Origin of the sequence: Streptomyces sp. NPDC056061 (assembly GCF_042266885.1) — a bacterium.
Taxonomy (GTDB): domain Bacteria; phylum Actinomycetota; class Actinomycetes; order Streptomycetales; family Streptomycetaceae; genus Streptomyces.
The window spans coordinates 55,725-110,287 of the sequence record NZ_JBHJWQ010000027.1 but is presented as its reverse complement, the minus strand read 5'-3'; the positions used below and the strand labels follow the sequence as shown (position 1 = coordinate 110,287).

At 69.5% G+C, this 54,563-nt stretch carries 56 protein-coding genes, 3 pseudogenes and 4 CRISPR repeat arrays (1 of these 63 only partly in view); of the genes and pseudogenes, 39 read left to right on the top strand and 20 right to left on the bottom strand.

The genetic code is table 11. The features are described 5' to 3' along the window. Positions 1–51: 51 nt before the first annotated feature. The 3 genes from ACFC79_RS30300 to ACFC79_RS30290 all read right to left on the bottom strand — a co-directional run bounded on the left by ACFC79_RS30300 (position 52) and on the right by ACFC79_RS30290 (position 1,615). The gene (locus ACFC79_RS30300; RefSeq protein WP_376246611.1) at positions 52–216 is read right to left on the bottom strand and encodes a Ku protein; all 165 of its coding nucleotides are present in this window, start codon (positions 214–216) and stop codon (positions 52–54) included. Positions 217–459: 243 nt separating this feature from the next. Next, a complete protein-coding gene (locus ACFC79_RS30295) occupies positions 460–1,038 on the bottom strand; it encodes a hypothetical protein (RefSeq protein ID WP_376246608.1) in 579 nt (192 codons plus the stop codon). Positions 1,039–1,243: 205 nt separating this feature from the next. Next, complete coding sequence (locus tag ACFC79_RS30290; protein WP_376246605.1) at positions 1,244–1,615, bottom strand: hypothetical protein; 372 nt, start codon at positions 1,613–1,615, stop codon at positions 1,244–1,246. 148 nt (positions 1,616–1,763) lie between these two features. Between ACFC79_RS30290 and ACFC79_RS30285 the strand changes: the two genes are divergently transcribed. The 10 genes and pseudogenes from ACFC79_RS30285 to ACFC79_RS30240 all read left to right on the top strand — a co-directional run bounded on the left by ACFC79_RS30285 (position 1,764) and on the right by ACFC79_RS30240 (position 10,487). After that, the gene (locus ACFC79_RS30285) at positions 1,764–2,288 is read left to right on the top strand and encodes a DUF6233 domain-containing protein (protein WP_376246602.1); all 525 of its coding nucleotides are present in this window, start codon (positions 1,764–1,766) and stop codon (positions 2,286–2,288) included. 166 nt (positions 2,289–2,454) lie between these two features. Next, positions 2,455–3,183, top strand: a complete 729-nt coding sequence (locus ACFC79_RS30280) for a hypothetical protein (protein WP_376246600.1) — start codon at positions 2,455–2,457, stop codon at positions 3,181–3,183. Between the two features lie 1,272 nt (positions 3,184–4,455). Beyond that, entirely contained in the window at positions 4,456–4,842 is a 387-nt protein-coding gene (gene ureA, locus ACFC79_RS30275; RefSeq protein WP_275466847.1) for an urease subunit gamma, read from the top strand. 182 nt (positions 4,843–5,024) lie between these two features. Further along, the gene (locus ACFC79_RS30270; protein WP_376246596.1) at positions 5,025–5,453 is read left to right on the top strand and encodes an urease subunit beta; all 429 of its coding nucleotides are present in this window, start codon (positions 5,025–5,027) and stop codon (positions 5,451–5,453) included. 33 nt (positions 5,454–5,486) lie between these two features. Further along, positions 5,487–7,361 (top strand): urease subunit alpha, encoded by a 1,875-nt coding sequence (ureC, locus tag ACFC79_RS30265; protein ID WP_376246593.1) that lies wholly within the window; start codon positions 5,487–5,489, stop codon positions 7,359–7,361. Between the two features lie 7 nt (positions 7,362–7,368). Beyond that, complete coding sequence (locus ACFC79_RS30260) at positions 7,369–8,022, top strand: urease accessory protein UreF (protein ID WP_376246590.1); 654 nt, start codon at positions 7,369–7,371, stop codon at positions 8,020–8,022. 25 nt (positions 8,023–8,047) lie between these two features. Then, positions 8,048–8,773, top strand: a complete 726-nt coding sequence (gene ureG / locus ACFC79_RS30255) for an urease accessory protein UreG (protein ID WP_376246625.1) — start codon at positions 8,048–8,050, stop codon at positions 8,771–8,773. After that, positions 8,770–9,627 (top strand): urease accessory protein UreD, encoded by an 858-nt coding sequence (locus ACFC79_RS30250; RefSeq protein ID WP_376246588.1) that lies wholly within the window; start codon positions 8,770–8,772, stop codon positions 9,625–9,627. Before ureG ends, ACFC79_RS30250 begins: the two co-directional genes overlap by 4 nt. Positions 9,628–9,865: 238 nt before the next feature. Further along, a pseudogene (locus tag ACFC79_RS30245) lies at positions 9,866–10,033 on the top strand (IS6 family transposase); the annotation flags it as partial. Between the two features lie 298 nt (positions 10,034–10,331). Then, entirely contained in the window at positions 10,332–10,487 is a 156-nt protein-coding gene (locus ACFC79_RS30240) for a hypothetical protein (RefSeq protein ID WP_376246585.1), read from the top strand. A gap of 529 nt (positions 10,488–11,016) precedes the next feature. On the opposite strand, the gene ACFC79_RS30235 is transcribed toward ACFC79_RS30240, so the two are convergent. The 8 genes from ACFC79_RS30235 to ACFC79_RS30200 form a co-directional block, all read right to left on the bottom strand. Next, positions 11,017–12,585 carry an ISL3 family transposase gene (locus ACFC79_RS30235; RefSeq protein ID WP_376246582.1) on the bottom strand — a complete coding sequence of 523 codons (1,569 nt, stop codon included), beginning with the start codon at positions 12,583–12,585 and terminating at the stop codon, positions 11,017–11,019. Positions 12,586–13,490: 905 nt separating this feature from the next. Continuing rightward, positions 13,491–14,401: a CRISPR direct-repeat array (repeat unit 37 nt; unit sequence GTTGCGACCCTCGGTCGCCCCGAAGGGCGACCGCCAC). 141 nt (positions 14,402–14,542) lie between these two features. Then, positions 14,543–14,833, bottom strand: coding sequence for a CRISPR-associated endonuclease Cas2 (cas2, locus tag ACFC79_RS30230; protein ID WP_376246580.1), 291 nt, complete (start codon positions 14,831–14,833; stop codon positions 14,543–14,545). After that, complete coding sequence (gene cas1c, locus ACFC79_RS30225; RefSeq protein ID WP_376246578.1) at positions 14,833–15,867, bottom strand: type I-C CRISPR-associated endonuclease Cas1c; 1,035 nt, start codon at positions 15,865–15,867, stop codon at positions 14,833–14,835. The genes cas2 and cas1c overlap by 1 nt, the downstream gene beginning before the upstream one ends. After that, positions 15,864–16,532: a CRISPR-associated protein Cas4 gene (gene cas4, locus ACFC79_RS30220; RefSeq protein ID WP_376246575.1), complete on the bottom strand. Its 669-nt coding sequence runs from the start codon at positions 16,530–16,532 to the stop codon at positions 15,864–15,866. The genes cas1c and cas4 overlap by 4 nt, the downstream gene beginning before the upstream one ends. Further along, on the bottom strand, positions 16,532–17,446 hold the full coding sequence (gene cas7c / locus ACFC79_RS30215; RefSeq protein ID WP_376246572.1) for a type I-C CRISPR-associated protein Cas7/Csd2: 915 nt from the start codon (positions 17,444–17,446) through the stop codon (positions 16,532–16,534). The genes cas4 and cas7c overlap by 1 nt, the downstream gene beginning before the upstream one ends. Positions 17,447–17,504: 58 nt before the next feature. Then, positions 17,505–19,298 carry a type I-C CRISPR-associated protein Cas8c/Csd1 gene (cas8c, locus tag ACFC79_RS30210; RefSeq protein WP_376246570.1) on the bottom strand — a complete coding sequence of 598 codons (1,794 nt, stop codon included), beginning with the start codon at positions 19,296–19,298 and terminating at the stop codon, positions 17,505–17,507. 3 nt (positions 19,299–19,301) lie between these two features. Further along, positions 19,302–19,997: a type I-C CRISPR-associated protein Cas5c gene (cas5c, locus tag ACFC79_RS30205; protein ID WP_376246566.1), complete on the bottom strand. Its 696-nt coding sequence runs from the start codon at positions 19,995–19,997 to the stop codon at positions 19,302–19,304. 678 nt (positions 19,998–20,675) lie between these two features. Next, positions 20,676–22,889 (bottom strand): CRISPR-associated endonuclease Cas3'', encoded by a 2,214-nt coding sequence (locus tag ACFC79_RS30200; RefSeq protein ID WP_376246563.1) that lies wholly within the window; start codon positions 22,887–22,889, stop codon positions 20,676–20,678. A gap of 317 nt (positions 22,890–23,206) precedes the next feature. After that, positions 23,207–24,560: direct repeats of the CRISPR family, unit length 33 nt; unit sequence CGGTCGTCCTCCGGGGCGACCGAGGATCGCAAC. 178 nt (positions 24,561–24,738) lie between these two features. After that, a CRISPR array of direct repeats spans positions 24,739–25,941; the repeat unit is 37 nt; unit sequence GTGGCAGCCGTCCTTCGGGACGGCTGAGGATCGCAAC. 178 nt (positions 25,942–26,119) lie between these two features. Then, positions 26,120–26,446: direct repeats of the CRISPR family, unit length 37 nt; unit sequence GTGGCGGTCGTCCTTCGGGGCGACCGAGGATCGCAAC. A gap of 93 nt (positions 26,447–26,539) precedes the next feature. Between ACFC79_RS30200 and ACFC79_RS30195 the strand changes: the two genes are divergently transcribed. After that, complete coding sequence (locus ACFC79_RS30195; protein ID WP_376246560.1) at positions 26,540–26,824, top strand: hypothetical protein; 285 nt, start codon at positions 26,540–26,542, stop codon at positions 26,822–26,824. A gap of 51 nt (positions 26,825–26,875) precedes the next feature. Here ACFC79_RS30195 and ACFC79_RS30190 read toward each other — a convergent pair whose 3' ends face one another. From ACFC79_RS30190 to ACFC79_RS30160, 7 genes are all read right to left on the bottom strand, one after another. Next, entirely contained in the window at positions 26,876–27,274 is a 399-nt protein-coding gene (locus ACFC79_RS30190; protein ID WP_376246558.1) for a hypothetical protein, read from the bottom strand. 103 nt (positions 27,275–27,377) lie between these two features. Further along, complete coding sequence (locus ACFC79_RS30185; RefSeq protein WP_376246555.1) at positions 27,378–28,202, bottom strand: DUF721 domain-containing protein; 825 nt, start codon at positions 28,200–28,202, stop codon at positions 27,378–27,380. Beyond that, positions 28,202–29,914, bottom strand: a complete 1,713-nt coding sequence (locus ACFC79_RS30180) for a hypothetical protein (protein WP_376246553.1) — start codon at positions 29,912–29,914, stop codon at positions 28,202–28,204. The genes ACFC79_RS30185 and ACFC79_RS30180 overlap by 1 nt, the downstream gene beginning before the upstream one ends. A gap of 693 nt (positions 29,915–30,607) precedes the next feature. Beyond that, a complete protein-coding gene (locus ACFC79_RS30175; protein ID WP_376246551.1) occupies positions 30,608–31,153 on the bottom strand; it encodes a GNAT family N-acetyltransferase in 546 nt (181 codons plus the stop codon). Next, positions 31,150–31,944, bottom strand: a complete 795-nt coding sequence (locus tag ACFC79_RS30170; protein WP_376246548.1) for a GntR family transcriptional regulator — start codon at positions 31,942–31,944, stop codon at positions 31,150–31,152. The genes ACFC79_RS30175 and ACFC79_RS30170 overlap by 4 nt, the downstream gene beginning before the upstream one ends. Positions 31,945–31,995: 51 nt before the next feature. Continuing rightward, positions 31,996–32,547, bottom strand: coding sequence for an AAA family ATPase (locus tag ACFC79_RS30165; RefSeq protein WP_376246545.1), 552 nt, complete (start codon positions 32,545–32,547; stop codon positions 31,996–31,998). Beyond that, positions 32,544–33,278: a GntR family transcriptional regulator gene (locus ACFC79_RS30160; RefSeq protein WP_376246543.1), complete on the bottom strand. Its 735-nt coding sequence runs from the start codon at positions 33,276–33,278 to the stop codon at positions 32,544–32,546. Before ACFC79_RS30160 ends, ACFC79_RS30165 begins: the two co-directional genes overlap by 4 nt. 498 nt (positions 33,279–33,776) lie before the next feature. On the opposite strand from ACFC79_RS30160, the gene ACFC79_RS30155 reads away from it, so the two are divergent. The 26 genes and pseudogenes from ACFC79_RS30155 to ACFC79_RS30030 all read left to right on the top strand — a co-directional run. Continuing rightward, complete coding sequence (locus ACFC79_RS30155; RefSeq protein ID WP_376246541.1) at positions 33,777–34,622, top strand: hypothetical protein; 846 nt, start codon at positions 33,777–33,779, stop codon at positions 34,620–34,622. An 89-nt stretch (positions 34,623–34,711) separates the two neighbouring features. Continuing rightward, positions 34,712–35,311, top strand: a complete 600-nt coding sequence (locus tag ACFC79_RS30150; RefSeq protein ID WP_376246539.1) for a WhiB family transcriptional regulator — start codon at positions 34,712–34,714, stop codon at positions 35,309–35,311. A 177-nt stretch (positions 35,312–35,488) separates the two neighbouring features. Continuing rightward, positions 35,489–35,785 (top strand): hypothetical protein, encoded by a 297-nt coding sequence (locus tag ACFC79_RS30145; RefSeq protein ID WP_376246536.1) that lies wholly within the window; start codon positions 35,489–35,491, stop codon positions 35,783–35,785. Further along, on the top strand, positions 35,782–35,919 hold the full coding sequence (locus tag ACFC79_RS30140) for a hypothetical protein (RefSeq protein WP_376246534.1): 138 nt from the start codon (positions 35,782–35,784) through the stop codon (positions 35,917–35,919). The genes ACFC79_RS30145 and ACFC79_RS30140 overlap by 4 nt, the downstream gene beginning before the upstream one ends. Positions 35,920–36,072: 153 nt before the next feature. Further along, the gene (locus ACFC79_RS30135) at positions 36,073–36,456 is read left to right on the top strand and encodes a hypothetical protein (protein ID WP_376246531.1); all 384 of its coding nucleotides are present in this window, start codon (positions 36,073–36,075) and stop codon (positions 36,454–36,456) included. Between the two features lie 116 nt (positions 36,457–36,572). After that, positions 36,573–37,244, top strand: a complete 672-nt coding sequence (locus ACFC79_RS30130) for a hypothetical protein (RefSeq protein ID WP_376246529.1) — start codon at positions 36,573–36,575, stop codon at positions 37,242–37,244. A gap of 37 nt (positions 37,245–37,281) precedes the next feature. Continuing rightward, on the top strand, positions 37,282–38,571 hold the full coding sequence (locus ACFC79_RS30125; protein WP_376246526.1) for a DUF2637 domain-containing protein: 1,290 nt from the start codon (positions 37,282–37,284) through the stop codon (positions 38,569–38,571). A gap of 290 nt (positions 38,572–38,861) precedes the next feature. Then, positions 38,862–39,065: a hypothetical protein gene (locus ACFC79_RS30120; RefSeq protein ID WP_376246525.1), complete on the top strand. Its 204-nt coding sequence runs from the start codon at positions 38,862–38,864 to the stop codon at positions 39,063–39,065. A gap of 90 nt (positions 39,066–39,155) precedes the next feature. Beyond that, a complete protein-coding gene (locus tag ACFC79_RS30115) occupies positions 39,156–39,461 on the top strand; it encodes a hypothetical protein (protein ID WP_376246522.1) in 306 nt (101 codons plus the stop codon). 268 nt (positions 39,462–39,729) lie between these two features. After that, a complete protein-coding gene (locus ACFC79_RS30110) occupies positions 39,730–40,095 on the top strand; it encodes a hypothetical protein (protein WP_376246520.1) in 366 nt (121 codons plus the stop codon). A gap of 1 nt (position 40,096) precedes the next feature. Then, entirely contained in the window at positions 40,097–40,597 is a 501-nt protein-coding gene (locus tag ACFC79_RS30105) for a hypothetical protein (protein ID WP_376246517.1), read from the top strand. A gap of 18 nt (positions 40,598–40,615) precedes the next feature. Beyond that, the gene (locus tag ACFC79_RS30100) at positions 40,616–40,939 is read left to right on the top strand and encodes a hypothetical protein (RefSeq protein ID WP_376246515.1); all 324 of its coding nucleotides are present in this window, start codon (positions 40,616–40,618) and stop codon (positions 40,937–40,939) included. Positions 40,940–41,110: 171 nt separating this feature from the next. Beyond that, positions 41,111–41,629, top strand: coding sequence for a hypothetical protein (locus ACFC79_RS30095; protein WP_376246512.1), 519 nt, complete (start codon positions 41,111–41,113; stop codon positions 41,627–41,629). Positions 41,630–41,800: 171 nt separating this feature from the next. Then, positions 41,801–44,323 (top strand): FtsK/SpoIIIE domain-containing protein, encoded by a 2,523-nt coding sequence (locus ACFC79_RS30090; RefSeq protein ID WP_376246510.1) that lies wholly within the window; start codon positions 41,801–41,803, stop codon positions 44,321–44,323. Between the two features lie 442 nt (positions 44,324–44,765). Then, positions 44,766–45,224, top strand: a complete 459-nt coding sequence (locus ACFC79_RS30085) for an RRQRL motif-containing zinc-binding protein (protein ID WP_376246507.1) — start codon at positions 44,766–44,768, stop codon at positions 45,222–45,224. A gap of 70 nt (positions 45,225–45,294) precedes the next feature. Then, complete coding sequence (locus tag ACFC79_RS30080) at positions 45,295–46,299, top strand: AAA family ATPase (RefSeq protein WP_376246622.1); 1,005 nt, start codon at positions 45,295–45,297, stop codon at positions 46,297–46,299. Between the two features lie 97 nt (positions 46,300–46,396). Continuing rightward, complete coding sequence (locus ACFC79_RS30075; protein ID WP_376246505.1) at positions 46,397–46,696, top strand: hypothetical protein; 300 nt, start codon at positions 46,397–46,399, stop codon at positions 46,694–46,696. Between the two features lie 89 nt (positions 46,697–46,785). Further along, complete coding sequence (locus ACFC79_RS30070; RefSeq protein ID WP_376246502.1) at positions 46,786–47,463, top strand: GGDEF domain-containing protein; 678 nt, start codon at positions 46,786–46,788, stop codon at positions 47,461–47,463. Then, positions 47,460–47,904 (top strand): annotated as a pseudogene (locus tag ACFC79_RS30065) (hypothetical protein). The gene ACFC79_RS30070 and the pseudogene ACFC79_RS30065 overlap by 4 nt, the downstream one beginning before the upstream one ends. Next, positions 47,901–48,194 carry a hypothetical protein gene (locus ACFC79_RS30060; RefSeq protein ID WP_376246500.1) on the top strand — a complete coding sequence of 98 codons (294 nt, stop codon included), beginning with the start codon at positions 47,901–47,903 and terminating at the stop codon, positions 48,192–48,194. Before ACFC79_RS30065 ends, ACFC79_RS30060 begins: the two are co-directional and overlap by 4 nt. Before the next feature lie 221 nt (positions 48,195–48,415). Further along, complete coding sequence (locus ACFC79_RS30055) at positions 48,416–48,898, top strand: hypothetical protein (protein ID WP_376246497.1); 483 nt, start codon at positions 48,416–48,418, stop codon at positions 48,896–48,898. Further along, positions 48,898–49,077 (top strand): hypothetical protein, encoded by a 180-nt coding sequence (locus tag ACFC79_RS30050; protein WP_376246494.1) that lies wholly within the window; start codon positions 48,898–48,900, stop codon positions 49,075–49,077. The genes ACFC79_RS30055 and ACFC79_RS30050 overlap by 1 nt, the downstream gene beginning before the upstream one ends. A 9-nt stretch (positions 49,078–49,086) precedes the next feature. After that, positions 49,087–49,515, top strand: a complete 429-nt coding sequence (locus ACFC79_RS30045) for an NUDIX domain-containing protein (RefSeq protein WP_376246491.1) — start codon at positions 49,087–49,089, stop codon at positions 49,513–49,515. Positions 49,516–49,607: 92 nt separating this feature from the next. Continuing rightward, positions 49,608–50,390, top strand: a complete 783-nt coding sequence (locus ACFC79_RS30040; RefSeq protein WP_376246488.1) for an HIT family protein — start codon at positions 49,608–49,610, stop codon at positions 50,388–50,390. Next, positions 50,387–51,076, top strand: a complete 690-nt coding sequence (locus ACFC79_RS30035) for a hypothetical protein (protein WP_376246486.1) — start codon at positions 50,387–50,389, stop codon at positions 51,074–51,076. Before ACFC79_RS30040 ends, ACFC79_RS30035 begins: the two co-directional genes overlap by 4 nt. A 528-nt stretch (positions 51,077–51,604) precedes the next feature. Further along, positions 51,605–51,745, top strand: a pseudogene (locus ACFC79_RS30030) (IS5/IS1182 family transposase); the annotation flags it as partial. A 226-nt stretch (positions 51,746–51,971) separates the two neighbouring features. On the opposite strand, the gene ACFC79_RS30025 reads toward ACFC79_RS30030, so the two are convergent. Beyond that, positions 51,972–52,997: an LD-carboxypeptidase gene (locus tag ACFC79_RS30025; RefSeq protein ID WP_376246483.1), complete on the bottom strand. Its 1,026-nt coding sequence runs from the start codon at positions 52,995–52,997 to the stop codon at positions 51,972–51,974. Between the two features lie 864 nt (positions 52,998–53,861). Here ACFC79_RS30025 and ACFC79_RS30020 point away from each other — a divergent pair. Both ACFC79_RS30020 and ACFC79_RS30015 read left to right on the top strand, forming a co-directional pair. Next, the gene (locus ACFC79_RS30020) at positions 53,862–53,987 is read left to right on the top strand and encodes a hypothetical protein (RefSeq protein ID WP_376246482.1); all 126 of its coding nucleotides are present in this window, start codon (positions 53,862–53,864) and stop codon (positions 53,985–53,987) included. After that, entirely contained in the window at positions 53,984–54,400 is a 417-nt protein-coding gene (locus tag ACFC79_RS30015) for a hypothetical protein (RefSeq protein WP_376246636.1), read from the top strand. The genes ACFC79_RS30020 and ACFC79_RS30015 overlap by 4 nt, the downstream gene beginning before the upstream one ends. Here ACFC79_RS30015 and fabV read toward each other — a convergent pair. Continuing rightward, positions 54,349–54,563 carry the final stretch of an enoyl-[acyl-carrier-protein] reductase FabV gene (gene fabV / locus ACFC79_RS30010; protein ID WP_376246479.1) on the bottom strand. The gene runs 994 nt beyond the window's last position, so the window shows 215 of its 1,209 coding nt (coding positions 995–1,209); its start codon lies off the right edge, out of view — the gene reads right to left on this strand; the stop codon is at positions 54,349–54,351. The genes ACFC79_RS30015 and fabV overlap by 52 nt on opposite strands.

Sequence of the window (54,563 nt, the reverse complement as noted above, 5' to 3'; positions counted from 1 at the left end):
CGCCGAACTCACCGGCCAGATCCGCCAGGTCCACGAGGACTCCGGCGGGATCTACGGCTCACCCCGCGTGCACGCCACCCTCAAGCGCGAGGGCGCCGCGGTGCCGCGCTGGATCTGGTGGAAGCGGACCGTATGGCTGTCGGTCGCGGTGTACAGCGCCACCGGCAACGAGACGAGCCCGAAAGAGACGACCCCTGTCCAAACAGGGTTAGCCATCGTGGATCACCACCTCGACCTGCGGTGTCGTACTTCTGGGCCCTTTCCCCGCTCCGGGCCTGATCACCCCTGTCGGGCCGGCCGGGGCTGCGTCGGCACCTCCAGCAGGACCGGCCCGCCGGACACCGCCGAGTCGGCCTGTCCTCGGCGTCGGCCTGCCAGGGACGGGCGCGGGGATCCGCGGGCCGCAAATGATCGTGCGCCCGGCAACCAGCGGTCCGAGGCCGGCACGGGCCTCGCGGGTCAGCGGCCGAGGGCGTAGCGGGTGAGGCAGGAGCGGGCGGTTTCTTCGCTGGTGCCGAGTGCCTGGCCGATGGTGTCCCAGGAGGGGCCGTCGGGGGCGTCGAGGTTGAATGCTGCTTCACTGGCGGTCTGCCGGGTGAGGCGTTCCAGGGCGGCGACGGCGCGGAGGGCGGCCAGGGGGTTCTCGGTGGCGAGGGTGGTGAGGTGTTTCTCGGCCTGGTCGAGGAGTGCGAGCAGCTCCGTAGGTACGGGGACCGCGCGGTCCTGTACGTCGGTGATGTGGGTGTTCCAGTCGTGTTCGGGGCCGGTGGTGTCGGTGAGGTAGGGGCGTCGTCGGTCGACCGTTTCCCAGGCGAGGGGGTAGTGGTTGGTGCCGCGCCAGCCGCAGGAGCAGGCGCCGCGCAGGTGGGTGGCGAGCGGGGCGCCGAGGGTGCCGTCGTAGATCCACCAGTCGGTGCTCTGGTGCATCGTCGGCCCGCTCCCGGTGTCGAAGTAGACCGGGCCCGGTTCGGTGCCGTCGGCCAGGAGGGCGCCGGGGCGGCCCTCGTGCTCGGCACCGAACTCCTCGGACTCCCACATGACGTTCCCCTCTCCTCCATCGTCCCGGTGTGGCCCGCCCGAAGCGCCGCGTCCCGGGCCGAAGTACTTACGCGGTGACCCTGCCCGACCTGCGCAGGCTCCGGCAGGCGATTACTCGAACCGGTGAATCCCCCTGCTTGATCAGGGACGTGTGTCGACGTTCTGATGTGCAGCCCGTTCCTGTGCTCACGCAGGTTCTTCCGGTTCAGGCTCCGAGCGTGACGTCGGCCGCCGCAACGGCCTCGGGCTGGGTGGTCGACTTCAGTTCCATCCGCCGCTTCACCAGGTCCCCGCCGGTGAACGAACCCCAGTACGGGTGGGTGTTGACGGCCTCGGACAGGGCCAGGCACTCCTGGCGGAGCCGGTCGACGGTCGCCTTCTCCTCGTCCGTCCAGCCGGGCGACGGCGGCCGGCCGCCCGTGACCTCACCGGTGTGGGAGTGCTCCTTTCCCGGCCAGCCGTCGTGCGGCTCCACCGACCAGGGCAGGGCGCGCCCGAGCGCGGCGAGCTCCGCGGTGGCCTCGTGCAGGCGGACCTGCGCGGCACGAAGATCGTCGGGGAAAGGTGTCTCAGCCATACCCGAATGATATGCGTGTTCGATTCTTGATCCGGGGAGGCGCCACTACGAACGAGCCCGCCGCCACCTTCGCGGCCCGCCTATCGCGGTACAGCGGCCTCGCCGCGGCCCTGCCCGGTGTGCGGGCCGTGCGGTCTACCGTGGGGCTGTGTCCGTATCGTCCGATCAGCCCGCCGAAGCCGCCCCGCTCCCGGTACGGGTCCTGCTGCCCAACGGCGAGGAGATCACGGGCAGTCTCTGGGCGCGGCGGCAGCTTGAGGACGGCTGGGTGTATCTGGTGTCGGTGCCGGTCTACCGGAATGTCGAGGGCGGTGTCGAGCCGGCGGAGTACCGGATGTGGCTCGACCCCCGGGATCATGTGCGGCCGGTGGAGGGTGTGGAGTACGGGCAGGTGCCGACTGAGCGGCTGGTGTGGCCGTCGGTGGTGGACGAGCTGCTCGACAACCGGCGGCCGTCGGGCTGGGTGCTGCAGAAACTCGGCGGCCGCCGCGGGCCCGGCCAGGCGGTGGTGCATGCGGTCGACTGCGAGGAGGCCCCGCCCGGGGCGCCCGTGCTGTCCCTGGACCGGGCGCTGAACACTGCGGAACGGCCGGGAGTCAGGCTGTGCACCTGGTGCGGCGCGGCGGCCGAACTCGACCCGGTACTCCAGGGCTTCGGCCACGAGGACTACTGAACTTGTTCCAGCTGTCGATCTGGCCGACATCGCGAGTTCAATCTCAGTAGCAAGATGGGTCCCCGACAGCCTTCGCGACGACATCTCCGGCCTGGAGACCACGACCGAGGAAGTCGACGGCCGGGTCGACGATCTCGATGACCGCATCGACACCGCGGAGCGGACGGTGAAGAGGCTCACCCAGCACGTGAGGCTGCTGGAAGGCCAGATCATGGCTGTCGGGAACGTCCCTCCCGCGGACCTGGACACCTTCACCAAGGACCAGCGCGCCCTGGCCGCCACGATGGAGGCCGGGTGGGACGCCGCCGACGTCCTCCTCACCAGCACCCTCCGCGCCCACCACCAGAACCGGGTGCAACGCTTCCACGACGCCCAGGCCCGGCACCGGGCGACCCGGGAGGAAGCCGTCGCCCTGGTCGGCACGCTGCTCGGCACCCCCTACAACACCCAGCCCCATGCCAAGGCCGCCACCAAGCTACGCTCCGTCATCGCGCGCGAGGCGACCGAGCACCAGGGCCTTGCCCGGCAGGCTTCCGAGGCCCGCACGTCCACCGCGGCCCTCGCCGCGGACCGGGCGGCCACCGCCGACAAACAGCCGGCCATCGCCGCCGGCCAGCGCGCGGAGCAATGGCTGACCCTGGCGCTACGCAGCACTCTGGCCGACGCCGTCAGCAACCGCCTGCTCCTGCCCGCGTGGTTTGCCACCGTCCTCGGACCGGCCCCACCAGCACGAGACACCGAACGCTGGCTCGAGTGCGCGACCCGCGTCCTGCTCTACCGCCTCACCTACCACGTCGACGACCAGGTCCTCGCCCTCGGTCCCTGCCCCGATCCCGAAGACGAACACCAACATCAGTGGTGGGAGGAACTGACCACCGAGCTCCGCTCCTGGTAACCGCACTTCCAGCAGACGCCTGCGCCGGGCCGGACGTACCCTGCGAGCCCATGACAACTACCTCGATGCGATGCGACCGTATGAGCCAACCCCTGCACGGCCGACAGGGAGATCCTGGATGGGGTGTGGCAGCTGGCTGACATGCCGAGATCGACGTGTGGCTCTGTCGGTGACGAAGAGTAGCGTTTCTCGGGCAGTTCGGGAGGCGCTGCCCGCGTCGAACGTGGATGGCTTCGGACAGCAGCTCGGTGCCGACGGGCAGGACGCCGTGTGCCGCTCGGCCGGGGCCCGGGATAAAAACGCTGGCTACGGGCGCAGGTGGCAGCCGTCGTCCCGCCGTTGCCGAGTGCCAGCGGGTGCCTCCTGTTCTCGTCGACATCGAGATCCGGGCGCTGTGAGTGCCTCCCGAGGTCGTTGTCCATGGACCCGCTTTCAAGACCACGCCCGAACAGGCCTCACCCACCACGACGAAGACGGCGACCTCGCCCTGCGTCGCGCGCTCGTGCTGGTCCGCGGGCGCCGCCCAGCTTGGATGCACGGCGAACGCGGACGGCGCCTCCTCGTCCCAAGGGGGCCGGGATGTGGTGGCGTCGTAGTGGGCGAGGGCGGCGCGGAAGACGGGTAGTTCCTCACCGGACATCTCGTAGGCCGAACGGCGCGTCGGGGCGTGGCGGGGGTCGAGTTTCGGGCCGGTGTTCAAGCCTCGGCGGGCCGGCCGGTGCGTGACGCGAACAGACCTGTTAGGAGTCTGACTGACTGTGTGATGTGGGTTGCTTTTGAGCTTGTGAGCCTCGGATCTCGTATGACATCGGCTGCGTGACAGCATTCGTCGGCGCGATTCCTGTTGCGATGGGCGACAGATTCGGTCAAATGATCGCGTCGGCATCCGTTCGGGGGTGACTGTGCGGTTATGCGGCAGCGTGCCGGCTTGTGGCGTGATGATCGTCTGCGGCGCGGGATGGTTCGGCTGATGAACCGGTGGAGCCGCATCGCGCTGCCGACTCATGTTCGTCCCTGAATCCGGGAAACCACAGGCGTAGTCAACACGCACAGATGCACCTGCTCGTCCAGGTGGCGACTGCCGGGGACGTGGCAGTCTCAGCGCCGCAGGGTGCCTGTCGTAGGAGCGGCGCCTGTTTGCGTGGATTTGCCGACCGGACGTACCTGCCGAGCCTGGTGGATGGGCCCGGTCGGCCGGGCGTGGGCCGGGGCCGCATGGTGCCGCTGTCCCCTTCGGGGCCGGGGCACTCTCACCACCGCAGAGGAGCACGGATGCACCTGATTCCCTCAGAGCAGGAGAAGCTGCTGCTGAGCGTGGCCGGGATGCTGGCCAGCTATCGCAAGGAACGCGGCATCAAGCTCAACTACCCCGAGGCGGTGGCCTACATCAGTTGTTGGGTCATCGAGGAAGCACGGGCGGGCAACTACACCGTCGACCAGATGATGAGCGATGCCGACGTTCCCCTGGAGCAGCGGAAGGGTGACACCCAGGGCCGGGGCGAGAGCGTCCTGACAACCGACGACGTCATGGAGGGCGTGCCCGAGATGCTCGACATCCTCCAGGTCGAGGCGACCTTCCCCGACGGGCGCAAGCTCGTCACCCTCTACGACCCGATCCGCGCGCCGAAGGCCGCCCCGCTGCCCGCTCCCATCCGCTGAGGTCGAGTTCCATGCCCTACTTCCAGCCGCTGGCCCCGAAGCCTCCGCTGACCACGCCGGTCACGTGTCCGGGTACGTGCCCCTGCTACTCGGCCCATCACTGTCAGGAGCCGGAACCCGTACCGCCCTCGTCCCTGGACCCGGGCCGGTCCCATGACTTCTCCCGGTACAAGGTGGGAGGGGTGTGGGTCAGGGATCCGGCCGCGGTGCATGTGCTCAACGCGCAGAGCGACAAGGCCGTTGTCTACGTGGTCAACATCGGTGACCGCGACATCCAGATCGGCTCGCACTTCCATCTGGCCGACGTCAACGAGGACCTGCTGTTCTTCACCGACCTGGACACCGCCACCGAGGCCGAGGCCCTTCTGACCGACCCTCAGCGCCTGCGGTCCGAGCAGATCTCCGCAGCACGCGAGCTGGCGTACGACCGGTCGAAGACGCCGGGGCAGGCCCCATGGGGACACCGTCTCGACATCGCTCCCGGGGACTCCATGCGGTTCAGCCCCGAGAACGCGCCCAGCGAGGCGATCGAGGTCGTGCCCATCGGTGGGAGGCGGCATGTGCCGGGCCTGCGCAAGGACAAGCTGGCTGACGACGTCGCTCTCGACTGACAGGGCCCTCGTACACCCAGCTGGAGGAATGCAATGGCGAACATCACCCGCGAACAGTACGCGAAGTCCTACGGCCCGACCGTGGGCGACCAGGTCCGCCTGGGCGACACCAACCTCTGGATCGAGGTCACCGAAGACCTGACGTTCGGTGGGGACGAGGCGATCTTCGGCGGCGGCAAGACCATCCGCGAGTCGATGCTGCAAGGGACGACCACCAGTGCGCAGGACGCCCCCGACACCGTGATCACCAACGTGATCATTCTGGACGCCGCCCCCGCTCTGGAACGGGGAAACGGCAACTCCATCGTGCGTGCCGACGTCGGGATCAAGGGCGGAAAGATCGTCGCGGTCGGCAAGGCCGGCAACAGCGACGTCATGGACAGGGTCACCCCGGGCCTGGAGATCGGCCCTTCCACAGACGTGATCTCCGGCGAGGGCAAGATCCTCACCGCAGGCGCCGTCGACACCCACGTGCACTACATCTCCCCCTCGGCCGTCATGGAAGCGCTGTCCACCGGGACCACCACGCTGATCGGCGGCGGCGTGGGACCTTCCGAGGGATCCAAGGCGACCACCGTGACGCCCGGCCCGCAGCACCTGGTGAACCTGCACCGCAGCTTCGACGACCTGCCGGTCAACGTGATGCTGCTGGGCAAGGGCAACACCGTCAGCAAGGACGGCCTGGACGAACAGGCACTCGCAGGCGCCGGCGGTTACAAGATCCACGAAGACTGGGGAGCCACTCCGGCAGCGCTGGACACCGCACTGAAGGCCGGGGAGGAATGGGGGCTGCAAGTCACCCTGCACGCCGACTCCCTCAACGAGGCAGGCTTCGTCGAGACCACCCTCGACGCCATCGACGGGCGCGGAGTCCACGTCTTCCACGCCGAGGGCGCCGGCGGTGGGCACGCCCCCGACATCCTGAAGGTGGCTGCCGAGCGGAACGTCCTGCCCGCCTCCACGAACCCGACGCTCCCGTACACCGCGAACACGGTGGCCGAGCACATCGACATGCTGGCCTCCGCCCACCACCTCGATCTCAGGAACAAGAACGACCAGGCGTTCGCCGACTCCCGGATCCGTTCCACGACCATGTTCGCCGAGGACGTGCTGCACGACATGGGTGCGATGTCCATCACCTCCTCCGACGCCCAGGCCATGGGCCGTATCGGCGAGGTCGTGACCCGCACCTGGCAGGTCGCCCACGTCATGAAGGAGTGGAGCCACACGACCTTCAAGGACGCGAACTTCTTCTACGGTTCCGGTCAGGGGCAGGGCGACAACGCCCGTGCGCTGCGCTACGTGGCGAAGTACACCATCAACCCCGCCGTCGCCCACGGCATCGACGATTACGTCGGTTCCGTGAAGGAGGGCAAACTCGCAGACCTCGTGCTGTGGGACCCGCGGTTCTTCGCCGTACGGCCCGAGATGGTCATCAAGGCCGGTGCCATGGTGATCGGCAACCTGGGGGACCCCAACGGTTCGGTGTCGACCCCGCAGCCGACCTTCCTGCGGCCCGCGATGGCTGCCGCGATCGCCTGCCGGCTGTCCTACTCGTTCGTCTCCGAGAAGGTGCTCAACCCGCCCTCCGGCACCGACCCGTACAGCACGGTGAGAGGCAAGGGTGTGTTCAAGGACTCGTTGAAGGACACTCTCGGCCTGCGGCGTGAGCTGAAGGGCGCAAAGCCCGTCAAGGACGTCGAGAAGGCGGACATGGTCTTCAACGACGGGCTGTTCGGCATCGACATCGACCCGGCCACGTTCAAGATCGCGGTGGAAATCCCGGGAGTCGACCCGTCGGAAGGACACAGCCTCACCAGGCACAAGAGCCGAAACGGTTTCTGGTACCTCGACCAGCCGAAACCGCCGAAGAGCCTGCCGCTCACCCAGCGATACCTGCTGTTCTGAGGCCCCGGTGAGCACCTCTCCGCTCCTGCTCGCCCTGCTGGGCGATGCCCGGCTCCCGTCCGGGGGGCATACACAGTCCGCCGGTCTGGAGCCGGCGTTGCGGGCTGGTATCGCACCCGCCGAGGTGCCCGCGTACCTGCGCTCGCGTCTTCGCACCGTCACCCTGGTGGAGGCGGGCACCGCCGTCGTCGCGCGTGCGGTCGCGGCGAACGCCGGTGACCTCGTGGAGGTTGAGGCCGCCTGGGCCGCCCGGACCCCCAGTCCGGCGCTGCGGGCGAATGGGCGGCGGCTGGGCCGCGGGTACCTACGGGTCCTGCAAGGGCTCTGGCCCGGCCCTGTCGATGCCCGCGCACGCACTTGGTCGCGTCCCGTCGTTCTCGGCCTGCTCGCGCACCGCGCCGGAATGGACCCGGCCGACGTGGCCCGTCTCGTCGGGTACGACGACGCCCAGACGGTGACCGCGGCCCTGCTCAAGCTCGAACCGCAGGACCCGCTGACCATCGCGGCGTGGGTGAGTGAACTCCTCCCGGACATCGAAAAGATGGCCGACGAGGTCGCCCTTCTGCGCCTCCCGGAACAGATTCCCGCCCACGGCGCTCCCCTGATCGAGCGCTGGGCCGAGACCCACGACACCACCACAGAGAGGCTCTTCAGTGCCTGAGAACGCCACCGCCCCCGCCCGTGCCATGCGCCTGGGCGTAGCCGGCCCCGTCGGCACCGGGAAGAGTTCGCTCATCGCGACGTTGTGCCGGGCGCTGTCCGGCGAACTGCGCCTGGGCGTCATCACGAACGACATCTACACCGACGAGGACGCGCGCTTTCTCAGGAGCGCCGGAGTGCTGGACCCCGAACGAATCCGCCCAGTGGAGACGGGCGCATGCCCCCACACCGCCATCCGTGACGACGTGACGGCCAATCTGCTGGCGGCCGAGGACCTGGAGGCCGACTTCGGGCCACTGGATCTTGTCATCATCGAGTCCGGCGGCGACAACCTCACCGCCACCTTCTCACCCGCTCTGGTGGACGCCCAGGTGTTCATCCTGGACGTCGCCGGCGGCGGTGACGTCGTCCGCAAGGGCGGTCCCGGCATCGCCCGCGCCGACCTGCTCGTGATCAACAAGACCGACCTGGGCGTGCACGTGGGCGTGGACGTCGAGCGCATGACGCGCGAAGGGCGCAACGTACGGCAGGGTGCTCCGGTGGTCGCGCTGTCCCGGCACGACGAGGCGTCCATTCGGATGCTGACCGGCTGGGTTCGCGACACCCTCGCGCACTACCGCGCCGGCAAGCACACCCCGGTCGACCCGGGCCCCATGGCCCCGCACTTCCACGCCGGCCAGGACTGCGAGGAACCCCATCTGCACACCCACGCGCACGGCCAGGATCCGGCGCATGCAGGGCAGAGCGCGTGACCGGACCGACCCGCCTGAGCGTCGTCCGCGCGGGGAGTCGCAGCCGCGTCCACCGCACGACCGGGCATCTGACGGCGCGGATCATGGAGCAGGACGCCTACGGCGCCCGGGTGGGCCTGCTCGCCACCCAGGCGCTGCTCCTGTCCGGCGACGATGTCCGTATCGAGGTGGATGTCGCTCCCGGTGCCTGGCTCGACGTCGTGGAGACGACCGGCACGGTCGCGTACGAGGGCGACGCACCGGCATCGTGGGCGATTGACGCCACCGTGGGCGACGAGGCGGTCCTTACCTGGGCGGGCAAGCCCTTCGTGGTCTCGGACGGGATCGCCACCCACCGCGACACCCGGATCCGCCTGCATGGCACCGGCAGGATCCTGATGCAGGAGAAGATCGTCCTGGGACGTGCCGGACAGACCGGCGGGGATCTCACCACGTTCCTGAACGCGACGGACGACACCGGGCCGGTGCAGGTGGAGCACCTCGACCTGACCAGGCAGACCCGTAGCATGCTGGGCGTCCTCGGGAACCTTCGCTCCATGGACACCGTCACCGCCCTGGGATGGTCGCCCGAACCGCCCGGCGAGCCGGAAGCCGGCACCACCGGGCCTGGCGAGACGTACTTCCGTCTGGACCGGGCCGGGGCCTTACTGCGCTGGATCGGAATCGGCCGGTTCCGTGACCGGCTGTGCGACCCCGCCTTCGCAGCCTGGCGCGAGGAGGCCATACACGGCCACCGGTCCCGGGGCCACCTTGCTGCACGACGCCCGAGCCACGCCGAAACAGCCGGGCGAAGGGCTGTGCCGACGCCGGCCGGCTTCCCATCGCCGTCACCAGCAGCACCAGCAGGCCCGTAGGCCTGCCCTCGGCCGACAGCGGGAACCAGGAGTGGATCGCAGGTTCGTGCTGATCGGCACCGCGTGCAGGTGATCACTCCTGCCTGTCCGGATCACGCAGCAGCCGTAGGCCGCCGAGCATCTCGGGAAACGGGCCACGATGAGCAGGCCGATTGCTCCTGGAGGCGCTGTCACGTTGGCTGGCTGAGTGGGATGATCTTCAGGTTGATCATGCTGGAGAGGGTTGTCCGTGGGGGACGTGTCGCCGTCGTACAAGGGGCACCGGTACCCGGTGGAGATCATCGCGCACTGTGTGTGGCTGTACTTCCGTTTCCCGCTGTCGTTCCGTGAGGTGGAGGAGCTGATGCTGCAGCGCGGCGTGATCGTCTCCTACGAGACGGTCCGCCGCTGGTGCGCCAAGTTTGGGCAGGCCTACGCCCCGCGCCCCGACCCCTCCACGCCCTGACGCGCCTCGATCGATCAACACCTCACCAACGTGACAACACCCCTCGGAGACGTCGGCGCGGCGCGGTACGCGCAGCACCCACCTCTGGTCAGTCGTGTCGGAAGCCATGACGACGCGGTAGTCCAGGCCCGCCTCGTTCACGGTGGCGTCCCGCGCGGACAGGCGCGGGCCGTGGGTGGCGGCCAGGGCGATGACGTCATCAATCATGCTCATGGGACCACGCTCTCACCTGCGCCTACGTCACTTCCAGAGGTCGACCGTGACCTGCCCATCAGTGTCCGGGGCGTGCCTGCCCGCGCTGAAGCTGTTCACCCAGCGCGTTGAGGACCACCGCAACGAACAGCGGTGCCGCCAACAGCAACTGGACCAGCCCGCCGACCAGGCCGCGCCCTCCAGCCAGCCACCGGCGGCCTGACCCCCGTCTCACCCCCGCCGTCGGCCTCCTCTCCGCCCGGACCGTACGGGTACCGGCGGTGTGACGGTCGGTCCCCGCGTCCCGAGCCCCCACGGGAGGAACAGGGCCAGCGCGGCCAGGACCTGACTCAGGCTGGGAAGGATGTGCTGTAACTGATCATTTGAGTGTGTGTGTCATCCTCCGCTTGCGACGGTACCGCCTGGACCGCAGCCGCTGGGCAAGAACGAGACCATTCGGCAGCTTGCGGTCGGTGGCGGCCAGCTCGGTTGGGTCGGGTTGCGAGCCCTCCAGGGCTGATGACGACCGCGGTGGCCCGGGAGATCCTCGGCGAGCAGGGACGTTGCGAGCCCTCCAGGGCTGATGACGACCCGCGGCCCGGTCGGCGTCCGACGCCGCGATGTCCAGTTGCGAGCCCTCCAGGATGACGACCACGATCAGCAAGGACCGGCCCCGGATCACGGTCTTCGTGTGTCCACGGACACGGCCGCGTGGCTCTGTCGCGACTTCCGTGATCCCACCCTGTTGATCTTCAGCGGGCGAGGAGTACGCGTTTCCTGAGGAGGTCGTGCTTCGCGCGGCCGAACATCTGCCGTTTCAGCATCTTGATGCGGTTGACGTGGCCTTCGACGGCGCCGGAGTTCCAGCGCAGGGTGAGGCCGGCCATGACCGCGTCCCAGTCCTTGCGGAGTCCGGAGGCGAACCCTCGCAGCTCAGGGTGCTGGCTCTGTTCGGCGTCGTGGGTCCACTGCTTGAGTTTGTCCTGGCCCTGGCGGTGGACGAGGATCTCGGCGAAGCGTGCGACGAGCTGGCAGGCGGTGTCCAAGTCGCCGCTGCGGTCGCGGAGTTCCTTGAGGACGACGCGGTCGGCTTCGGACCGGTTGTCGGGGTGGGTGAGGATCAGCTTGGTCACCTCGCGGACCTTCGGAATGGGCGGGTGGGTGGTGGGTTTGGTGTTCTCCTGAAGCCGTAGGAGGAAGCGGCGGACGGTCCGTTCGCTGACGGTCAGTCCGCGGTCGGCGAGTTCGCGGTGGAGGCGGCTGGTGCTGGTGCAGCCCTCGGCCCAGCGGGCGGTGAGGTAGGCGGCATGGCCGTCGAGGCTGCTCTGCCGGCCGGTGGGACTGGCACCGATCAGCTCGTCGGCGGTGGCCGCGCGCATGTTCTTGCGGACGGTCTTCGGGTCGAGACGGAGCTCGGCGACGATGCCGCCGATGCCCATCCCCCTGTCCATCAGCGCGTGGACTGCGGCGTGACGTTCGCGGATACGCTGGGCCCGCAGTCCCTCGGGCTTCTCTGGCACGGTGACTTCAGGTTTCTCCTGCGGGGGCGGGACCCATTGGGGCCGGAGCCGGGCGACGAGCCGCTCGGCGGCTTCGCCCAGGTTCTGCCACAAATGAAAGCGATCAGCGACCTGGACCGCATCGGCGGCGCCCCGGTCAGCCCCTTCGGCGTAGTAGCGGGCCCGGTCACGGCAGATGACCTCGATGCCTGGGTGGCAGGTGAGCCAGTTGGCGAGCGCGTCGGCGGAACGCTCGGGCAGCAGGCCCACCGGCCTGCGCTTTTCCATGTCGATCAGAACAGTGCCGTAGTGATGACCGCGCTTGAGTGCGAAGTCGTCGACGCCCAGGACCCGTACCGGGCCGACCTCCGGGTCGGGTAAGTCGCGGATGAGCCGCAACATCGCGTCCTTGCCGACGCCGATCGCCTGGAGCTCGGTGAGGCGGGCTCCGGCCCGGCCTCCGAGAGCCAGGGCGATGACCTCCCGGATGGTGCGCAACAGTGTGGTGCACCGACCGTGCCGGAAGGTCAGTCCCGGGATCTGCTCGGCGAACGTCTTCTTCGAGCAGTCCGAGCTGCCGCAGAAGAACCGGCGAACCCGCAGGTGAAGGACGGTCTGCTGGTTCGATATCGCAGTGTCGGACATCTTCCGTTCGTAGCCGCTGTGCACCCGCTCCGACACTGTGCCGCAGCCGGGACAGACTGCCGACGACTCCCGTCCTCGCGCCTGGATCCGGACGGTACGGCCCGTCGCCCGGATCAACTCGACATGCAAGAGGGCGAAGTGCGGGAAGAGGACGGCGAACAGATCATCAACAGACACCTGGAATGATCACGGGCCGCCCAGATCGACATCTCAGGTTTCACGAAAATCGCGACAGAGCCCTTGCGTGTCCGCTCTCACGGTGAACCTGATGGAGCCACAGCAACCCCATACCCCGATACAGGCAGACCAGTGACCTGCCCTCAACCGCCCGAACGACTACACCCGCCACAAGCGGGCACCTACCAGTACGACGGATGCCCGCACGAGATGAGCATCAACGCCCGGCAGATTCACCAGGAACGGCTGGCCGAACTGGCCACCGACGCAGGCGCCTTCTTCAAGCGAGTGAAACTGTGTACGGCGCACCTGCGGTCGCTGGAGTAGTCGCAGGCACCGCAGGCACACCAATCCAGCACCTGCTCGCGGACAGGTCCTCAAGAACTAACCCCTGCACCTGGTCAACGACGTCGTCGACGACCGGAACGGTGGCGGACTGCACGGCCGGAGCTTCGACGCAGGCCTGCGCCACGGCGGCCTGCCGGGCCCGAACCTGGTCCCACTCAGAGGGCGATGACCGCCCACCGCTCCCGCACCGCCGCGCCGACAGCCGGGAGCTCCCATGCTCGTTCGGTGACCAGCGCGCCGACCGCGGCCCCGAGGCCATCGACGCGGCCCGTCCCGCCGCATCGGATGACCTGCGGCTTCGATTTCGTCTTCTGGCCGCCGCCGTTCTTGCGCGCCGCCTCCAGCGCGACCCGGGCCAGTCGACACCGTACGTCTCGCTGCCGCTCACACTTGCCCCCACGAGGGTGTAGCCGAGGTCCAGGTGCCCGAGGCTCGCGAGGCGCTGCACGGTCGCGACGAACGACCGAGTGAACAGGCGCTGAGCCGAGTGCTGGGCGATGTGGTCGTAAATGAACTGGTGGTCGGTCCGCAGCGTTGACGTTGCTCGACTGTTCACTGTTGCGACCCTCGGTCGCCCCGAAGGGCGACCGCCACCACCGAATGGACCGAGCTGCGCCGCGCCGAGTCCGAGTTGCGACCCTCGGTCGCCCCGAAGGGCGACCGCCACCTCGGAGGCCTCGTGGACCTGCTCGACATGATCTGGTTGCGACCCTCGGTCGCCCCGAAGGGCGACCGCCACCGGACTGCCCGCCGTGGCGCTGGCGGCCGGTGCCGAGTTGCGACCCTCGGTCGCCCCGAAGGGCGACCGCCACCAGCAGGGCGACGATAAGCCCGTCCACACCGACGGGGTTGCGACCCTCGGTCGCCCCGAAGGGCGACCGCCACTCGACCGCGCCCGACGCGGCACCATCCTCCCCGCCGTTGCGACCCTCGGTCGCCCCGAAGGGCGACCGCCACCCGGGAGAGGCAATGGCACAGAGCCACGAGTTGCGACCCTCGGTCGCCCCGAAGGGCGACCGCCACGGGGAGCCGGACAGTCCGGATCCGCTGACCGCTGGAGGTTGCGACCCTCGGTCGCCCCGAAGGGCGACCGCCACAGCTCAGCAACCCATACACGCCCGCCAACCCAGACATTTGCGACCCTCGGTCGCCCCGAAGGGCGACCGCCACCACCACGGGCCAGACCGAACTGCTGTGGTGGCTCACCGAGTTGCGACCCTCGGTCGCCCCGAAGGGCGACCGCCACCAGGATCCCGCCGCCGAGGAGCATCGCGGCCTGCCTGTTGCGACCCTCGGTCGCCCCGAAGGGCGACCGCCACACCGGTGCGGGGCGGCCGGTCGTCGATCACCTGTCCGCGTTGCGACCCTCGGTCGCCCCGAAGGGCGACCGCCACCGCCAAGTACGACGTCGTGCCGTGCGAGGTGCCCGACGTTGCGACCCTCGGTCGCCCCGAAGGGCGACCGCCACGGTAATTGACCAGCGGAAACATGCTAGAGGGAGCGTCCCTCCAACCCAACCGCGAAGGATAGAACCACTCAATGGGTACATATTCCTTGGGTGTGATCCGCGTGCCGCGTGCTTGCTTGGGGTTCCGAAGCCGTCTTCTCCCTACAGGATGAGGTCTGCTCGGTGGGGGTGAGTAGCGGCGATGCCAAGCGTGTGGACGTCTTCCGTACCCGCGTGGGGCAGGCGGTAAATACGGATGCTGTCGGTGTTGACGTCGATCAGGTCTTCGAGGTCGTACATGAATGTCAGGAGCGTTTTGTCGTTGGTGACGACTTCGAACACAGATTTCTGCACACGTATGCCGTGGCCTTCGCAGAGCTTGGCTACCCGGCGGAGTCTGCGTCGGCCTTCGGGCGTGGTGGTGTCGACGTCGTAGGTGACGAGTAGTTCCATCAGGCAGCCGTCCAGGGGAGGTATGCGGGAAGTTCGCCCCGGAGATGGCGCGCGAGGATGCGGGCCTGGACCACTGGCAGTAGGCCTGCAGGGACATTCCTTCCTGCGAGGGAATGTTCCCAGACCTGGGCCTTCCAGTCTTGCCAGGCGGTGATGACGATCTTGCGGCCTTCGTCGGTGAGGCGGACGGCTCCGCCGGGAGTGGTCTCGAAGTGGGCGGGCCGGAGTTGGCGGCGGTTGAGGAGGGTGAGGACGAAGCGGTCTGCGAGGACGGGACGGAACTCCTCCATGAGGTCGAGTGCGAGTGCTGGTTTGCCGGGGCGGATCCCGTGGAGGAAGCCGATGTATGGGTCGAGGCCGACTTGTTCGGCGGCTCCGTGGACGAGTCCGCGCAGCAGTCCGTAGGTGTAGGAGAGCAGAGCGTTTATCGGGTCGGTGGGTGGTCGACGGTTACGGTGGGTGAAGGTAGGGATGCCTTCGGTAGGGCGGATGGTGTCAGCGAGGGCGGCGAAGTGCGTGCGGGCGGCGTTTCCTTCGGTGCCCATGAGGCCGTCAAGGGATGTGCAGGTACTGGTTGCGGCGAGGCTTGCGGCGAGAGTGTCGGCTGCATCGCGTATGCGGGACTTTGCTGTGGGGGCGGCGTCCCGGGCGGCTCTGAGAAGAATCCAGCGGCTGTTGCGGATCTTGCCTGCGGTGATGGTGCGGGCGATGGCAAGGCGGCCCTCGGTGTCCTCGTGCATCTGGTGCTGGGCGTGTCGGAGGAGGACGTTTCCGTGGACGGCGCCGTCGAGGCGGGCGAGATAGCGCCCTCCCCTCGTCATCCAGGTTACGGATCTTCGGTCTTGGGCGCAGCGGCTGATCAGTTCGGTGGAGAGGTTGATGTGGCCGTAGAGGACGATGGCGTCGATGCGGCGCAGTGGGAGGATCTGGCGTCCGGGAGTGTCGGGAAGGTGGACGCGCAGGCTGTCCTGGTCAAGGCGGAGGTCGGCTCCCTGTGTTTGCACGTACAGGGTGTTCAGCAGCTCGGTGGTCACTCGTCGGTGTCCTGTGGGTCGGTGGGTAAGTAGAGAGTGGCGAGGGCTTGGCGGTAGCGGCGCGTTCCGGCGAGCAGTTTCGGCATGCAGTCGGTGGCCATGGAGCAACGGCGGCATCGGTTGTCGGCTGCGGGGCCGGGCAGGTGGCTGGTTTCGAGGAGAGCCCGTACGGCTTGGGTGGTCTTGAGCACACGGTCCCGCAGGGCGTCGTCGATGGTGATGAGGTGGCGCCGGCGGTCGGTTGCCGAGAACACCGCGGCTTCAGGTACGGGTCGCTGGAACATTGCTTCGAGGCAGAGGGCTTGTGCGGCTGCTTGGATGTCGGCTGGCCCGCCGGGGATGTAGCGTCCCGATTTGTGTTCGACAGGGAGGATGCGGCCGTCGTTGTGCAGTTCTACGGTGTCGCAGATTCCGGTGAGGCCGTAGCCGTCGTGCCAGACGGGCAGGGCGTGCAGGGTGCGTACGGTTCGGCGTCCCTTGTTTCCGGGGGTGTCGACACGCTGGTGGAGGTGGGTCCCGCGGATGGTGGCTGCGTCGTCGGTGAAGGCGTCTTCCAGAAGGATGAGGCCACACTGGCGGGGGCAGTAGGCGTAGTGCTCCAGGGCGGAGAGCGTGACCTGCAGGAGGTCTCCCTCTCCGCCCTGGGCGGGAAGAGATGTGGTCATCAGACGGGGCGCGGGATGAGGGTGGTGAGGGTGACGCCGGCGGGGAGGTTGGCGTCACGTACCTCGACGGTGCCGTAGTCGGAGAAGCTGCGTGCGTTGACGTCGTCTCGGGATTTGACGGTGATCCGTTCGAACAGTTCGTGGGAGGGTGCTCGGCCGAAGGCGTCGTCGTGGGTGAAGACGTACAGGCCTCGCAGGGCAAGGTTGGCGCGTGCGGCGGCGCGGTCGTGTTCCAGCATGACTTCGAAGGCGCGCCAGAAGAGGGCGAGGTCGTCGGAGGTGACGCCGGTGCGGCGGGCGAGCGGTGCGCTGAAGTGGCCGGTGCCGCGGTAGAGGGCGTAGGGCACGACGTGCTTGGAGCCCATCTCGGTCTCTTTACCCTTGTTTTCGGCGTCTTGGCCCTCTGCTCGTTCGTTCCACGCCTTGAGGTCTTCTTCCTTGGTGGGGGTGACGCGGGTGATTCCGATGTCGAGGGGGGTGATGCGGTCGATGGAGCGGGAGAACCCGATCTGGACGGGGCCTTGGACGCGGCCGGCCTGCTTGTCGCGTTTGCCCGTCGTCATGACGGCACCGAACATGCGTACGTCGAAGAAGTTGCGGCACATCCATTCCTGCGCGGATTTCTGGTCGCTTGCGGACCCGGCGGTGTAGGCGCGCTCGTGCTGGCTGTTGAGTGCGGTGCCGGCTTCGACGTAGATCTCGTAGCCTTCGCGGGGTTCGTAGGAGTTGATGAGAGCGACGGTGTTGCGGATCTTCCGCTTGATCGCGACGTCGGTGATCAGGCCGTGGCCGCTGACCGGGTCGGTGCGGGGCAGGCCGCCGTTGTCGGGATCGCCGTTGGCATTGGAGTCGACGGCCTCGATGAGGAAGACGAAGTCGTGCTTGCGGGCGGGGTCCAGGTGGGCAGCGGTCATGACGGAACGTTCTCCTTGAACAAGTTCGTGACGGTGTACGTGTGTTGCGGGGTACGGCTCAGGCCGAGGTGGTGTCCTGGGCAGGCTCAGCCTGAGCAGGAACCGCGGCGAGCTTGCGTTCCTTCGCAGCCTGCCTCCGTGCCATGTCCTCGTGACGCTGGTGGGAGTAGCCAATGATGAAGCGGCCCTGCTGGACGTCGGTGAGGTAGCTGGGAAGGTCGTCGCTCACCTTGCTGTAGATCTCGAAGAGTCGTGCCTCCAGCGCGTACCGGGCAGCGCGCTTGTCCCGGCGCAGCCGCTTGAAGTGCGCCCCGGAGTCGGCGAACAGCCGGCGCAGGGTGACGTTGGGCGCGGCGACCGCGGCACTGAAGTACTTGTCCCGCAGGGTGGTGTTGATGTCCGGGAGCGCCTCGTCCTGTACTGACTCAAGAACGGCGAAGAGCCGGCCGCAGAGGTAGGCGGGATCGGTGCTGTCCTTGTCGAGCTGTGGCATCAGGTGGTCCTGAGGGTCGGGGGAACGGTTGAGAAGCAGGCGCAGCAGCGCCAGCCGCGGTGAATCGACGCGCCGGTCGGCGTGGACGCGTTGCAGGAGGAGAGGGAGAGCTCGGGCAGGCGGACGCGTGCCGTGCAGGGCGCTGTGGAGCAGATCGGCCTCCAGGCCCTGGGGGGCGCTATCAGGTGTGTAGCGCTCGCCCTGCCAGCGGCCGCAGGAAAGGGCCAGCTGCCAAAGCGGGAAGTAGCGGGTCCGTCCGGTCCATCCGTCCCAGACTCCGTGGTCGGCGTACCAGGCGGCCAGGTTCGTCTTCGCCGTGTGCAGGGGGACATCAATCCAGTCGCGGACGACGAGACGGGCGTTGTTCAGACCGAGGGACAGGCTGTAGAAGGCATCGGTGTCCGCGCGGCCCGCAGCAGCGGGACCGGGAGCGGTATTCATCGAATCGATGAGGTGCTCGATGTCGGCGGCTTCCGGCTGGTCATTGAAGAACATGGCGAGCGCGGAGTCGGGCTCAGTTTGCTTCGTCCACCACAAAAGGACTCCGTCGTCCCGGAAACGGCGCCTGTGACGGTCCGAGGCGACAAGGTGGTTCAGGACCGCCATGACACGGCCACCGCACCGGTGGCATACGGGGGTGTTCACCAGCTGGGTCAGACCCTCGCGGCCCTGAGCCGCAGTGTTGATGCTGACGAGCTGGCCTTCGTTGCTGCCACCTGCGGTCGGGATCGCCCCCTTCTTCACGGGCTCCGGAATCGTCGCCAGCAGCGCGCGGTACTCACCGCACACCAGGCACAGCCCCGCACGCTCCGCAGCACCGCCTTTACGGGCCCGCACTTCCTCGGCCCACAGCTGCTGCACCGAACCCAGCTGGTGCAGCCAGCGGGTACCGACCATGATGGCGACCGTGTCCTTCGCCTCGACCCCTTCCGGAAGGTCGAGCGCCACCGGCCCGGAAGTGAAGAACGTCCTGGCCGCCTCAGCCGCGGGCTCACCACCTGCGGACGACGCCCAGCGCAGAGCGAGATCACGGTACGCGCCGTGCCGGCGCGACGCCTCGTCCCGGTCCTTCTCCGAGACACTGCCGTCCTTGGCAGCCTTCGGCACCCCGAGCACGAACTCAGCAGTATCGACCAGCAGGTAGGAAGGCACCTTCGTCCCCGACCGCTGTACATACGGCACCGGCATGGTCAGCACCTGGTCGCGCTGACGCCCCGGCACCTTCCGATTCAGGAGCTTCGCACTCAGACCGTCCGCGGCAATATCCAGCACCCAGTGAATCTGCTTCTCACGGTAGAAATCAGCAGGAAGCTCCCCCGCGATCCGGTCCCCGTGCTCAGCCAACCGCTGTAACAGCACCGCTCACCCCTCCGCCTCATCAGCCCGCCACGCAGCCAGCGGCATAGCCACCGCCTCATCCGGCAACGGCTCCTCCGGCACCTCCAGAACCCCATCGACGACGGAAGCACGGAACCACCGGTAACCCTCCCCCCTGGGCCCATACACGATCGAGTGGAGCATCACCCCAAGCTCCTCACTGAACTCCACCACCCGCTGCCGCGGATCCGGCTTACCGAAAGACGCACCGAACTCCCGGCAACCGAGAAACGGCTCCGAGAAGCAGGCACCCCGCTCCACCCTGCGCCGCAACTGCTCGCGGTACTTCTCCTCCGACGCAGGCGGATACTTCGCCGACCCGGCCAAAGCCTCGGGAGCCACCACGATCTGCGCATGGATCCGGTAACGGACATCTCTCAGAGCAAGCGTGCTGCGCTGGTCCCGGTCCATCTCGACGTCATAGCGGTGACACCGGTCGGACTGAAGTTTCCGCACCTCCTGGGCGCTGATCACCGACTTCACCTCGTTACGACGCACCCGCACCCAGCTCACCGGCCGCAACACCTCAATCCTCCGCACCACATAACGGAACTGGGGCTTCCAGAAAATCGCCTCTAGCACCCCCCTGGCCGCAGACGGCGTCATCACCTGATAACTGACCCGCTCAGCCTTCAGCTCCGGCCGCGTAAAACACGCCGCATCACCCCAGACCTCCACCACCAAATCAGGGAAAGCCCAACCCCCATTGCCACGCCCCGCCCTGCTGGATGCCGGCACCATCGTTCTCATCCGTCGTCCATTCCTGACAGTCCACCCCGTCGGGCCTGCCTCTGGGTAGGCCCGACGATGGCACACGGAACCAACGGGACAGCAGTCACTGCCTGTCCCCTAGTGATCCCGCACTGTAGGTGGAGGCACTGACAGCGCGCCTCAGGAACAGAAGAATTCGCTGCTCACGAGGACTCCGGTGTGCTACCTGCCGAAGCAGAACCTGATGTCGGCTCGGACATGCTGTGCCAGATGGTAGATCAGCACCACAACAATGATGATCATCTCAGCTGCGCCAAGGACGGGGAGACTGGTCGCCCAGGAACCGTTCACTAAATCGCCTTCATCTCTATCGTGTGGCAAGAACTTTTCGGACCATCTCAGCGTGCGGCAGAGGCACCTTGCAGACAATGCCGCACAGAACGGTTTCAAGTGCATAGCTCAACGTAGAAAGCGGTGGACGAAATGCGGAGCCTTCATCCACCGCCTCGACAGCAGCAATAAGCCAAACGATCGAGATATTGCGACCCTCGACCAACAACAGACACAGTCAGTCGCCTAGAACTCGTCAAGCGAGCTTCCAACCCATCGTCGCACGCACCGACGCACAACGTGCCTTTCACCACAAACTCAAAATACGTAGCCGCCCCGGTCCTCAGGATCATCTGCGTCCAACCCGCGCACCGGATCGTAGTAACCCCGCCACACCACAAGATCACCAATCACCGGCTCGGCCAGCCCCGCACGCAGCGCAGCAGCAACCTCGTGCCTCGGCAAAGTGGCCATGTGCGGCTGCAGACGACGCAACGGCCCTGGCCCCGACGGGAAACGACCACGCAGCGAAGCAATGTCGGACTCAATGAGGTCCCGCTCCTCATCCGATTCCTCCGGACGGATCACGACAACCGACTGGGCGTACCTGTCGTCAATCATCTGGAACTCGTCCGCAACAGCGGGAAAATCCCACCTCTGACGCAGCTCCTGGATCCCCTCCCCCATCGACCGCCCATCGATGCCCTGCAGCGCCCAGCGCTTCTCGTAGTAGAGGCCCAGGGCATCCAGATCATCCGGATCCGACATATCCGGCCCGAAGAACTCCGCGCTCGCATCCATAGCCGCCTTGTACGACAAATCCTTCGGAACCCCACCGTCCACCGGCCGGAACACCACGACCGTGCCCCCCTCCGCCAACCGGCCGTCACGGTTGCAGCGGCCCGCCGCCTGCTGCAGCGCCTCTGCCGGAGCCCACGCCCGGTACACCCGAGGGAAATCCACATCCACGCCCGCCTCGATCAACGACGTAGACACCACATGCACCCCACGCCCGGCCGCAAGCTCACCCCGCACATGCCTGATCACCTCACGCCGATGCCCAGCAGTCATCCTCGTCGACAAGTGCCACACCGGAACCGCCACCCGACCCCCGCCGTCGCCCGCCCCCGTCAGAAGACGATGCAGCCGCGCCGAATCCCGCGTCGTATTCACGACCGTCAGAACCCGATCCCCACCCCCAGACGCGATCTCGTCCGCGATCGACTCCCACGTCACCTCCGGCCCCACACGCCACTCATACCGAACCCGCCGCAACGCCTCGAACAGCCCTGCCACGTCCTCCACCATGCCGCGACGCGGAACCCCATCCAACTGCGCCAGAGACCAGAACGACGGCTGCGTCGCGGACGCCAGCACCACCGACACCCCGAAGTGCTCCACCAGATCACGCAGCACACTCAAGATCGGAATCAGTAACCGGTCAGGGAGCGCCTGAACCTCGTCCAGCACGATGACCGACCCCGCCAGCCGATGCAGCTTCCGCATCGCGGTAGGCTTCCGCGCAAACAAGGACTGGAACAACTGCACCGTCGTCGTCACCACAACCGGCGCATCCCAATTCTCCGCCGCCAGCCGCGCCCAGGCCCCCGCACCGTCCCCTTCGTCCAGCTCCACCGAACTGTGGTGCTCCAGCACCACAGGACCGGCCCCGCTGCCCTCAGAAGGATCGAGCAGATCCCGGTACACATCAGCATTCTGCTCCGTGATGCTGATATACGGAACAACGAACACCACACGCCCCAAACCATGCTCAGCCGCATGCCGCAGCGCGAACCCGCCCGCCGCAATCGTCTTCGCCCCACCCGTCGGCACATGCAGCACATACATCCCCGGCACACCCGCAGCCGCCGTCAGCGCCTCCTCATACACCCGCTCTCGCAGCCCATCCACCGGCGACGCCACACGCCGGGCAAGCAACCGCACCCTCCGCCGCTCAAAACGCTTCAGCAACTCCCCCATATCCGCGCGCACACCAACGCGCGGCGCCCCGCCTGCGAAATGGGCTGCCGTATCGAGGTAATCCGCATCGACCACACAGCTGAACACCATGCGAGTGAAAACATCCAGGGCCAGCGCCCTTCGACGCGGCAACTCAAGCCCAGCGAGCCAGGCCGGCGGCAGAATCCGGTCGTCCCGCAAGATCTCCGGCACCACCCGGGCCACGGCCCCCGTCGCCTCCCGGGCGCGATCCGCGTCCTGCCCAGCACCCTGGAGCTCAGCCAGCACATCCTTGACCTTGTCCTGATCTGGCAGCCCTCCATGATGCCCTTGCACCACAGCGGCAAGCTGACGCCCCACCGTCCGCGCGGCAAGCAAGGTACCCGCTTCCTTGTGAGGAATCCCTACCGGCTTGCCCATCGGCTCGGCATGAAAGACCAACCGGTCCTGCCAGGCACAGCACCCCTTCCCGACATCATGAACCAGCGCCAGATACTCAGCCGTCTCACCGGCACCGAAAGCCTCGGCGAAAGACCGCGCCAAGGCCGCCGAGCCGCGAAGATGATCCGCCAACCGGTGCCGATACCCCGACTGCGGACTCCGACTGTGGGCAAACAACTCACGCTCTGGCACTGATCCCCCGAGGTTCCAACCACAGAATCCTTCGAAGCCGCCACCCTAAGATGAGCCACTGACACGACCGCGCACACGGGAAGCTGAGCAGGTAACAAATCCGCACCCCGAACCGCATTGGCACTTCGGAACCTCAAGCATGCACGCGACACGCGGATCACACCTAAGAAATATGTACTTATTGAGCGCTTTTGGCCTTCATGGTTGGGCTGGAGGGACATCCCCTCTAGCATGTTTCCGCTGGTCATTTGCCGTGGCGGTCGTCCTCCGGGGCGACCGAGGATCGCAACCATCAGCATCCCCTCGCCTGGTCGTCGATCACACTAGTGGCGGTCGTCCTCCGGGGCGACCGAGGATCGCAACCCCCACGCGGCCACACGCCGGCCGATACGGTCCAGGTGGCGGTCGTCCTCCGGGGCGACCGAGGATCGCAACCGCTGGTCAATGGGTGTTTGTGCCCCCGGCAGGACGTGGCGGTCGTCCTCCGGGGCGACCGAGGATCGCAACCCGGTCAGGTGGGTCGGCCCGTTCAGCCCGACTGTGAGGGTGGCGGTCGTCCTCCGGGGCGACCGAGGATCGCAACGCCCCAGTTGACCGCGACGCTGGTGGTGGCGGCCGGGTGGCGGTCGTCCTCCGGGGCGACCGAGGATCGCAACAGCGGCGACTGGCGGCAGGAAGGCAGCGGCCTGGAGGTGGCGGTCGTCCTCCGGGGCGACCGAGGATCGCAACTCATGTCCGGCCTTCAGGGCGCCGGCAAAACGACCCGTGGCGGTCGTCCTCCGGGGCGACCGAGGATCGCAACCGGTCGGTCAGGCGGTGTCGCGGGGGGCGGTGACCGGTGGCGGTCGTCCTCCGGGGCGACCGAGGATCGCAACTTCACCATCCTGCCGACCACCTGAACGGAAGACACAAGTGGCGGTCGTCCTCCGGGGCGACCGAGGATCGCAACCCCGACGATCTGGTCCGGGCCCAGCGCGAGTGGCTGTGGCGGTCGTCCTCCGGGGCGACCGAGGATCGCAACTACGACTTCGGTCTGCGCCAGGCCCGCGTCAGCCATGTGGCGGTCGTCCTCCGGGGCGACCGAGGATCGCAACCACACGTCCACCACGGCTTGGTCCTCGGAGTACGCCGTGGCGGTCGTCCTCCGGGGCGACCGAGGATCGCAACACCTCTGCCGGCGGCACGAACAACAGCCTCGGGATGGGGTGGCGGTCGTCCTCCAGGGCGACCGAGGATCGCAACACCCGCAGGGCGATCCGGCGCAGCGCCCGGCTCCACAGTGACGGTCGTCCTCCAGGGCGACCGAGGATCGCAACCGGACCTCGGCCATCACTTCGTTGAGGTCCGCCGCGAGTGGCGGTCGTCCTCCAGGGCGACCGAGGATCGCAACAGGAAACCGGCGGCGAGGCCCGGGTCGCCAGCCCGTGTGGCGGTCGTCCTCCAGGGCGACCGAGGATCGCAACACGTGATCGACCGCGTTCCGGGCCGCGGAGCCGTCGGTGGCAAGTCGTCCTCCAGGGCGACCGAGGATCGCAACGGGCAGCGCCTGGAACAGGCGGCCCTACACCTCGTGGGTGGCGGTCGTCCTTCGGGGCGATCGAGGATCGCAGCGGTCTGGTCCGGGCGTCGTCGGCCGCAGTCGCTACGGTCGGGGACTGGCTTCGGAACCTCAAGCATGCACGCGACACGCGGGTCACCCCTAAGGGAAATGTACCTATTGAGAGCTTTTAACCTTCACGGTTGGGGTGGAAGGGCGCTCCCTCTAGCATGTTCCCGCTGGTCATTTACCGTGGCAGCCGTCCTTCGGGACGGCTGAGGATCGCAACCCTCTCCCACCTGCCGCTCCCGCAGATCACCGGCGGTGTGGCAGCCGTCCTTCGGGACGGCTGAGGATCGCAACGACAGCGTCGAGCCAGGCCATCAGGTCGGCAGAAGGTGGCAGCCGTCCTTCGGGACGGCTGAGGATCGCAACGGCTTCGTACGGCTTGAGCCGCGTATACCGGTCCAGTGGCAGCCGTCCTTCGGGACGGCTGAGGATCGCAACCCCAGGGTCGCGAGTGAACGGGAGGCTGTTCGACGGTGGCAGCCGTCCTTCGGGACGGCTGAGGATCGCAACTCGTCTTGCCCGGGCAGACGCGGCGCTGGCCGATCGTGTGGCAGCCGTCCTTCGGGACGGCTGAGGATCGCAACTGCGCGGTGTTGTGGAGAAGGAGGTTGGTCAGGCCGTGGCAGCCGTCCTTCGGGACGGCTGAGGATCGCAACACTCCCCTGCACATCCAGGACTGGGCCGCGCGCCTCGTGGCAGCCGTCCTTCGGGACGGCTGAGGATCGCAACCGGCGGCCGGGCGGCGGGCGGTCGGCCAACTGGCGTGTGGCAGCCGTCCTTCGGGACGGCTGAGGATCGCAACCACGTCGACGACACCCGGGCGACCCAGCCTCTCTCACGTGGCAGCCGTCCTTCGGGACGGCTGAGGATCGCAACAGTTCCGCCGCCCGGCCACCCCGGAGACGGACGAGGGTGGCAGCCGTCCTTCGGGACGGCTGAGGATCGCAACGTGGTGGCGACTACGGCCGCGACGGTCTCCCAGCCGTGGTGGCAGCCGTCCTTCGGGACGGCTGAGGATCGCAACTTCCGCAGCGACCACCGACGCCGCTTCGGCGCGGGTGGCAGCCGTCCTTCGGGACGGCTGAGGATCGCAACATGCGCATCACGTCTGGGCCATGTCGACGAAGCGGGGTGGCAGCCGTCCTTCGGGACGGCTGAGGATCGCAACACCAAGGTCCCCGGCCGGGTGACCGTGGCCACCACGTGGCAGCCGTCCTTCGGGACGGCTGAGGATCGCAACAGCGTGGCGGCGCAGCGTTGCCGCCCTCTCGTCCTGTGGCGGTCGTCCTCCGGGGCGACCGAGGATCGCAACGAGCTCGGTCGTGTACATCTCCGACAGGGCTACCGTGGTGGCAGCCGTCCTTCAGGACGGTCGAGGATTGCAGCGGTCTGGTCCGGGCGTCGTCGGCCGCAGTCGCTACGGTCGGGGGCTGGCTTCGGAACCTCAAGCATGCACGCGACACGCGAGTCACCCCTAAGGGAAATGTGCCTATTGAGAGCTTTTAACCTTCACGGTTGGGGTGGAGGGACGCTCCCTCTAGCATGTTTCCGCTGGTCATTTACCGTGGCGGTCGTCCTTCGGGGCGACCGAGGATCGCAACGTTACCGCTGACAACGGGTTCGGGGGCATGGGCGAGGTGGCGGTCGTCCTTCGGGGCGACCGAGGATCGCAACTGCCGCACCGTCAGGGAGACCCGCGTACCGCCGAGGTGGCGGTCGTCCTTCGGGGCGACCGAGGATCGCAACCTGGGCTTTGCGGCAGTGGTGGTTGACGGTGCTGGGGTGGCGGTCGTCCTTCGGGGCGACCGAGGATCGCAACCACCAGGCCACGGGGTCCTCCTATCGGCGCTGGTCGTGGCGGTCGTCCTTCGGGGCGACCGAGGATCGCACCCCCGCGTTGTCGCCGCTTCGTTGAACTTGGCCCGCTCGACGTGGGCGCGGCGCGGCGGCTTCGGTGCTTGAGGTGCCCGAGGCCGGATAGACGTTGTACGGTCGCAACGAACGACCGGGTGAACAGGCGCTGCGCGGAGTGCTCGTCGTACCGGGCGATGTGGTCGTGGACGATCTGATGGTCGTGCGCGGCGCGAGTGCGCCAGTCCAGTACCTGCTCGCGGGTCAGGTCCTCAAGGACCAGCTCCTGATCATCGACGGCCGGCTCAGGGGGCGGGGCGGTTACGGCCGGGCGGGGCGCGGGGAGTACGACCGGGGCCATCGGCGAGGTCGGGACGTCGTCCTCGTGCCGTGCGGCCGCAGCTTCAGTACGGGCTAGAGTTGCGGCGGCCTGCCGGGCCCGGACCTCCTCCCACTCGTGCGCCTTCACCTACGCCATGGCCGTCACGTCCTGGTGCAACTGCTGCGCGGTGGCCATCCGCCGCTCCGCCTCCGAGGCTCTGGGCATCGCGGCGTCGACCTTGGCCGCGACCGCGCTGCGCCCGGTGGTCGGCCTGCCGGTCCTCGCACCGGGGGCAGACCTGGCCGGAGTCGAGCACCGCACGTCGCCGCACTGCTGGCGCTGGGGCAGGGCCAGGCCGATCAGCCAGCCCACCGGGTCCTTGATCGGCCCGGCCGTGCGCATCTGGTTGGCCAGGCGCCGGGAGAGCCGGTCGGCGAGGACCTGCGGCGCGTCCGCACGGCCGACGAATCCGACCACCCTGCTCAGCTCGCTGCGGGCGGCGGCCACCAGGCGGAGGGCGGACGGACGCTCCAGACGCGCCCACACCAGGTCGACCGGGGCCAGGATGGCCCGCAGAGTCTGCCCGGTCGCGGTACCCGCGGTCGACCGGCCGAACGATCACGGGCCCGGCATGGCAGATACATGATGATCACGGGGTGGTGTTCATGACGCCTTGGAGAGCTGGGACGCGGGCCGCAGGTACGGGCGTGCCCCGGCGTTTGTAGGCGAGGGCGGCACGGATGCTGTCTTCCAGAGTGCCGTCGGGCTGAGCAGGGCGCTGCCGGGCCTGGGCCTGGAGGATTTCTTCCTGGGCGGCGGGCTCGGTGAACGCGTGCTCGGGCTCGCGGCTGCGGAGGAGGGCTTCGGTCTGGCGGTCGGCGGCTTCGCGGATGAGGGGTGTGAGTCCGGTCTCGCGGGTGCCTCCGGCGGTGTGGTGGGCGGCCAGGGCGGCGAGGTAGCCCGGGTGCTTGGGCCGGGGTTCTTCAGGCCGCGCGGCCGGGGCGGCGGTGTCTGCGGTGGTGCTGGTTTTCCGGGGGCTGGGCGGGAGGATGTTCAGGGTGCGGACGTTTGCGGTGGGGACTGCTGTGGTGGCGGCCGTGATCAGTTTCGGTGTGGTCCAGCGGAGCTTGGTGGCGTAGGCGGGGGCTTCGGGGACGACGTCCAGGCGGCCGGTGTCCGCCTCGAAGCCCACGGCCTGGACGTGACCGACGAGTTCGGGCGCGGCCGCGGCAAGAACGGTTTCCCACCGGTCGAGCAGGGTGCCGCCGGCGGCCGGGGCGACCAGGCCGCGCTCGGTCATCATCATGCCGATTGCCGCGCCGAGCCCGACCGGGTCGCGCCCGTCACGCCGCACAGTTAGGCCGGTACGCCGCCGCGGCTTCTTGGTGGCGCCGTTCTTCTTCGCCGCTTCCCGGGCGGCGATCAGGGCCTGGCGGGCGAGGTCCACACCGCTGAGCTGCGGGGCGCTGGTCATCAGGCCACCGCCCCGGCGAGGTCCTGGGCCCGGTGGCGCAGGCACACCGTGCGGGTCGGCAAGGCCTTGCGGGTACACGGCACGGTGCCGTCTTTGCCCGTGCAGACGGACTGCCCGGCCGCAGTGGAGGCAGCCGTCGGCGGAAGCCCGGGCGCCTGGGCGGGCTCCGTGCGGCAGGGCTTGCACAGCCCGTCGGTGAGTGCGTGCCCGGTCAGCATGATCCGGGCACCGCAGTCACCGCAGGCCCCGCGCGGCGGGCCCTCAGGCTCGCGCGGTGCCGGTGCAGGGCGGTCGATGGCGGCGTCGAGTTCGCAGTCGGTGCAGTGTCCGGCTGGGCCAGGGCGGGTGCCGTGCTCGGGACACAGGCCCCGAGCGGCGCGGTCGGTGCGCTGCCGGGCGGCGGCCTTGTCCTGGACGGTCTCCGCGCAGATCTCGCACGCCACGCCGGTCCGCCAGATCACCCCGGCCTCGCAGTCCTGCAGGCCGCAGCCCCAGCGGGGCAGGGCGACGCCGAGCAGCCACCGGCCCGGGTCACGGATCTCCGTCGCCACCGCGCAGCGGGCGGTCAGCCGGTGGGACAGCCGGTCCCGTGCGGTGCCGTCGGCCAGCTGGCGGGTGACTTCACGGGCAATCTTCCGGGCGACGAACGGATTGGTCACCTGGGCCAGGAGGTGATGCACCGGCTCCAGCAGCGTGTAGACCTCCGCGCTCATCACCATCAGACCGCCGGACGACGAACCCCGGCCGCTCCCGGACCTGCTGCTGCGCTTTTCCGTCATCGGATCCGACGCGGGCTTGCTCTTTCCACCCGCGCGCAGCGCGAGACCAGCCCAGCCCACGGCGGCTGCGGCTTCACCGTCGGCTGGGTTTTCCACAGGCGCAACGCCTTCTACTACCTGTACGTCGCCTACGGCGGGTGACAAGAGCGCTCGCCCGTCATCAGGTGAGTCAGTCCTAGGTGATTCCTTATACGCGACGGATCCCTCACCAGCTTGGGAACCCGATCCCTCACCAGCTTGGGAACTGGACGCCCCAACAGACCCGCTGCCCACAGCCGCCTCAGCGGCCTCTGGGGCAGTGCCGCAGCCGTCGGCCGGGATGTCCGGGCGGGCCTCCGGGGCGATGTCGTGCGCGATGTACAGGTTCCGGCCCCGCTCTCCCGCACGCCGCCGCACCGTCACCCAGCGCGCCGTCTCGACTTCGTCGACGACCGCCGAAGCCGCCGTCACCGTCAGCGCCTGGCCGGCACGACGGCCCGAGTAGTGCCGCAGGTGCGAGGCGAGCTCCGACTCCGTTACCGCGATCCGCCGCGCCTGCGCGTACGCGACCAGGGCATACACCCGCAACTGCCTCGGCGTCAGATCCTCCGCGACCGCCACCGGCAACCACACGAACGCCTCGTCACGCGACATCGGCCGCACCGCGCGGATCGCCGACCGGCCCGTCCCGCCCGGCAGCGTGCGGCGCTCCGACCGCAGCTCCACCACACCGTCCGGGCCCGGACGGCGCAGCTGGGTCATCCCCCGCTCCACCGACGACGCCGACAGCCCCAGGTAGGACGCGATCGTCTCCGTCCGCGCCTGACACCCCTCCGGACGCGACGCCAACGCCTTGATCTTCACGTACGTGCTCAGCGCCACGTCCTGGTAGAACGGCGACCAGACCAGACGCATCGGCACCCGCACCCGCTGCACCCGCTTCCCGCCGGTCACGACCCGGCAGGCAGAACCCCCGCCAGCTTCGGGTGCCGGGCGCGGCGCGGGCACCACCACGGCGGCCGACGCCGCCACGGCACTCACCGGCCCGCCACGACACGGGCGAACATGCTCATCACTGCTGTCATGCGCCCGATATATGCGCTAAAGCGGACACCCCCGCCAAGAGCGCTATTCGCTCCCGCACGGCGGGCAGAAATCTTGGAACCCGTCCCGTCAGACGGGAAGGCGCCGTCGACGGAGTTGTCGGCGCCTTCCGTCAGAGGGTGCGTGAGCGGGGCGGCCGGGGCGGCGGGAGCAGAAGTGGTAGTCACGCCTGCTACAGGTGTGGGTCCGGGTGTCGGTGTGACAGTTCGGCCGGAAAAAGTTTTCGGAGCCGCTGCCGGGAGCGAACGGCGGGGGTGGAGCTGGTGGCGCATGCGGTTGGATCTCCCCATGAAGGGGAGCCGTGACCAGCGGATGTGACCTAACAGGGCGCCCAGATGGTGGCGGACGGCGAGGCGGTCCGCTTATCCTGGGTACAGGTGACTGCGCGGACCCATGCGTCCACGGGCATCACCCCCGGCGAGGTCACCTCACCGGACACGACTCGGATTGCTTGCAGGCTGGCGAGTCGGTAGCTAAGAAGCCGTTCTCTCCCTGCCAGGAGAGGGCGGCTTCGCTCGTTCTACGGGGATCGAGCGACGTTAGTCATGACGACATCCTGTCACTGAACGCCACCCGTTCGTGCGTGGCGAATTTGGCCGGTCGCTGAGCCACCCAGCCCGACCCACCTGCAGCCGGGTTGTTGACGGTGCGAACGTGCTTGAAGCCAAGGCCCAGGTAGTACGCCTGGAGCTGGGAGTTCGTGGTCCAAGCGTCGAGGCGCAGCCACTTTGCTCCCTGCTGAGCGGCCTGATCGCCAGCCCAGTCGAGGATGCGGGCGCCGAGACCCGAGCCTGAGTATGCCCGGTCGACAGTTAGCTTGTGGACATACAGGGCGTCAACCACCCGTTCCTCCGGGGTCCACAACAATTCGTCTGCCTCGCGGTCCAGGGTGACTGTGGCTGCCGCGTCGCTGGTTGGAGTCTCCTTGAAAAGGAAGACCTCCCCGCGGATGATGCTCGCCGTCATGTGCTCGGAAGGAAAGGGTAGCGACCACTGATCGATCCCTCGCGGCCGCAGCCAAGCTGCCGTGTCCGTCCGAAACTTGATGAGCCTCGCCAGGTCGCCCAGCTCGGCGCGTACGACGATCATGCGCTCGGCCCCCCGGACGGATCCTGGGGCATCGGCCGGGTGCGCTCGTAGACGATCACGTGCCTGTCGCTCGGGAGGATATTGATGGTGACCTGGATCGGCTGACCATCAGGGTCGTGAGCTGTTGAAATCAGCTCGGCGATCGGAAGCGGGTTCTTGGCGTCGAGCCCGAGCCGCTCAACCTCGCGCGGTCCTGGCATCCGGGTGTAGATCTCGTCGAGCGCCTCGACCAGTTCGTGCCCCAGCTCCGCGAGGACCTGGTTCGTCCCCCGTGCGACGCTGCCTTCAGTCATCCACTCGCTGCCCTTGACCAGGGACGCCCGTACGTACGAGTCGTCGGTGTAGAACGGCTCCCCATCCACGTACGAGGTACGACGGCGCAGCGCCACCAACTCGCCGTCGGCCAGCTGGAGGCGACGACGCACAGGCTCATCCGGCAACAGTGTCTGCATCTCGATCGTCTGCGACCCGTCCCTGCCTTCGGCATCAAGAAGACTCCGAAAGACGTCGACGTGCGGCAACTTCTTACGAAATTCCGCCTGCGGACGGTAGACGAGTGGCTGCCAGGCGCGAACGTAGACGCCGGATCCCTGTCGAGACCGCACGAGGCCGGTGGACTTCAGCTTGATGATCGCCTGCCGAATGGTCTCGCCAGTTACGCCGTAGCGGGCCGTGAGCTCGCGAGTAGGAGGGAGCCGGTCTCCGGGCTTGAGCTGCCCGGAGTCAATTTGTGCGCGCAGGTCGTCAGCGATCTGCTGAGCGCCTACGCGACGTCGATCTTGAGCAGTCATGCTGAGAGAGTACACGATTTCACTAGTGAAATCTCCTCCTTCTGGTCGTCCTCATCGACTTCCCCGCGTCAGCCCGGTCAGTACTGATGCGAGGCACCCGTCGTAGACCACGTGCGGCTCATCGGGCCCGGGGGCGGCGAAACGGCTCGCGTGGCGCTCCAGGTCGTCCCGACTGAAGTACATCGCGTTCGGATCGTCGAAGGTTGACTCGTTGCGCTGCTTGATCCGATCCCACAGGGCGCCGACCTCCCCAGGAAGATGTACCAGTGTCACGGCAGCCCCTGCGTCCTGGCCGATACGGGTCCACTCCTGGCGCTCGTTGCCGGTCCAGAGCCCGTGGTCCAGAACTACGTCCCGGCCGACGCCCAATGCGGCACGCAGCTCGACGGCGATCTCGGCCAGGATGGGGCGTTCCCGAACCTTGTACTGCCCACGCGGGAAGTCCCGCCCGTAATGACCGTGCTCCCGCCAGACCCTCTCATCGGGGCACAGGCGCAGGAAGCCCTGCTGCTCCAGCCCGCGGGCCAACGTTGTCTTCCCCGCGCCGGGAAGGCCAGCCATCAGTACGAGCTTGGTGGTGTCATCGAGGGGCAGCGGGATCATTCGCTGACCTCTTCCTTGGTCCACCGCCGGCCGGGGCCGCCGATGTCGACGCCGTACTCGATAGTCATGCCGCTGGTGTCGATGATCCGGACCGTCAGCACGATGACGGCGGCCTGAGTGTCCTCGGGGATCTCGAGAGGCCCAGCATCGGCGGCTGTGGTGGTCCTGGCCCACATGGAGCTGCGCCGACGGGCAACCGGGTGGCCGGTGTGGCGCGTGATCAGATCGATCGACGTGCCGCCACTCAGCCGACGCCCCATGGCAAGTTCGGGCAGTTCTTCGGCAAGGCCCGCTGGAATCCAGGACGTTGAGTAGCTAACGACGCTGCCGTCGCGCTCGTCGCGATAGGTCCGGCTACGCCGCAGCACCAGTCCGCCAGGCTCAATCTCCAGAGCCTCGGCCACATCTTCGGGCGCGGCGATCAAGCCCGCCATGTGTGAGTCGGAACGTTCCCCGGCCCTCCACGACGACCCAGTGATCTTGCTGCGCTGCTCGCGTTCGGCGGCGGACGCCAAAGTGGTGCGCTCCCGAACGACTGTGCCGTGGCCCCGGGACGCGATCACGAGGCCATCGGCCTCCAGCGCCTTATACGCGGCGTGGACTGTCGACTTCGAGCCCTTCCCTGCGCCGACCAGGTCTTCGATCTTGGGCAAACGATCCCCGGGCGCGTATGCGCCGCTAGTGATCTTCGAGGCGATCTCGTCGGCAAGAACTTTCCACTTGGGCGGCATCCGGCGACCTCCTTCTCGGTGCCCAGTGAATCACAATCCCAGGATTAGGCAGGGAGGCTCATCAATCCCAGGAATGCTGCATCGATCTGCTTGACCGGGCGTCGTAATCCTGGGAATGATGGCGACGTTGCGTGAGTGATGCTTGCGGGCTGTGATGGCGTGATCGCTCGCTGGCGATGCGACTTCGCTAGTGAAGTAGTTGACGGGGTGTAGGGATCGGCGTACGGTCTTGCTCGTCGGCAGATTTCGCTAGTGAAATCTTCTGCTGTGTCATCTGCTCACTGCACCACCGCAGGAGCCCTTGCCCCGAAGAGGGGGAGGGCCGGGGTTGATAGCTCGACCAAATCCCCCGGATCGGTCCTCTGACCGAGTGCTCCCGCACGCATCGCATCGCAGATGCGTTGTCTGCCCTCCAGGACTGCCGACTTACGCCGAGCACCTGGCGGGCCGAGAGCCCACCGCGACGCAGCCCCTCTCCCTCTGATCCGAGGAGCATCCATGACCACCACGGTCGCGAAGCCCGCACGCAAGCGCCGCCGCAAGACCCGCACGAAGAACATCAGCAGCCTGGCGCCGATCATCGCCTCCGACCTCAAGGTCAACGAGATCGACCTGACGCCGGGCAAGGAAAGCCTCGTCTGTCCCTCCTGCGAGCGGTGGACGCCGATCACAGGGATGCTCGGCACGCCGAAGCTCGTGCCGCACCCCACGAAGCGCTACCGCAGCACCGAATCGCCCCGCTGCCAGGGAACCAACCGCCGCGTCACCATCGACATCGACGTTGACGCCTGGCGCACCGACCTGGTCGAGGCAGCCCCAACTACCGTGTCCCGCCGCCCGACCAAGGTGCTCCCCAAGCCCAAGGTCACGACCTTTCCGGCGCCCGTGCACAAGCTCGCCACCACCCGCCAACAGCAGGTTGCCCCCGCCGGGGCCCGGCTGCTTCCGCTGCTGGACCGGGCCCGCCGCACGGTCCTCGCGCACCGCGCCACCTGCATGACATGCGAGGCCGGCGGCCGGTGCGCTACGGCACGCGAACTTGAACTGTGGCTCCGCGAGTACGAGGCCACCGCCGTACTCTCCCGGGAGCGGCAGGCACTCCGCGACCGCCGCGCTGCCGAGCACCAGCGCGCCACGCAGCAGGACCAGGCCCGCGCGCGACAGCGGTCGCTGCGCAAGGTCCTCCCGAAGGTGGACCAGGCCTTGCGTGACCGCCATAACCTCCCGCGCCCCGCGCCCCGGCCGAAGAAGACGCTCGTCGACGAGCAGGAGTTCATCCGCCGCGCTGCTTCCTGGCCTGCCCCGACGCACGGCGGCCCCAGCCTCCCCCTTCTGCAGATCTGACATCAGACCCACAGCGTGATGAGCCTCCAGGCGCCCTTGACCTGGGGGCTCATCACGCTGCCCGCCCACCAGTCCACAGAGGAATCGTCATGACGCTCAACAGGCTCTCCCCCACCGCCGCCCGCCGTGCCCGCCGCCCCGTACTTCAGGCCGCCGTCGACGCCGGCGCCCGATGCGGCGACCAATCGCGGTACCGCGATCTGTTTGACCGCAACCGCAGCTCGCCGCCCGCGATTTGGGCGGCGCAGCAGGCGGGCGCCCGGCAGTTTTGCGCGGGTTGTCCGGTGCGTCCGGCGTGTGAGGAGCTCGCGCTGCGGTACGGAGAGGACGACCGCAACAGTGACGACCGGGTCCGCGGCGGCCGCACCGGCCAGGAGCTGGCCGTCACCCGCGAGATCCGCCAGCCCCGCCGCCTCACCGCCGCCGCTGCGGCCGACTGGAGGCAGCAGGAGCTCGCAGCCGAGGACCGTCGCGAGCGGGTCACGCTCACCTACACCACGAACGCCGGACCCGTCACCAAGCCGGGTCTGCGGCGCACCCTCGCTGAGCAGATCGGGGTGATGGCCATGCGCGCCGCTGACCGGTGCGAGGTCTGGGACATCGCCGTCTACAACGCGGCCGGCGCCGACATCACTGACGAATTTGCTTTCGCCCGCGAGGACTTCGGCGACCTTCCGGTCGCGGCCTGACCTGTGCTGCACGTCGTCCCCAGACCGCGCATCAACGGGCTGGTGTCGGCGTGGGGCCACAGGACAACCCCACCGTGCGCCGCCCCCGGAAAAGGGCGAGCCCCCGACACGGCGTTGCACCGCCATGTGTGCCGGGGGCCAGCACGGATCCCACAAGCTCAAGGAGAGCTGATCCGCATGAGCATTATGGCAACTCCCCCGCAGGCCAGCGACATCGACGACATCCACCGCGAGGACGAGAACAGCGGGCACAACGGCAGCGGCTACGAGCGCGACGAGACCGACACCGCCCTCCACCAGCTCGTCCGCCACCTCGGCGCCGACGGTGACCGCCGCGCGGCCCGGGTCGGACGCCGCCGTGCCCGCCGCACCCTCGCCGACATGGCCCCCGGCTACGAACGGCAGCCCATCCTCCGCATGGCCCCCGGCATCGTCTTCGAGGCGAGCGAGCAGGCCAGGGGGTACGCCGCATGAGTGCCCTCGAGGACCAGCAGGCGGCTGCGGCCGCAGCCGCCGAGGCCGCGGCCAAGGCCGAGGAAACCCGCCGACAGGCCGAAGAAGCCCTGCAGCGACACGCCCAGTCGGTGCTCGGGCTCAAGGGCCAGTGAAAGGCGTCCACTGACCGTTGCGCGGGACGGACAACGAAGTCGTTGTCCGTCCCGCGCTCTTCTCGCAGCTCGGCCGCCCGCCGTACGGGAGGCCGAGCTTTCACCCGCCCCAATCGGGGCACTCACCCCATCCGATCCTGAGAGGGAGTCCACATGCACGCCCGCATTCCCGCAGTCGTCACCACCACCGACCCGGTCACGTACCGGCGCGACGACTACGTCCTCTACCGCGACCCCGAGCGCTTCTGGATGGGCAAGCCCGGTCACACGGTGGTCTGCCGGGTCGACGGGGTCATCCCCTTCAGCAGCGGCGAGATCCGCTACACCCTGGCCCGACTGGACAACACCGGCGGGCTGATCAAGCAGGCCCGCGCCCCGTACATGCGGCTGCTGCCGCCCGAGGACGCGATGCGCGACATCGACACCGCCCCGCTCGACACCACTACGGGCGCGGCCGACATGACCCCGGCTGCCGTCGCCTGGCTCACCGCGCAGACCGCCACCGTCTCCCGGCGCCCGGAGCTTCCCCGCCCCTGACGGACTGCCAGTTGCCCGATCCGTCCGATCCGGCCGTCGAACCCTGGCTGCCGGATCGGACGGTGAGGGGAGCCCGGGCAGCCCGGACGACCACCGAAGACCAGGAGGACCCGATCATGATCAGCCTTTACGACGTAACGAAGCTCGCCGAGCAGGCCGCCGCCTACCACCACCCCCACTTCCAGGGCGTGGACAAGACCGAGTACAACAGCGTCTCCTTCACCTTCGCCGCGTTCATCGGGCTGGAGAAGGAGCCCGTCCTGCCCAGCGAGGTACGGACCGACTCCCGCCTGAGCAGCGCCGCCTGCGACCTGCTGGAGGAGGAGTACCGCGAGGCCCGCAGCCTCTGGTACGACGCCAGGTACGTCCGTGCGCTCACCAACCTGCGCCCCACCGCCACCCAGGCCTGGGGCACTTTCGACCAGGCCCGCACGCAGCTGGACGAGACCTTCGCCGCCCTGGCCACCACCGACGACACCCACTGGCACGCCGCAGTGTCCAGGCTGGTCACCGCGCAGGACCAGGCGCTGAAGGCCGCACGGACCTGGGACGAGCAGGCCGCGGCCCTCGTCGAGGTCAACGAGCGGTTCCTGTACAGCGACCTCTCCCGCCGGGACGCGTACGCGCGGGCCGGTCTCGACACCACCGGCTGGGTGATCGGCGACTCCTACAACTACCGGGGCTACGGCGAAAGGCCGCTCGTGCGGCAGATGTCCGCCGTGATCACACAGCAGCGCGAGCACCTGCAGACCGTCGCCTCGCTCACCGGCGACCGCGCCCGGTCCTGACCCAGCCCGTACACCGTTCGGCAGAAGGAGATTCAGCATGGAGCACGAACAGGAGCCGGCCCTGCAGGAGCGGGCCCTGACCAGAGGCCAGGGGGTGGTGCTGGGAGCTGCGGCCCTTCCGATGCTCGTCGTCGGCGGGATCGGAGCCGCGGGCACCTACACGAACATGAGGGCGCATTTCTCCGAGTCCGCGACGGCGCTCGGGGTCGTCGCGGCCGGGGAGGGCGCCACGCTCATCCTGGCGCTCGTCCTGGTGGGCCTGACCCTGCTGGGCCAGTCCTCGCCCCTGGCGGTGCGGCTCGGCCTGTGGGCGCTGCCCGCGGTGGCCTCCGCGACCGGGGCGGTCGTCGCCGAGACGACGACGGAGTCCGTCGTCTACTCGGTCACCCCGATGGCGATGTGCGTGGCCGCGGAGGGCCTCGGCCTGCTGGCCCGCCGGGTCGTGATCTACCGCACCCGCATCGACATGGAAGCACGGCGCCGCAACGCGGAGACGATGCAGAAGCTCGCCGTGTCGCGGGCGCTGGCCGCGAACCACCCCTCGAAGAGGGCGAGGAAGCGGGCGGAGCTCAGGTCCTGGCGGCTGGCCCGCCGGGTCGGCGTCGGCGACGAAGGCCTCGGTGCCGGCCTGGTGATGGTCCAGCGCGACCGGATGACACAGGGCGCGGACACCGCGCTCGCTGACATGTTCGCACCGGCCGTCACACCGGCCCTTGCCGCGTCCGTCACACCCGCCCTCGAACCGGGGGCACCCGCCGCACCGGCCGTGACGCCGTCCGTGACGGACGGGACCAGCCGTCACACCGGCGGCACGGCCCCCGCAGGAACCGTCACGGACACAGTCACGCAGGTCAGCCCGGAAACAGGCGTCAGTCCGTCACAGGGCAACGAATCCGTCACGCCCCTGCCCCGTCACACCGACACGGCCACCGACACGGACGGTGTGACGGAAACCGTCACGGACCGCGCCGGGGAGACCGTCACGGACGAGACCGTCACGGGTGAGCAGTACACCGTGACGCTGGAGGACCTCGCGGCCGTCGCAGGTGTCCCGGTCCCCGTCCCGGGCGAGCGCCTGACCGACACGCAGCTCGCGGTCGTGCTGCGCCACCTCCGCTACCGGGAGGACCCGCCCCTGTCCTACCGCCAGGCCGTGGCCGACTTCCGCGATGCCGGATACGTCGGCAGCGAGAAGCGGGTCCGCAAGGTCTGGGGCGAGCTCATGTCGTCCGAGGAGACGGACACACCGCCCACCGAGCCGGACTCCGACCACGAGAGCACGGACGAGGACGCGGACGACGAGGAAGAGGCCGCTTCCCGGCCCTGATCTCCACCCCCCGGCACCACCAGTGATGGCCAGCCCGGCACCCTGCCGGACTGGCCGTCGCTGCGACTGCCGGAACCACGTACCACGCAGTCGACAGGCGGCAGCAGACCCGGTCGAGCAGACCCGGCGAGCGACCCCGGCGAGCGGAGCCACGCGCTTCGCAGACCCGGACGAGCAGACCCGGCGAGCACCCGGCAGAGCCCCGCCCGAAGCCGCTCCCGGCCCGCTTTCCACGGCCCGGCCAGGAGCGGCTCCATCACCCCCAACACCACGTCAGGAGTGGAATCACCATGGCCTTTTTCGGCCTGATCGGCAACGACCAGAAGCTCGCCGCCCAGGAGTACAGCGGCCGCGAGTCCGCGAGTGAGAAGGCGGCCCGCAAGCGCCGCGAGGGCCACCGCCGGAACCTCACACAGACGGCCCGGCAGGGCCAGGCGTGGGAGGACGCCGAGCGCGCCCGGCAGGACCGCGGCGGCTGGTGGCGCACCCGCTGACCAGCCCGAACCCCCACCACCCACACCCTTCCGCGGGGCCGCACCGACACCCGGTGCGGCCCCGCGCCACATCCCCATTTGGGAGTACCTGTGCTGACCTGCCTGCACATCCGCCGCCCCCGCCGTCTGCGGCACCTGCGACGTCTCGCTGAGACCCCCTACACCCTCACTCGCCTTCCCGGCCCGCCCCTTCCCGCCGCGCAGCCCGCCTCCCCGGCCGTGCTGTTGCTGCCGGACGGTTTCCGCCCCGCCACCACCGCTCCCGCTCCCATGACGGCCGACCCGGCCGCCGTCGCCGCCGCGGAGGCCCAGGCCCAGGCATGGCTCCACCACAACCAGTACGGCCGTACCGACACCGTGGCCAGCATCGACGAGGCAGGAGCCCGCGATGACTGACCCCATGTCATCGGCCTCCTCCGGTCGGACGATCGAGCCGACGACGGTCGAGCTCTCCGGCGAGCGCACCGACGGCGGCACCACCCCACCTCCGCCTCCTCCTCCGCCGACCGCACCGTCGGTTACGGATCCGTTCCTGCCGCCGCCCCGGCGCAGTACCCCGCCCCCGGCCGGGCCACCTGCCACGCCGCCTCCCCCGCCGTCCGGAGGAGCACCGGGCCTGCCCGACCCCCACGACTGGTGGCACGTCGGCGGAGGCGGTGGTGGAGTGGCGACAGCCCCGGTGTATGCGGCGGCCCCGCCGGTCACCTACGTGACGAACAACCACTTCTACCCCGCCGCCGCCCAGGAGCCCGGGGCCCGGTTCAGCCTGGCCCGGCTGCGCCCGGCGTGGAACGGCACCGCTGCCGCCGCCGGGCTGTTTCTGGTGCCGGTCACCGGCCAACTGAGCGCCGACTTGTACGGGGTCGTGTACGCCGCGGCCGCCGTCGCTGCGTTCGGCGAGCTGAGCGCCCGCATGAGGCACCGGCGCAGCAGCTGGCCGGTGCGCCTGCTGTCCTGGCACGTCGCCGAGATCAGTTTCATGACTCCGGTCGGCATTCACGCCCTCACCCACATCTTCACGGGGGTATGAGGTGACCAGCGCTCAGCTCTCCTACGGCGGCCTGGGATTGGCGGTCGCTGTCCTTGTCCTGACCACCGTGCGCTGGTGGATACACGGCCATCAGATGCCCGGCGCCGCCGCGCTGAGCGGCGGCCTGCTGATCGGCCTGCTCAGCGCCCTGTGCTCCGGCGGCCTGCTCAGCTTCGCCGCCCGCTACCTGACCACCGAGGCCACCAACCCGCTCGGCAACAAGCTGACCGGCACCGGCCCCAGCGACCTGTTCGCCCCGGCCGCCCCGGCCGGGATGACCGCGGGCGGCGGCGTGGCCACCACGCTCCTGCTGGTCGTCATCGTCCTGGCCTGGCGCTGCTGCGACACCCAGCTGCGCCGCCAGATCACGGCCGGTGCCGTCTCCGGCTCGGCTCTCGGCCTGGCCAGCGGCATTTCCGGCCTGGCCGCTGTGGTGCTCATGCCCCCGGTCAACGCCTTCGGCGACCAGATCCTCAGTCAGGTCGCGGCCGCCTACCAATGACCCCTTCAGGAGACCGCTGTGAACCTGCCCGTACCGGCCGGAGCGCTGCTCGTCGGCCTTGCCGTCCCGTATCTGACCAGCGTTGTCCGTGTGGTGACCCGCTCCGGGCTCACCGACCGGACGGGCCGCCTTCTGCGGAACGTGCCGGGGCTCGGCCTGCTCGCCCTCGCCGCCGCTGTCGGGTGGCCGCGCCTGGCCGACACCGTGTTGGTGCCGGTCGTGGTCGCCGTCTGCGCCGCCTGCTACCTGCTGGCCGTGTGCGTCAGCTGCTGGTGCCTGCCGACGGAGCCCAGCCCGGCCCGCCGTGCTGCGCACCCCGGCTCACCACTCTGTGGGCCGTAGCGGTCCTTGGCGCGGGTCTGACAGCCACCGCCGCGATCTTGTTCCCGACGGTGGCCACCGTCGCCGACCTGCTCGCACGGCTGGCCGTGGGTCAGTGAGCACCCCGCAGCCCGGCCCATCCCGCACCGAAACCAAGCCGCTTCACTCTCACATTCACATCGGAGGCCGTCCATGTTCAACTTGCCCGCTACCTCGCTGACCGCTGGCGGCCTGGCCGTCGGTCTCGCCATCCCGGTGCACTTCGCTTCGCACTGGCTCAAGGCCAACTTTCGGTCCAAGAAGAAGGACTGGAAGACCCTGATCCCCTTCGCGGGCGGAATGGCCTACGGGGGCATGGCGTCCATGTGTACCGGCGGTCTGATCGCCTTCGGCGCCGGGGCGATCACTCTGTTCGGCAACGGCGCCGGGTCGCTGGCCATGTGGGGGATCACCGGCGGGAACACCACCCGGGCCGTCCGCGCCACACCGGTCGAGCTGTCGGCCGAGGGCAACATCATCATGTTCCTCCTGACCATCGCCGTCTTCGGTCTGTGGAAGGCGATCAAGGCCGAGGAGAAGAAGCTCGCCAAGCGGGGCATCGTCTGCGGTGTCCTGCTCGGCCTGTCCGCCGTCCTCGGCGGCGCGGTGGCCGTCAGCGTGATCCCCGCCGTCAACAACTTCGGCGCGCAGCTCCTTGGCCGCGTCGGCTGACCCCCCTTTTTTTTGCTGCCGTTTTCCCGGCGCCATCGGTCGCCCGCACCCACCCGCACCGCCCCTCCGCCCCGGCGGCCAGGGGCAGCCCGTGTGTGCGGACGGCCGTAACCGCCCGGCCCCCGGCCCCCGGCCACCTGCCTGCCCATCCCGTGCCCCTGGAGGAGCACCGTGACATCCCGTCTGCCCGACCGGATCATCGTCGACGCCGAATTCGTCGACGACGAGCCCACCACCAACCCCACTGCCGACGCTGCCAATCAGCCCGACCGTCCCGGCCTGGCACCCCGCGTCATCACCTTCCTCAGCAAGGCAGCCCTCCGCGAGGCCACCGCCGTCCGTGAAGGCCTGCGCGTCCTCACGAGCGAGCGCACAGGATGGTTCAACAGCACTCTGGTCACCGACGCCCACGTCCGCGCCGACCTCCTCAACGACCGGTACGCCACCTGGCAGCAGGACCAGGCCCGCGAGGCGCAGCGCCTGACCGAGAAGGCCGAGGCGCTGGAGAAGTCGGCCGACGAGAAGGTGGCCGAGGCCAGTGCCGACGGTGCTGGTCCGGGCGACCACCAGCGTCTGGGCAAGAACGCCGAGAAACTGCGCTCCGAGGCAGCCGCGTGGCGCGAGCGTGTCCGGCAGGTCGAGCTCCAGTACTACAACGGACACCGCGAGCCCACCGCCGCCGAGCTCGCCGGCCACCGCAAGCGGATGGGAAACCGCCGCCGCTGGAAGGCCATCGCGGCCGCTGTGGCCGCCGGATGGGGCATGCTCCAGTTCGGCGGCCCCACGCTCCTGGGCGGCATCCTGAGCGGGCTGGTGGCCGTCGGCTGGGCGAAGGGACGGTTCACCGCCTGGCGTGCGGCCCCGCCCGAGGTCCCCCAGCTCGACTACGCCGCCCCCGCCGCCCCGGTCACCGCGTCCGCGTCTGCCACCGTGAGCCCTCCCGGCGGGGCCTTCATCCCCAATCAGGCCGCCCCGGCCGGTCCGGGGTTCACCAAACCGGCCGGGGCAGCCCCGGGCTTCACCGCCTCCTGGACACCGGCCGACACCCCCGCTCCGGCCGCGCCGTCCGGCCCGGCGGAGGGGGAGCTGGACTGCGAGGAGACCGACCAGCTCACCGAGGCGATGCTCGCCGCCGGAGCGATCACCGACGGCACCGTCCGTCTCGCCCGGCCCGACTCGATCACCCGCGTGCCCGGCGGGTGGCTCGCGCACGTCGTCCTGCCCAAGGGCGACGGGGTGACCGTGGAGACCGTCCTGCCCAAACTCGGGCAGGTCGCCGGGGAGATGGGCCTGGACCGGGCCCGGTTCTTCATGGATCCGGTCCACGCCTCGGCCGGCGGCACCGCCAAGACCATCGCCGTCGCCGCCTTCCAGGAGGACCCGTTCACCGAGCCGCGGACCTCCCCGCTGGTCGGCATGGACTCGGTCGATGTCTGGACCGACGGCATCCCCGTCGCCTTCGACGCCTTCGGTGTCCTGGTCAACCTGGTCCTGAAGGACACCAGCCTGGCGCTCGGCGGGGCCTCCCGCTCCGGCAAGGGCGCGGCCCTGCGCGGCATCATCGCCGGCGCCCTGCTGGACCTGCGGGTGAACCTCCGCTTGATCGACGGCAAAGCCCCGGGTCAGGACCGCTGGCGCCACCTGGCCGCCACCTTCATCGACGAGCCCGGCACCAAGGGCGCCAAACGCACCAAGGCTCTGCTTGAGGCCCTGGTCGCCGACCTGGAGCGTCGTGCCGCGATCCTCAAGCGGTACGGGATGGAGCAGATCGACGACCCCACCCTGATCGCCGAGCTCGGCGGCCTCGAGCTGGTGGTCATCGACGAGGCCGCGGCCATCACCGGCGACCGCAAGCACGGCGCGGCGATCAAGGAAGCGCTCTCCTCGCTGGCGGCCCGCGGTCTCGCGTTCGGCATCATCCTCGTCGTCGCCACCCAGGTCGTCACCAAGGGCGCCGACGGTGTGCTGCCCCGCCTGGTCACCGGCAATGTGACCTGGAAGTGGGCGATGCGGGTCACCGAGACCACCGAGTCCAACATGGCGCTGAGCCAGGGCGCGGCGAAGGCCGGCTGGGACGCCTCCAAGCTCGATCCGGCGATCCGCGGCATGGGCATCCTGCTCGCCGACCGCTACCGCCGCATCCGCTCCCTCTGGCTCGATGGCCCCGATCTGCTCAGCCTGATCGACACCATCACCCGCATCCGCACCACCGCCAGCCGCCTCCGCGGGCAGTGGAACGACCCGATCGAAGCAGCGATGCGCAACCTGAGCACCCCGCCTCCCGGACACGCTGCGTCACCGCGACCAGCTGCTCCGGCCGACGTGGACGAAGACCTCGACGAGGGCCTGGACGACGAGTTCGGCCCCGAGGACGAGGACGGGGAGGGGGAATACGACGGCCTCGATGACACCGAGAACGACGGGTTCACCGGCGCCGACGGCGTGCCCATCCTCCTGCTGCGCGCACACGAGGCGGTGCTCGCCGCGGGCGGCCGGATGCACACCGGACCGCTCGCCCAGGCCCTCGGATACGAGGACTCGCGGAAGCTCGGGATCGCCCTCAACGGACTCCTGCGGGAGGTCGATGTCGAGCGCCCGGCAGGCGGCCAGCTCCGCGTCCCCGGCACCGACAAACCCGGCCTCGGCTACTACGCCGACACCCTCGCCACCGCCATCGAAAGATACCGAGGGTGACCGCCACACCCCGTACAACCCCTACAGCGGCATCCCAGACACCCTGTCTGGGATGCCGCTCCCGTATGGGTTCCTGACCTGCATGTATGGGTTGTCTGGGATCAAGGAGGCCCCCTGGAATCCCGCCCGGCAGACCCCATACAGCCGCCCACCAGGGCCCACCCCCAACAACCCCGACACCCCATACAACCTCACGCACCGTCACCCGCGAGCAGAGGGCGACCACCCCGGCCCCCGCCACCGAACCCACGCCCACCACAGCTCTGCGCCCGCCGGCACCAGCACGACGCCGACGGGCGTGGAGCACTGCCCACCAACGACTGGAGGAACCGCTCGTGCCCGTCCCCCGCCCGCTCCGCCGGACCGGCCGGCCCCGTCCCCGGCGCCCCGGACCCCGCTACCCGAACCGGCCCGCCCGGATCCCCGGCGCCCGGAGCAAGTGATGCCCCGAACCCGCACGACGCGGCGCCGCACAGCTGCCCGGGTACCGCGCAGCACCGCGGCACTGCCCGAGTACGACCGCGGCGCCGTGCCCGCCGGACTGGTCACGCGGCGTGACCTGAGGGCAAGGAACCTCAGCCCCGGGCGCAACCGGGGCCCGGTCGCGATCCTGCGCTGCAAGCTGTGCGCCACCCGCCCGGACTGGTCCTGCCGCCACCCCACCCGCGGCTTCCTGCTCCGCATCGACCTCGCGGTGCCCAAGAGAGTGCCGACGCTCGCTCAGGAATGGGCACTGGACCGGGCGATGGCCGCGAGAACCACCTGCCCGCAGTGCAGGCGCCGCTACGAATTCTGCCTCCCGCTGCGCACCCAGGGCGTCTGCGATCCCTGCGACAAGGGCTGCGAGCCCACTCCCGGCACCTACACCACTCCCCCGGCCAAGCACCCGCTCGCCGCCTGAACCGAGAGGCCCACCACCCATGAACACCACCGCCAGCACCGAGTCCGCCACGATGAACAAGAACCTGGACATGACCCGTCCCTTCTCAGGCACGATGCAGCCCCTCGACACGACCATCCCCGACCCGGCGCTCATCGTCCTCATCGGCCCGGCGGGCGCGGGCAAATCCACCCTCGCCTCCACCTGGCACCCGACCCAGGTCCTGGAGCTCGATGCCTTCAGGGCGATGGTCTCGGGCTGCGAAGGCGACCAGTCGGCCACCCCGGACGCGGCTGCCCTCCTGCACACCGCGCTCGAAGCCCGCCTCGCCCGGAAACTCACCACCGTCATCAGCGCGACGAACACCGAGGCCCACATCCGTAAGGGCCTGCTCGACGCCGCCCGTACCCACGGCGTGCCCACCGTCGCACTGCTCGTCCCCACCTCGGCCGACGCGTGCGTGCAGCGCCAAGCCGACCGCGACCCGGCCCGCGCAGTGCCCGAGGACATCGTCCGCCGCCAGCACGCCGACATGGTCACCGCCTTCCCCGGCCTGCGCGACGAGGGCTTCGACCACGTCGTCTTCGCCGACACCATCCACCGCCTGGAGCCGCTCCTGCAACGCGCCAGCGACACCCGCCGCCGCGACATGGGCTGGGACGGCAGCGGCGGCCTCGGCTCCCTGCTCCTGGTCCGCCGCGTCTTCGGCGACGACGTGCTGCCGCTGTGGACCTGGCGAGACAGCAGCGGCCTGGCGGGCGGCGACCGGGTCGGTGAGATCCGCCTCGGCAGGGACCGGCTCGTGCTCGCCCTGCGCACGAACGTCGACGGCGAGGGCGACTTCGGCTTCGACCTGCTCACGTGCTGCCCGTACGACGACGAGTGTGACGCGCGCGCCTGGCAGCCCGTGCACTCGGTGACCGACCTGCTGGTCGCGCACACCAGCGGCCGGCCGCACCCGGACGCCGTGTGCACCGTCCACGGCGGCCCCGATGACGTCGACCAGGAGGCCGACGACCACGCGGTCGGCATGGACGACGACCCCGACGGGCGCGCCGACCTCGAAGAGCAGGCCCTCGAAGCGATCCGAGGCTGATGGACCCTCCGTGCTGCCCCGGCCCCGGCTCACCGCCGGGGCCGGGGCGGTCGCGGTGGTCCCTCAACCACCGCGATCACGAGAGGAGATGGACGTCATGCCCCTGCCCTACTTCAAGGTCGACGTCCCCATACGGAGCACCGAGACCGGCCTGAAAGGCGTGCACGTCTTCACCGGCCAGGCCGACAGCCGCAGCGCCGCTGTGAAGGCCGCGCACGAGGTCTACGACGCAGCGCGCGCCGCGGCGGAGGCCGGACTTGAGATCCCCCACGGGCGCCCGGACGGCTGGGGCGCCTGCGGATACGGGCCCGGCTGGGAGCTCGACTGGCCCGCCGCGACGGCCGACCCCTGGAGGAGCTCGTACAGCTGGCTCAACTCCAGCCCTTTCGAGCTGTAGCTCTGCCCCGGGACAGCCGCTGTGCTTGGCGGCTTGACGGCTGTCCCGGGCCCATCCATCCCGTACGAGACGAGACGGAGAACCCAAGTATGTCGTCCCTCCTGCGCTTTCAGGGCCGGATCGGCCAGCGCACCCTCCTCCTGACGACCGCCGCCCTGCCGTTGACCGGCTGGGCGGTCCACGCGGTCGCGCTGCACAAGCAGCTCGCCGCGACGCGAAAGGACCCGTTGACCGGGTCGCTGCGCCGCGACTCCTACACCGCGCGCGCCCGCCGGCTCCTGGCCCGCCACGGCGACGACGTGGCCGTGGTCATGGTCGACGCCGATCACTTCAAGCAGATCAATGACACGGCCGGCCACCCGGCCGGGGACGCGGTGCTTGCTGCGTTCGGCGCCCGGCTCACCGCGTGGGCGGGCCCGCGCGCGTCCGTCGGCCGTCTCGGTGGTGACGAGTTCGCCGTCGTCCTGGAGCTGCCCGCAGGCCTCCTGGAGCAGCGCCTCGCGCAGCTGGTCCGCATGCTGCACACCCCCGTCGTCCTAGAGGACGGCCGCACCGTCGACGTCGCCGCCTCGGTCGGCGCCGCGACCCCGGCCGTCGTCGGCTCCCGCGACCTGAGCCTGTTGCAGCGGGCCGCCGACGCCGCCCTGTACGACGGCAAGCACACCGGCAGCGCGGTCGTCGCCTCGCCCGTGCACGCCGCGGTGCCGTCTCTCAACGGCCGCCGCGCCGGGCGCCCGGGGACAGCCGTCTGGGGGCGGGCAGCATGAGCACCGCGACCCTGCCCGAGGGCGACTGGATCCGCGGCATCAGCGTCCAGCAGCCGCATGCCGCCTGCATCCTGTCCGGCGCCAAAGGCATCGAGAACCGCCCCCGTCCCCTGGAGCTGGCGAGGCTGGGTGCTCCTGCACGCGGGCCAGCGGATCGACCGGCCCGCCCTGCGCGTCCCGCTGATCGCCCGCACGATCCGCGGCCGCGAGCTGACTACCGGAGCCGTGCTCGGCATCGCGCGCCTGGTCGACTGCCACCAGGACCCCGAGGGGTCCGAGCCCTGCACGCCGTGGGCGCAGGCCGGCACCTGGCACCTGGTCCTCCAGGACGTCCAGGAGCTGCCGCTGCCCGTCCCCGCCGCCGGGCAGCTCGGGCCCTGGAAGCCGACGCCGGACCTGCTGAACAGCGTGTTCCAGCAGCTGCCCGCCTTTCGGCCGTGACCCGCAAGGGACGTACGAAGGAGAAGCCGCCGTTCGAGCCGGGCCTGATCCCGGCTCCCGGCGAGCTGCTCGTCTGGCGCGACGGCCAGCACTTCGACCGCTGGCAGGACCTCGCCTGCACGCTGTGCGGCCAGACCACGCCCATGCGCTCCCACTCCGGCGAGCCCGTGCACAAGGCATGCGCGGAGGACTGGATCACCGCCAACCCCGTTGAGGCCCGCCTCGGGCGGTTCGCCTCCGACCTCGCGCCGAAGCCCAAGTCCAAGAAGGGCCAAGGCGACCACGCCTGACCTCCACCTGGAGGACCCATGAGCAGCACCGAACGCGACGTCGACCACGCCCTCGCCTACCCCGAGCCGCCCGCCTCCCCGCTCTGGCACCAACACGGCGCGCAGGCCCGGCCGCTGACCGACGCGGAGAAGAAGCGCAACCGCGAGCTCCTGGTGCTCGCGCAGCACACCCCCCGACCCCGTTCCCCTCGCACCACCGAAACCCTGGCGGAGGCCAGCTGGTGGACACCACGCACTGCGCCGTCGACGGCTGGGTCGACGCGATACCCGTCCCCGGCCCGCGCGGCACCGTCGCCTTCGACCTGGTCGTCCGGCCCGCCGACATCGACGCGCTCGCCGACGACGCCCCCGACACGATCGTCACCTGCACCAGCGGCGACCCCCGGATCACCCACGAGCTGCTGCACGGCATACAGCCCGGTGACCTGCTGCGCGCGACCGGCACCCTGGTCCAGCCGCCGGCGCCCGGCGAGCCCGCCCGGCTCACCGTCGACGCCCTGGAGGTCCTGGACACCGCGCTGGTCCCGGTCCTGCGGGAGATGGTGCCCGACAGGTACGGCGACTACGTCGTCATCTTCGACGCCGACACCGACGCCGTGCCCGTCTTCACCGCCCACGGGACGTGGGTCGGCCCGGCGGACAACCCCGACGCCATCGCCACCCTCATCGACATCCACGAGCGCGTGAACGGCGGCGATGCCTGATGGCCACCACCGAACAGCCCCGAACCGTCCTGGAGCGGTTCCCCGCCGGAGGGCCCCGCGGCTCCTGGCCGGCCGAAGAGTTCGCCGCCGCCCAGCGCGCCCGGGGCACCACGGACGCCCGGGTCGTGATGGACCTCGGCAGCGACCAGTTCCTCGTCATCACCGACACAACCCACTGAGAGGCGCACATGACCGACACCGAGACGCCCGAGGCCATCCGCTACACCGCCGACGTGGTGGCCCTCACGCCCGGCGGCGACGTCCTGCTGATCGAACGCGACTGGCCGCCGTACGAGGGCGCCTGGGCCCTGCCCGGCGGGCACGTGGACGCCGACGAGACCAGCCGCGCCGCCGCCGCCCGCGAACTGGAGGAGGAGACCGGCGTCTGGGTGGCCGCCGACGACCTGCGCCAGATCGGCGTGTGGGACTCCCCCGGGCGCGACCCGCGCGGCCGGTACGTCACCGTCGCCTACGCGGCCGCCGTCCCCGAGGACACCCGGATCACCGCCGGAGACGACGCCCGCACCGCCCGCTGGTGGCCCCTGGCCAACCTGCCGGAGCACCTGGCGTTCGACCACGCCGACATCCTCCGCGCGGCCACGACCCCCACCTCCTGAAAGACCACCACGAAACGCCGGAGCGCCGCCCCGACCTTCCCGGCCGGGGCGGCGCTCCGGCGTCTCCGCCCGACTTCGAGCCTGGAGGCTCCATGACGACCGACGCGTTCATCGACTCCTTCGGCGCCCGCTGGCAGGACCCGCCGCCGCCCAGCCACCGCGCCGCCGTCCTCGGCATCAACCTCACCAACAGCCTGCTGAACCCGCCCGACGACCCGGCCCTCGCCGACATCTCCGCCCGCCAGACCGGACAGGACGCGGGCGTACGCGACTACGTCCTCAACACCCCCGGCGCGGCCCGCATCATCAACGACGCCGTGCACGAACTCACCGCCCTGCACGCCGCTGCGCACGGCCGCCCCGTCCAGCTCCTGGTCAACTGCTGGTACGGACGCCATCGCGCACCCGCGATCGCCGACGCCATCGGCCGCCGGATGCAGGAGGCCGGCGCCCAGGTGCAGGTCACCCACCACCACATCAACCGGCCGCCGGTCCCCCGCAAGTACCCGCGCCCCGACTGCCCGTTCTGCCGGATCATCCACGACGGAGCCCCGGCCACGATCGTCCACGAGTGGAGCGACGCCCTCGCGATCGTGCCCCGCAGCGGCGGCTGCACCGACGGCCACCTTCTGGTCCTGCCCCGCGGCCACGTCGCCGACTTCACGACCGACCCCGTCGTCTCCGCCACCGTGCAGCTGCGCGCCGCCGAACTCGCCGCGCAGATCGGCGGCCAGTGGAACTACCTCACCTCCTGCGGCCCGGACGCCACGCAGACCGTGTTCCACCTCCACGGCCACCTCGTACCCCGCACCGCCGGCGACGGCCTCGCCCTGCCCTGGACCCACCCCGCCCGCGAACAGGAGCCCGCCCGATGAAGCGCCCCTTCTTCCGCCGCTGCGGACATGCCCCCAGCGCCCTCTCCCTCGAGGACAAGGCCATCGTCGACCAGTTCCGCGCGATGCTCACCGCCCTGCGCAACCCCGAGCTCTGGACCCCCGGCAGTGCCCTGGACATCGCCGTGCGCGTCGGACCTTTCATCGAGCGGGCGCACACCCGGCCCGGCGACGACCACGGCCCCGACATGATCGCCGTCGCCCTGGTCCACCCCGACACCCCGCACGCCGCAGCCCACCGCCACGGCCGCCAGCCCGGCTACACCGAACGCGGCTGGCTCCGCTGCCAGACCAACGCGATCCTCGGTGTCTGGCAGCCCGGCTACACGATGCTCACCCACGCCGCCGCCGGCCTGCCCCTGCCCGACAACATCGGCATGGAACCCGCGCACTACGCCCTCTACATCGAGGCCCGCCGGCGCGACGACAGCCTCGACGGCTACACCCTGCTGCGCCTCGGCCCGTACACCCAGACCCGACACGCCCAGCAGGACTACGACCGGCTCACCACCGCACTGGACGGGCGAGAGACCACCCTCGTGCCCGGGCACCGCGTCTCCACGCGGTACGCGCCGCTCGACGTCAGCGACCACCACCTGTTCACCGACCCGTACGAGGCCGACGCCATGGCGCTCCTGGACGCAGCCATCGCGGGGGTGAACGTGTGATCGCCCCGGCCCTCGAGCAAGTGCCTGGCCCCGCCCACCCTCTGGCACCGCCACCCCCCCGGCAGCGTCTGCATCGAGCGGCAGGGCCCGCAGTCGGCCAACCGCACGGTGCCCGAGGCCACGGTCATCAAGCAGCGCCAGGTCATGGTCGACTCGCACCGCACCCTCAAGGCGGAGGGCTTCCCCGAGATCGTCTTCTCCGACAGCCCCTACCGGCTGCTGCCGTTCCTGGAGCGCCTGAGCGGGGCCCGGCAGGCCGACCTCGGGCTGGACGGCGGCGACGGTCTCGGTGACCTGAACCTCGTGGCCCGGATGTTCGGCGAGGAGATCGTGCCGCTGTGGCGGTGGAAGCCCAACTCGGACATCGCCGGCGGCGACCGCGTCGCAGAGATCCGCGCCACGGCCGGCGCCGAGCTTCCGGTCCGCTGGCTGCTGGCCGAATGGCCCGCCGGCCAGGACGAGCCCGTGGGTTCAGCACCTGCCGGCGGTGAGCCTGCGCGACCTGCTGGCGGAGGCGGCGCGGCGGGCGAGGGGCTCGGCCGGTCACGCGGCGGGCTGACCTGCAAGATCCACGTTGCTGCGGAAGGCCACTGCCGCCCGCTGGTCCTGCTCATCACGCCGGGACAACGAGCGGACTGCACCCAGTTCGAGCCGGTCATGGAAAAGATCTCCGCCAACTGGTAACCAACCTCACCCTTGCCAGCGTCGTTCGTACCGACGAAGAGAAGAGCGCGTCAACGAATCCCGTCACGGCTCCCGACAACGTCATCCGGCTTCACCCACCCACCACCTGAGAGCCCACCCACACAGGGCCGCCCCGGTCGATTGAACACCGGGGCGGCCCTCGCGCCGAGGGTGGGGCTGCCGAGGCCGTCGGCTCGCTGGTCCGCGTTGCTCAGGCGCCCGGTTGTCCGGTCAACGTGAGCGGGCGTACCGCCGGTTCGAGCAGCGACAACGTCCGCTGCTGCGCGTCGAGAGCAACACGGATCCCGACGGGCATCGGCAGATTCGGGCCGGCGTGTCCGAACTCGACGTTGCCCAGGACCGGGATGTCACGGTCGCCGAGGACATCGAGGACGATCTCGCGCAGGGTCGGGGACGCGTCGGGCGAGTCGAGTCCGTCGATCCCGTCCGGAATGCCCACGACCATGCCGGAGATCCGATCGAGGATGCCGGCGTGCCGCAATACCTGCAGATAGCTCCACACATACGCTGCCAGGCCTCCCGCCTCCTCCCAGAACAGAACCGCGCCGTCGAACCATTCGAGCGGCAGCGCGTAGGGCGTCGCCTGGTTCAGCACGATGCGGTTGATCACTCCGCCGATCAGCCGGCCTTCGGTGCGACCGGCACGCCAGCACTCCCACGTCGGGGTGGCCGGCAGTGCGCCGATCGGCTCGGTACCGGTCAGCAGCGTCGAGTAGAGCTTCTCGAGTTCCGCTTGGCGTGCCACAGTCGCGCGCTGCCAGTGTCCGCCGAGTCCAGGGGTGGCCAGGTCGGTATGGAAGCCAACCAGACCTGTGCGCGCGTAGAGCACCAGATGCAGCAGCGAGATGTCGCTGAAGCCGAGGATGGGCTTGGGGTCGGCAGTGATCGCCTCGAAGTCGATCAGATCGAGGTATCCGAGCGCTGTCTGGCCGCCGTCATGCGCGATGATCGCGCGCACCTCGGGATCCCGCAGAAGAGCGTTGAGCTCTTCGGCGATCTCCGTCGGCCGAGCCGCGCTCCACCAACGGTGCCGCCCTCCTACAAGGAGCGGTGCCCGACGCACCCGGAATCCCATCCGCTCGAGCACGACCACCGCCTGCTCGAGGTCGGGCTCGTACACGGCATGGAGCGGCCCAGACAGCGATGCGATAGCGACGAGATCTCCGGGCCTCAGGGCACGAGGTCGAAGCGGTTGAGGCAGTGCAGTAAGGGTCACCGAGGGAGTATCCCGACTCCCTCAGCACCACGCGACGCATTTACCAACCGACCGACGGGCCAGCATGCCTTGCCTACATGCCCCGGTCCTGGGCCCAGAGCAAGCTGCCTTCCGGGGGTCAAACCGGGATGGCCTCGGCCTGTTCCCGGACATCAAGTCAGGTCTGAACAGAAGAACTTGACAGGGAACTGCGCGGAGCTCTGGAACGCGGCGCGCCCCGGCGAGCAGCGGTTTGTCTCCGACCCGCCCAAGGGCGGCGGGACGACCGACCACGCCTGACCTCTACCTCCAGCTGGAGGCCCCCATGAGCAGCACCCAGCCCGACGTCGACCGCGCCCTCGCCTATCCGGAGCCGCCGGCCTCGCCGCTCTGGTACCGGGACGGCCCGCCGGTCCGGCCCCTCACCCCCAAGCAGCAGCGCCGCAACCGCGAGCTGCTCGTTCTGGCGCAGCGCTCCCCCGACCCCGCTCCCCCCGCTCCACCAAGACCCTGGCGGAGGCCAGCTGATGAACCTCCAGACGCACCTGGCCATAGACGGCTACGTCGACGCGATCCCGGCCCCCGGCACCGGCTGGGGCACCGCCCGCTTTGACCTCATCCACTCCCCCGCCGACACAGACCGGATCGCCCCCAACACCCCCGGACACCGTGTACGCCTGTACCACCGGAGACCCGCGCATCGCCGACGTGCTCCTGCGCGAGATCCGCACCGGCGACCTCCTGCGCATCACCGGCATCCTCGTCTAGCCCGACGACCCCGAGGCCCCGGCCCACATCACTGTCGATGGCCTGGAGGTCCTCGAGGCCGCCCCGGCCCTCACGCCCTACGACCTCCTGCTGGAGCGGTTCGGGGACTACGTCGTCGTGTTCGACGCCGACCGCGACCAGGTCCCGGTCTTCACCGCGTCCGGCCGCTGGGTCGGCGAGGCCGCCAGCCCCGACGCCATCGGCGCCCTGATCGACGATTTCGAGAACGGCGGCCCGCGATGACGACCGCCGCACTCGCGCAGCGCACCGTCCTCGAACGGTTCCCCGCCGGCCACTCCCGCGGCTCCTGGCCCGCCAACGAATACGCCGCCGCTCAGTGCGCCCAGGGCACCGACGCCCGCGTCGTGATGGACCTCGGCAGCGACGAGTTCCTGGTGATCACCGACACCGCCTCCCGCTGCGAGGCGCACATGACCGACACTGAGACGCCCGAGGCCATCCGCTACACCGCCGACGTGGTGACTCTGACGCCCGGCGGCGACGCCCTGCTGATCGAGCGCGAGTCACCTATCGGAATCAGGACTGTCGGGCTGGCGCCGCGACCTCGTTCTTCGACGCGATCGGGGGGCGTTCGTGGCGCAGGTCAGAGAGTGGGACTGGGCCAGGGGACGTCGGTTTCGACGGCGGCGGTGTAGTCGATGCCGGGGACGGAAAAGCCGTAGAGGCGGCGGACTTCGTCGCTGAACCAGTCGAGGTCGGCGAGTTCGGTGATGGTGTCGCTGGTGGCGGTGGACCAGCGTTCGGCGACGGCGTTCTGCACGGCGGGCTCGAGTTCCCAGGTGTCGAGGCGGACCCGGC

What these genes read in the sequence shown, in the direction of transcription:
- ACFC79_RS30085 (WP_376246507.1), top strand. Translation starts at nt 44,766, where the DNA reads ATGCCCCGAACCCGCACGACGCGGCGCCGCACAGCTGCCCGGGTACCG.
- ureC (WP_376246593.1), top strand. Translation starts at nt 5,487, where the DNA reads ATGGCGAACATCACCCGCGAACAGTACGCGAAGTCCTACGGCCCGACC.
- ACFC79_RS30160 (WP_376246543.1), bottom strand. Translation starts at nt 33,278, where the DNA reads ATGCCGCCCAAGTGGAAAGTTCTTGCCGACGAGATCGCCTCGAAGATC.
- ACFC79_RS30300 (WP_376246611.1), bottom strand. Translation starts at nt 216, where the DNA reads ATGGCTAACCCTGTTTGGACAGGGGTCGTCTCTTTCGGGCTCGTCTCG.
- ACFC79_RS30295 (WP_376246608.1), bottom strand. Translation starts at nt 1,038, where the DNA reads ATGTGGGAGTCCGAGGAGTTCGGTGCCGAGCACGAGGGCCGCCCCGGC.
- ACFC79_RS30170 (WP_376246548.1), bottom strand. Translation starts at nt 31,944, where the DNA reads ATGACTGCTCAAGATCGACGTCGCGTAGGCGCTCAGCAGATCGCTGAC.
- ACFC79_RS30095 (WP_376246512.1), top strand. Translation starts at nt 41,111, where the DNA reads ATGTTCAACTTGCCCGCTACCTCGCTGACCGCTGGCGGCCTGGCCGTC.
- ACFC79_RS30130 (WP_376246529.1), top strand. Translation starts at nt 36,573, where the DNA reads ATGATCAGCCTTTACGACGTAACGAAGCTCGCCGAGCAGGCCGCCGCC.
- ACFC79_RS30135 (WP_376246531.1), top strand. Translation starts at nt 36,073, where the DNA reads ATGCACGCCCGCATTCCCGCAGTCGTCACCACCACCGACCCGGTCACG.
- ACFC79_RS30125 (WP_376246526.1), top strand. Translation starts at nt 37,282, where the DNA reads ATGGAGCACGAACAGGAGCCGGCCCTGCAGGAGCGGGCCCTGACCAGA.
- ACFC79_RS30080 (WP_376246622.1), top strand. Translation starts at nt 45,295, where the DNA reads ATGACCCGTCCCTTCTCAGGCACGATGCAGCCCCTCGACACGACCATC.
- ureA (WP_275466847.1), top strand. Translation starts at nt 4,456, where the DNA reads ATGCACCTGATTCCCTCAGAGCAGGAGAAGCTGCTGCTGAGCGTGGCC.
- ureG (WP_376246625.1), top strand. Translation starts at nt 8,048, where the DNA reads ATGCGCCTGGGCGTAGCCGGCCCCGTCGGCACCGGGAAGAGTTCGCTC.
- ACFC79_RS30145 (WP_376246536.1), top strand. Translation starts at nt 35,489, where the DNA reads ATGAGCATTATGGCAACTCCCCCGCAGGCCAGCGACATCGACGACATC.
- ACFC79_RS30155 (WP_376246541.1), top strand. Translation starts at nt 33,777, where the DNA reads ATGACCACCACGGTCGCGAAGCCCGCACGCAAGCGCCGCCGCAAGACC.
- ACFC79_RS30165 (WP_376246545.1), bottom strand. Translation starts at nt 32,547, where the DNA reads ATGATCCCGCTGCCCCTCGATGACACCACCAAGCTCGTACTGATGGCT.
- ACFC79_RS30070 (WP_376246502.1), top strand. Translation starts at nt 46,786, where the DNA reads ATGTCGTCCCTCCTGCGCTTTCAGGGCCGGATCGGCCAGCGCACCCTC.
- ACFC79_RS30050 (WP_376246494.1), top strand. Translation starts at nt 48,898, where the DNA reads ATGGCCACCACCGAACAGCCCCGAACCGTCCTGGAGCGGTTCCCCGCC.
- ACFC79_RS30035 (WP_376246486.1), top strand. Translation starts at nt 50,387, where the DNA reads ATGAAGCGCCCCTTCTTCCGCCGCTGCGGACATGCCCCCAGCGCCCTC.
- ACFC79_RS30015 (WP_376246636.1), top strand. Translation starts at nt 53,984, where the DNA reads ATGACGACCGCCGCACTCGCGCAGCGCACCGTCCTCGAACGGTTCCCC.
- cas4 (WP_376246575.1), bottom strand. Translation starts at nt 16,532, where the DNA reads ATGACCACATCTCTTCCCGCCCAGGGCGGAGAGGGAGACCTCCTGCAG.
- ACFC79_RS30185 (WP_376246555.1), bottom strand. Translation starts at nt 28,202, where the DNA reads ATGACCAGCGCCCCGCAGCTCAGCGGTGTGGACCTCGCCCGCCAGGCC.
- ACFC79_RS30175 (WP_376246551.1), bottom strand. Translation starts at nt 31,153, where the DNA reads ATGATCGTCGTACGCGCCGAGCTGGGCGACCTGGCGAGGCTCATCAAG.
- ACFC79_RS30150 (WP_376246539.1), top strand. Translation starts at nt 34,712, where the DNA reads ATGACGCTCAACAGGCTCTCCCCCACCGCCGCCCGCCGTGCCCGCCGC.
- cas2 (WP_376246580.1), bottom strand. Translation starts at nt 14,833, where the DNA reads ATGGAACTACTCGTCACCTACGACGTCGACACCACCACGCCCGAAGGC.
- ACFC79_RS30075 (WP_376246505.1), top strand. Translation starts at nt 46,397, where the DNA reads ATGCCCCTGCCCTACTTCAAGGTCGACGTCCCCATACGGAGCACCGAG.
- ACFC79_RS30045 (WP_376246491.1), top strand. Translation starts at nt 49,087, where the DNA reads ATGACCGACACCGAGACGCCCGAGGCCATCCGCTACACCGCCGACGTG.
- ACFC79_RS30040 (WP_376246488.1), top strand. Translation starts at nt 49,608, where the DNA reads ATGACGACCGACGCGTTCATCGACTCCTTCGGCGCCCGCTGGCAGGAC.
- cas7c (WP_376246572.1), bottom strand. Translation starts at nt 17,446, where the DNA reads ATGACCGCTGCCCACCTGGACCCCGCCCGCAAGCACGACTTCGTCTTC.
- ACFC79_RS30120 (WP_376246525.1), top strand. Translation starts at nt 38,862, where the DNA reads ATGGCCTTTTTCGGCCTGATCGGCAACGACCAGAAGCTCGCCGCCCAG.
- ACFC79_RS30140 (WP_376246534.1), top strand. Translation starts at nt 35,782, where the DNA reads ATGAGTGCCCTCGAGGACCAGCAGGCGGCTGCGGCCGCAGCCGCCGAG.
- ACFC79_RS30290 (WP_376246605.1), bottom strand. Translation starts at nt 1,615, where the DNA reads ATGGCTGAGACACCTTTCCCCGACGATCTTCGTGCCGCGCAGGTCCGC.